We start from the raw sequence: 46,676 nt of genomic DNA, 5'->3' as shown, positions 1-46,676 counted from the left end.
CCTCTCAAGCTCAACGCCCCCGTGCAGGCGCTGGCGTGCACGGTCCTCCACGGCCAGCCCATCGCCGTCATCGGCACCGGCTACGGCTCCGGCGCCGACGCCCAGGGCGGGGTGTATGTGTGGGTCCTGGCCAGCGGGCATCTCCTGGGCGACCCTCTCAAGCTCAACGCCCCCGTGCAGGCGCTGGCGTGCACGGTCCTCCACGGCCAGCCCATCGCCGTCATCGGCACCGGCTACGGCTCCGGCGCCCAGGGCGGGGCGTATGTGTGGGACCTGGCCAGCCGACTGCTGCTTGGCGGACCTCTCAAGCTCAACGCCCCCGGGCAGGCGCTGGCGTGCACGGCCGTGGATGGCCGCCCCATCGCCGTCATCGGCACGAAGGGCAGGGTGCATGTGTGGGACCTGGCCAGCCGACAACTCCTGGGCGACCCTCTCAAGCTCAACGCCCCCGTGCAGGCGCTGGCGTGCACGGAACTCCACGGCCAGCCCATCGCCGTCATCGGCACCGGCTACCGCTACGGCGCCGACGCCCAGGGCGGGGTGTATGTGTGGGACCTGGCCAGCCGTGAGGTGCTGGGCGAACCCCTCAACTCCAATCACTCCGTGCAGGCGCTGGCGTGCACGGTCCTCGACGGCCGCCCCATCGCCGTCATTGGCACCGGCTACGGCTACGGCTACGGCTACGGCGCCGACGCCCAGGGCGGAGTGTATGTGTGGGACCTGGCCAGTCGAGAGCTGCTGAGGGAACCCCTCAGCCTTAACTCCCGCGTGCAAGCGCTGGCGTGCACCGTCCTCGACGGCCGCATAGTCACTGTGACCCTTGAATCAGGCGGCCATGTGCGTGCCTGGAACGTGATGGACAACTTCGCGACTACCGGGCTGAATACAAGCTTTAGAGACAGCCTGTTCACGGAGCTGGCGTGCACGGTCCTCGACGGGCGCACCGTCGCCGTCATCGCCACCGACACCGACACCGGCGCCCAGGACTGGGTGTATGTGTTGGACTTGACCAGCGGGCATCCCCTGGGCGAGCCTCTCAAGCTCAACGCCGACGTGCAGGCGCTGGCGTGCACGGAACTCCACGGCCGCCCCATCGCCGTCATCAGCACCGGCACCGGCACCCGCACTAAGGGCAGGGTGCATGTGTGGGACCTGGCCAGCCGACAACTCCTGGACAATCCCCTCAGCCTCAACGCCCCCGTGCAGGCGCTGGCGTGCACGGAACTCCACGGCCGTCCCATCGCCGTCATCAGCACCGGTATCAACACCGACACCACCGTGTACATGTGGGACCTGGCCAGCCGACAATTCCTGGACAATCCCCTCAGCCTCAACGCCCCCGTGCAGGCGCTGGCGTGCACGGAACTCCACGGCCGTCCCATCGCCGTCATCGGCGCCGGCACCGGCACCCGCACCCGCCCTAAGGGCAGGGTGCATGTGTGGGACCTGGCCAGCCGACAACTCCTGGACAAACCGCTCAAGCTCAATGGCTACGTGCAGGCGCTGGCGTGCACGGTCCTCCACGGCCGCCCCATCGCTGTCATCGGCATCGGCACCGGCTACGGCTCCGGCTCCGGCTCCGGCGGCCAGGGCGGGGCGTATGTGTGGGATTTGGCCAGCCGAGAGCTGCTTGGCGAACCCTTCAGCCTCAACGCCCCCGTGCAGGCGCTGGCGTGCACGGTTGTCGACGGCCGCCTCATCGCTGCCATCGGCACCAGCTTCTTCATCGGCAGCGGCACCGTGATGTACGTGGGAGATATTCGAGCATGTGAATCCATGCAGCAGTTCGCCCTTCCAGACTTGGAAGACCTGGTGTTCTCCGGCGCTGAGGGCCTTGTCGTGGCAGTGAGACGCGATATTGCACTGCTTAAGCGCCGTTCAACTCAGGGTGGGGCAGGCGACAGTGTGACATTGGATCCCACCGATATTGGCCGGCCTAGAGCCGCGCGAACTCTGCCGCAGGTCTCGTCTACTGCCGCAGACATCACCGAACTGCCGCCTGGACAGGCTGTTACCTGAGTTCGACGGCGTAGGAGGCTCCGGGGTTCTGCCAGCCGTCAGTGCCTTCGCCGATGCCCTCGACGATGACGTCGTCGATGAAGTGGTCCTCGAACTCGTCGTCAGCGAGTTCGCCGGCGAGCCAGAGGACCTCGATCTCGTCCCAGCACGGTCTGGAGCAGCTGGGCGCACACGATCGCTTCGGCGGCGAGGCCGGCCCGGGCTCCCCAGGACGCGTTCGAGACCGTAGATCCAGCCCGTGCCGTCGGCGAAGCAGGACGCCGTCGGGTGCGCCGTGCCAGGTGTACGTGGTGCCGATGACAGCTCCGCGCACACATGACTTCGTCGAGCGCCGCCCGTCGATGGGCCACCGTGCAGAGGGGGCCCGCCGGACCGGTCCCCGAAGGCGCGCCGGAAGGACTTCTTCCGACCTATGCGTGAGCAGCTCTCCCGGACAACCGCACACACAGTTCATCGGGTGAACGGGAGGAAAGGGCTGCCGGACATCCAGGGCTGACCACGGGCGGTGGTAGTTCGTTCCCGTCTTCGCCGCCCTGCCGAGGAGGTCCGACGGCGATGTCGAGAGGCCGCTGGGCCGCCTCCGGGGGCGCCCCCGGGCGGCTTGCCCGGCCAGGGCTCCCCGAAGGTGGCGCCGAGGTGGTGAGGGCGTGTACGGCGTGTAATGGATCGAACCCACCAAGTTATAGGCCGAGTTGACGCCGGTTAGCTTGACGTACCGACAGGCGGCGTCTGGCCGCCCGCACGCGCACCGGAGGACACGCATGACCACCCTGCCGCAGCCTCGGGCCGAAGCGGCTGAGCAGCCTCAGCAGTCCCTCAGCACCGCCGCCGCGCGGAATCTCGCGACGACCACCAAGTCCGCCCCTCAGATGCAGGGCATCACCTCGCGCTGGCTCCTCAAGGTCCTCCCGTGGGTGCAGACCGAGGGCGGCGTCTACCGCGTCAACCGCCGCCTGACCTACTCGGTCGGCGACGGCCGCATCGAATTCGACCAGACCGGCGCGAACGTCCGCGTGCTGCCCCCGGAGCTCGGCGAGCTCGGCATCTTCCGCGGCTTCGAGGACACGGCGGCCCTGACCGCGCTGGCCGACTCCTTCACCCAGCACGACTTCGAGGCCGGCGAGGTCCTGGCCCGCGAGGGCGAAGACGTCCAGCACGTGCGCCTCATAGCCCACGGCCGCGTCCGCCGCACCCGCGCCGGCAAGTACGACGAGGACACCATCGTCGAGACCGTCGCCGACGGCGACCGCTTCGGCGAGCAGGCCCTCCTCGGCGAGCCCGCCACATGGGACGCCACCGCCACCGCGCTGACCTCCGGCACCCTGCTGCAACTGCACCGCGACGACTTCGAGCGGCTCCTGGAACGCACTCCCTCGCTCCGCGACCACGTCACCGCCTTCCGCGCCCTGTCCACCCAGGAGCAGAACAAGCAGGGCGAGGCGGACATCGCCCTGGCCTCCGGTCACGTCGGCGAGCCTGCCCTGCCCGGCACCTTCGTCGACTACGACCTCAAGCCGCGCGAGTACGAGCTGTCGGTCGCGCAGACCGTGCTGCGGGTGCACACCCGCGTCGCCGACCTGTACAACAAGCCGATGAACCAGACCGAGGAGCAGCTGCGGCTCACGGTCGAGGCGCTGCGCGAGCGCCAGGAGTACGAGCTCGTCAACAACCGCGAGTTCGGTTTGCTGCACAACGCCGACTACAAGCAGCGCATCCGCACCCACTCCGGCCCGCCCGGCCCCGACGACCTGGACGAGTTGCTGTCGCGCCGCCGCAGCACCCGCGTGATGCTCGCCCACCCGAAGGCGATCGCCGCCATCGGCCGTGAGCTGAACCACCGCGGACTGTACCCGGGCAACGCCGACTTCAACGGCCAGTCCGTGCCGGCCTGGCGCGGTGTGCCGATCCTGCCGTGCAACAAGATCCCGGTCTCCAAGCAGGGCACCTCTTCGGTCATCGCGATGCGTCTGGGCGAGGACGACCAGGGCGTCATCGGACTGCACCAGACCGGCATCCCGGACGAGATCGAGCCCGGCCTGTCCGCCCGCTTTATGGGCATCGACGAGAAGGCCGTCATCTCCTACCTGGTGTCCACCTACTACTCGGCCGCGGTGCTGGTCCCGGACGCGCTCGGCATCCTCGAGGACGTCGACGTCCACCACCGCCGCGGCTGACCGGAGGACGACGCAGGATGGCCAAGCCCTTCGAGCTGCCCACGTTCTACGAGCCGTAGCCGGCCCGCCTGAGCCCCCACCTGGAAGAGGTCCGCACCCACGCGCGGGCCTGGGCCAGGGATATGAGCATGCTCGAGGGCTCGGGCATCTGGGACACCGCCGAGTACGACGCGCACGACTACGCCCTGCTGTGCGCCTACACCCACCCCGACGCCTCCGCTGAGCGGCTGGCGACCGTCACCGACTGGTACGTGTGGGTCTTCTTCTTCGACGACCACTTCCTGGAGAAGTACAAGTACACCCGGGACACCGCCGCCGCCCGTGATCACCTGCAGCGGCTGCGGGCGTTCATGCCGGCCGACCCCACAGCCCCGATGCCTCAGCCGCGCAACCCGGTGGAGACCGGACTCGCAGACCTGTGGCGTCGCACCGTGCCGGTCATGACCGACGGCTGGCGGGAGCGTTTCACCGAAGCCACGGCCGCGCTGTTGGACGAGTCGATGTGGGAGCTGTCCAACATCGAGATCGGCCGCGTCTCCAACCCGCTTGAGTACATCGAGATGCGCCGCAAGGTCGGCGGCGCCCCCTGGTCGGCCGGTCTCGTGGAGTACGCCGCGCACGCCGAGGTTCCCGCGCGGGTGGCGGGCTCCCGGCCGCTGCTGGTGCTGCGCGACACCTTCTCCGACGCCGTCCACCTGCGCAACGACCTCTTCTCCTACCAGCGGGAGGTCGAGGAGGAGGGCGAGCTGTCCAACGGCGTACTCGTCTTCGAGACGTTCCTGGAGTGCACCACCCAGCAGGCCGCCGAGAAGGTCAACGACCTGCTCACCGCCCGCCTCCACCAGTTCGAGCACACCGCGCTCACCGAGGTGCCGCCGCTGTGCGCCGAGCACGGCCTCACCCCCGGCGAGCAGCTGCGCATCGCCGCGTACGCCAAGGGGTTGCAGAACTGGCAGGCGGGCGGCCACGAATGGCACCGTCGTTCCAGCCGCTACATGCGCGAGTCAGGCCCAGGTCCGGACGCCGGATGCCGCCTGCCCACCGGGCCCACCGGCCTCGGCACCAGCGCGGCCCGCCTGGCGAAGTCGTATGCGCACACCATGCCGCAGCGGCTGCGCAGCTTCGCGCACGTGCAGCAGCCCGCCGGGGGCCTGCCGGAGCCGGAGCCGTTCATGCCGTACGTGGCCAAGCGCTCCCCGCACCTGGACGCCTCCCGGGAGAACCTCGTCGCCTGGTGCCACGAGTTCGGCATCACCTCGGAGGGCGTGTGGGACGAGGCGAAGCTGCGGGCGGCCGACCTGCCGCTGTGCGCGGCCGGCATCCACCCGGACGCCACCCCCGAGGGCCTCGACCTGACCTCGGGCTGGCTGGCCTGGGGCACGTACGGCGACGACTACTACCCGCTCATCTTCGGGCGCACCGGCAACCTGGCCGCGGCCAAGCGCTACACCGACGGCCTGGCGGACTTCATGCCGCTGGACGGGGGGCGCCGCCCAGGTTGCCGGGCACGGCGCTGGAGCGTTCTCTGTACGACCTGTGGGTGCGCACGGCCACGCCGATGACGCAGGAGGCGCGGCTCACCTTCCGGCAGACCATCACCGACATGACCGGCTCGTGGGTGTGGGAGCTGGTCAACGCGATGGAGCGCCGGGTGCCCGAACCCGTGGACTACATCGAGATGCGCCGCAAGACCTTCGGCGCCGACCTCACGATGAGCCTGTCGCGCATCGGGCACGGCGGCGTCATCCCCGAGGAGGTGTACCGCTCCCGTCCGGTGCAGGCGCTGGAGCACTCGGCGGCGGACTGGGCAGGCCTGATCAACGACGTGTTCTCCTTCCGTAAGGAGATCGAGTTCGAGGGCGAGATCCACAACGCGGTGCTGGTGGTACAGCGGTTCCTGGACTGCACGCAAAACCAGGCCCGTCGGATCGTCGACGACCTGATCGACGGCCGGATGCGGGAGTTCCAGCACGTCCTCGCCGTGCAGATCCCAGCCCTGTGCGACGACCTGGACCTGCCGCGCGAGACCCGCGCGGCCCTGGAGCGGTACGCCCTGGAACTGCAGAACTGGATGTCCGGCATCCTCGTGTGGCACCGCGGCTGCCGCCGCTACGACGAAGACGAACTACGTCGCGACATGGGCGGCTTGGGCGCCGCGATGACCCGGGCACAGGTGGGCGCACTGGGCGTCTGACCACACGCAGGCAAAAGGCCCGCCCCGGGGAAGAAGGGCACTTTCCAGGGAGCGTCGCAACGCGTGGTCGTGTTGATCAGGTCGCGAGCAATTCAAGCAGGCGCTCGGCTGGGGGTTTTCCCAGCCGAGCGCTTTGTGTGCACAACCGTTGAACCCGTCAGCGACGGCGTCCAGGCGCACGGACCCGCACCCGACATCGGCAGGCTCGGTGCGCGAGCCGCAGCTTGGTGCATCCGCTGGCCGAGCAGGAACGCGGCCGACGCAGCCGCCCCGTCAGGCCGGAGTGAATCGGCCGGCTCGGTATCGGCTCCAGACGTCCCCCGTTCAGAGCCACGACGGCGGCCGCTCCGCGCAGGCGACCGCCTCGCTATCGACCGGGACGAAGCCCGCCGGCTACTGGCCTGCGGACTGCCAGCCTGCCCCCACCGCGCCGGGCTGGTGCGGGTCTACTGCGGTAGGGGTGCCTCACCGTTGAACTGGCGAACACTTTCGTCTGCCTCGCAGCCCGGCCAGGGCCGGCCCCTGACCACCGGCGTTGCCTCTGCCCGCCCACGACCCGAGGAAGCCGGAGCACCCGACTCGAGCGCCGGGTCCCAGCCATGCTCACCCGCCGACAGCCACACCCACCTAACCAATCTTGCTGGTGGCAAGGGGTTAGTGGATGCCTTGGCTGGTGTAGGTGGCGGGTCCGGTTTTGCGGAGGTGTCCGTGTCCGTGGCTGGGCGAGATCTGCGGGGTCACGGATCTCATCGCGCCAGCGCAGAGTCTGCAACAACAGCAATCCGCAGTACGGCCTGACCACCGCCTTGCGTTCGCGGCTGCGGATCGCGACCCATGGCATCAAGCCCAGTCTTGGAGAGGACCTCCGCCAGCTTCCCCGTCAAGTTCTTCTGTTCAGTCCCCTAGGGCCTGTTGTGAAAGTGCTGGTCACAGCCACTCGTTGATGGCTGCGACCAGCACGGTCGCTTCGTAGCGGACGGAGAGTTTGTCGTACCGAGTGGCGACGGCCCGGTGGCGCTTGAGCCGGTTGGTCCCGCACTCGACCGCGTGCCGCTGCTTGTAGTCGTCCTTGTCGAACTTTGGCGGCCGCCCGCCACGCGATCCGCGCTTGAGGCGGTTGCGGACCTGGTCCGCCGGAACCGGGATGGTGGCCTTGATCCCGCGTCTGCGCAGGTAGGAGCGATTGCTGCGCGAGTCGTACGCCTTGTCGGCCCGGACCCGGTCCGGGCGCTTGCGCGGCCTGCCGAACCCCAGCCGGGGAACCCGGATGGCTTCCAGGACCGGCTCGAACTGCGGGGAGTCGCCCCGTGCCCGGCCGTGATCACGACGGACAAGTGTTCTGCCCCTGCTCGACCGCGAGGTGGATTTTGCTGGTCAGTCCGCCGCGGGAGCGTCCGAGGCCGTGGTCGGCCGGCTCGACGAAGATCCCGCCGGGTGGTTCCTTCTGGAGGTCCCCTTTTTCGCCGCTCCGGCGGCGTGCTGGTGGGCCCGGCAGACAGTGGAGTCGACGTTGACATCCCAGGTAATCAGGCCCTTCGCGTCCGCCTCGGCCTGGAGCTGGGTGAAAATCCTCGCCCAGGTGCCGTCCCGCTGCCAGCGCCGGAACAGGTCATAGACCCGGTCCCACGGCCCGTAACGTTCGGGCACGTCCCGCCAGGAAGCACCGGTCCGGGTCCGCCACCGTATGCCGTCTATCAGTTGCCGCCGCGTCCACACCTGCGGCCGACCCGGCTTGATGCCCGTCGGCAGCAGGGGCTCAAGCCGGGCCCACTGACCATTCGTCAGATCTCCACGTCCCACAGGACGTGATCATCAACTAACAAGATCCACTTTCGCAACAGGCCCTAGACGAGTAGTTCCGATTGCGGGGTTCACGAACGGAGGGAGGGTGTCCAACATCGGGTTGTGACGACCGATTTAGACACCCTCTTGACGGCACTGTACGTGCATGTCGATGACCGTTTGAAGACCCCGCGGTGGCGTGGACGTCCGCCGCGGCTGACTGATGCCGAGCTCGTGACCCTGGCGGTGGCCCAGGCCGTGCTGGGCTTCCACTGCGAGGCCCGATGGCTGCGCTTCGCCCACGCGCACCTGCACCGCATGTTCCCCTACCTGCCCCAGCGCCCGGCCTACAACAAGCGGCTGCGAGCCGCTCTGCCCCTGGTCAAACGGGCCATCCGGTCGCTGGCCGCGGACACCGACCTGTGGCTGGACGATGTGTGGATCGTGGACTCCACTCCCGTCGAGTGCGCCCGTTCCCGCGAGACCGTCAAACGCTCCGACCTGGCCGGCTGGGCCAATTACGGCTACTGCCGGTCCCATTCCCGCTTCTACTGGGGCCTGAAGCTGCATCTGGTGTGCACCCCGGCAGGCCTGCCCGTCACCTGGGCCCTGGCCGACCCCAAGGTCGACGAACGGCAGGTCCTGGCCTCGCTGATCGACGACGAACCGCATCTGGCAGCTGCCCGGCCGGGGCTGATGATCCTTGCGGACAAGGGCTACATCGCCGCCGAACTCGACCGTTTCCTCGCCGCTCGCGGCATCAGCCTGCTACGGCCGTCCTACCGCAACCGCGGCACCCCACAGCCCGCAGAAGCCCTGCTCAAGACGGTCCGGCAGCTGATCGAGTCGGTCAACGACACCCTCAAGGGCCAGCTCGACCTCGAACAGCACGGCGGCCGCACCATCGAGGGCGTCGCAGTCCGGGTGGCCCAGCGGATCCTGGCGATGACCTGCGCGATCTGGCACAACCGAGCCATCGGCGCACCCATCACCAGGTCACTGATCGCCTACGACCACTGAGCCACTTCGGAACTACTCGTCTAGCTGTCCGAGCTCGATGAGCTGGTCGTGGATGTCGGCGATGTCGCGGCAGTAGGTGACGCCGTTGATGCCGTGGGCCCATGGGTGGGAGATGCGCTTGGTGTCGAGGACGTACACGAGCGAGCCGTGGTGGAGCATCTGGCAGGCGATGCAGCGCAGGGTGGCCGACTTGCCGCCGCCGGTGGAGGCGTTGACCAGGATGTGCGGGGAGTCGGCGTCCAGGTCGACGGAGACGATCCGCCCGCCGGCGCCGAGGCCGATGATGGGCGCGGACTCCGGGGCCTTGGCCACCAGCTCGCGGACCTTGGGGTCCTTGAAGAGGGCCTTCGCCGGGGGCTTGCGGGTCTTCTTCACCCGCACGTACGGCTTGCGGCCCTCGGGGTGCCAGTCGAACGTGACGCCTTCCAGGGCGAGTTTCTGCGTGGTGCGGTCGGCGACGACGTCGCGGGAGAAGTCCAGGTGCTTGGGCAGGTCGATCCGTATCTCCGCGTCGTCGTCGGAGAAGTTCTTCGGGATGTGGAGGTAGCGGCGCGGGTCGGTCTGCTCCGCCAGGCCGAGCGGCCGGTGGATGGCTTCGTGCAGCGGGACGACCCACTCGCGCATCAGCTCCCGGTGCTCTCGGGTCAGCGCCATGTACGCCGCGGTGCCGACGGTCAGGACGCAGGCCCCGCCGATCCCGCCGCTCTCCAGCGCGGCGAGGGCCTGCTCCCGGTTGTCCCACAGCTCCTGGGCGCCTCGCACGGTGGCGTCCAGGTCCTGGGTGGCCAGGTAGCCGGTCTCCCAGACGCCGGCCCCCAGCGCGACACGGAAGGACAGGCGCCGCCACCCGGGCTTGTAGGAGCGGCGCCGGACCTTGCCCTCCACCTTCGGCAGGACGCGAGTGCCCGAGCGCCAGAAGGTGGCGTCGGTGCGCTTGACGCCGTCCAGGTCCGGGCCGGCCAGGATGCGGCCGATGCCGAACACGAGGGATTCGGGCGGACTCCTCCACCTGCTTGTCGAACTACGGCTCTTTATGTAGTGGCTCGCGAGAGCACCGGCCAAGAGGGCTCGGAGTGATCAGACAGCTTCTGCAGATGACCTCCAACTGGCAGGGTGTCAGCCTCTGGGAGCTCGTCCGTTTTTCAGGTGAACTTACCGCTTCTCATGGGGATGGGCGCTGGACGTCCTTCTACGCTCTTATCCGGCACGAGCAGTACAAACACGGTGTGCCTGCCCTCTTGGGGCTCGATGACCGTCGGGGGTTCGCATGAGGCCGGGACAGGCCTGTTGGTGGGGCTCGTTGCACGCCGTTCGTATCGGCTGGTCATGGGCAGCATGTGGGTGGGGCAAGACTCTGGGGCTGGCATCCGTGCTTGCCGCCGCGATGAGCGCGAGCGCGACGGCGGTGCTGTTCCTTCCAGTCGGCGTCGGAGTGCCGGCTGCGCATGGTCTGGCCGCCCTGTCTCTGCTTGGGCGTGCCAGGACGGCCGCCGGAAGGGTGCGTCTTCGCCTCGCACTCTTTGCGGGTTCTGTGGCAGCGGGTGGCTTTCACCACCTCACGGTCAGTCAGCTCCCTTCCTTTCAAGGGGAGCTCAGTGGTGGCCGCCACTTCGGCCTCCAGCTGCTGGCGGCAACCGCGATCGCCCTGTGTCTGGTGGTGGCGATCGCCGGGTTCGTGGTCGCGGTGGCGGACGGCGGCACGACGCTGATCTGGCTGCGGCGAGTCCTGGACGGATGGGTGATCGCCGGCTCCCTGCTCACACTGGGCTGGGTGCTGCTGCTGCATCGTGCCGACCAAAGCGGCGATGCCTTCGGGTCCTTGCAGGATCTGGCACGCGTGGTGACGGACGTCCTGGTCTTCGGACTTCTGGTGGCACTGCGCTACTCCCTGAAGCGTCCTGAGCGCACAGCGACGACGGTGGGTGTCCTGGCCCTCGTCGCGTTGTCCGCAAGCGACATGCTGCGCATCCTCATGCCGGCCCCCGGCGCCTGGCACGGCATTCCCTGCGCGGCGGTCTGCTCGATCACTGGCCTGCTCCTCATCACCGTGGCCCCATGGCTGGCCGGAGGCACCAGCGTCGTGGACGTCGACCAGCGCATCATGCCTGTTGTCGGGGTCGTGGCCGCTTTCGTGCCCGTGGCCATCTGCGTCCTGGCCTTGACAGCTCACGCCATGGTCGGAGGCCGCACCGACATGGTTCTGCTGGTCCTGGCGGGTTTGCTGCCTATCGCGCTCGGTATCCGGCAGGGCGTCATCCACGCCGACCATCTTCACATCACTCGCGAAGCCACCACCCGGGAAGCCCTCTACCGCGCCCTGGTCGACGGCACTCGGGACGTGATCACCATCGTCAGCCTGGAGGGCCGCGTGCTCTACGTCAGTCCTGCCGCCCACCACGTCTTCGGCTACCGGCCTGAGGACCTGCTGGGTGCCCGTATGCCCCTGTACTGCCACCCCGATGACCTGACGCCGCTGATGCAAGCGGTCGAGACACTTCGGCAGGAAGCCGCATCAGGCATCCGCGGTCCGGGCCGCCGCGTGTCCTGCCGGGTCCGCCACGCCGACGGACGTTGGTGCCACGTCGAGTCGACGGTCAGCCACCACACCGAGGGAATGATTTTCAGCAGTCGCGATGTGACCGACCGGGTCGCCCAGCAGGAACAACTCGAGCACTTGGCCTTCCACGACGCGCTCACCGGACTGCCCAACCGGGCCCTGTTCGCCGACCGAGTCGCGCATGCCCTGCGCAAGCGAACCACTCGCACAGCCCCGCCCACAGTGCTCTTCATGGACCTGGACGGCTTCAAGGCTGTCAACGACTCGGCCGGACACGCGGTGGGCGACGCTCTCCTTATTCACGCCGCACGTCGGCTCCAGGCATCCGTACGGGCTGAAGACACCGTGGCCCGCCTCAGTGGTGACGAGTTCGCAGCCCTCCTGGAGGGAGAGGCCGGGACGCACCCCTCACGTACCCAAGACGTCGCCGAACGCATCCTGTCTGCCCTGACGCAGCCATACCAGATCGCAGGCAAAGAGGCACTCGTCTCGGCCTCCATCGGCATGACACTGGCCCTCCCGGGCGTCACACCGGACGAACTGCTCCGCCAAGCCGATGAAGCCATGTACGAGGCCAAGAGAGCAGGCAAAGGCCGCATCCGCATGCACCTCCCCCAGCCCCGCCAACCCCGCAACAGTCCGTCACCCGAGGCCCATCAGACGGCCACTGCCCTCCAGGCGTCAGACGAACCGGCTGCGCACGGCCTGGGGCAGTGACCCCGTGCTGCCGGGCCGGTACCCGAAATCCCTGATCCGAGCCTGATTGGCCAGCAGGGACCGGACATTGCCACGGGCCGTGAGGCAGAGCTCCGAGGTGCACCGGGAGCCGGTCGGCAAGCGGAGCATGCCGCGATCACGCTCGCGGACCACTCATACGCTCGCTGTGCGGCGTGGGCCCAGCCGTGTGCCTGCATGGTCCCGGTCTCTACGTCTGGTGTGCCACGTCGAAGCCCCACATCCAGGGGGGCCTTCATCACCCTCACGACCCGCCGCCCAGCCCGCCCCCGCCGCGAAGCCGAGGCAGCCCCGACCGCCCCTCGCGATAGGCGTCTGAAAGCCCCACCTGCTGCCGTTCGGCTGCCCACCCATCGACGCCCAACCGAACGTACGGCCACCGCCTGGCCCGGCGGCACGGTGACCGTGCCGCCCTCGACCGGTTTGCCCGTCAGCACTTCGACGGCTCCGGCCCTCGCGACGGGAACGTCTCCTCCCCGGCCGATGTGGTCGATGGGAGCAGGTAGTCGGCGTCCTCGGCCGCGGCGTACCGCCGCCTCCCCACCCGGCGGCGTCTTGCCTACCGGCTCCACCCCCGCCTCCGTGCGGATGCGGTCGAGGAGGGCGGCCAGGGTCGTCGGGTCCGGGTGGGTGGCCAGGTATCAGGTGGCGCCCGTGCAGTACGCCTTCCTCATAGCAGCCGCAGGTCCGGGCGGCGATGGGCTTCAACGAGGTCCGGCCACGGCCCCGAGCGGGAGCGCCGCCCGCGACCGGTCCCGCGTCAGTTTTGAGTGGTGCGGCGTCGACGCATCAGGTACACGGCCGCGGCGCCACCCAGGATGAGCGCCCCGCCCACGCCAGCGATGACGGGTGTGGCGGAGTTGCCGCCGGTCTCAGCGAGGTTCAAGCCGTCGTCGCCGGTCTGGGTGTTGGGCTGATTGCCCGGGACGACAGAGCTCTCGGCGCCCTCGGCACTCTTCGAGCCGGCGGACTCGGTAGAGGACTGGCCGTCTGACGAGCCGCCCTCCGCCCTCCCACTGCCGGATCCGTCACCGCTCGCACCGCTACCGTCCGCACCGTTACCGTCCGAACCGTCATGGTCGGCGCCGGAGGCGCCCGGCATCGCGCAGGTGGCCTCGGCGAGCACGATCTCTCCGGATGCCTTCACCACGCCCAGCTTGGCCGGAGTCACTGTGTACTTCAGCCGAAGCGCGGTGGCGGCCCCCGTGCCGTCCGTCGTGGTCGCATTCTCCAGGACGAGGTCGACGGTGCCGACGCCCGGCACCTCGACGTGCTGGTCGCCGGGCCCCTTCACGGGGACGGGCTTGCCGAGGACGGTCACGTTGTCCGCCAGCGCGGCCTTCGCGGTCGGCTTCTTGCCCGTCTCGCAGGAGGCCGTGGCCTTCAGAAGGTCGGCGGCCAGCAGCGGCATGTCGGGCAGGCCGGGTGCGTAGGCCTGTACGCCGACGAGTTTGGCGTGGCCCACCGACCGGTGCCCGTCCGCCTTGACGCTGGAATGCGCGACCTTGGCCTTGACCAGCGTGGTGGGCTGCCCCTTGTTCACACCGTTCACCGCGGCGGTGAGCAGCGTCTGCTGCGCGTCCCCGGGCGCGCTCAGATCATTGAGCGACTTCTTCACCGGAACGTCGCCGGCACCCTCCACGGAGACCCTGAGGTCGGCGCGCGCCGCGACGGCGGCCGCCTTGCCGGTGGAGCCGGAGTGTTCGCCGGCGGGTACCGCATAGACCGGGCCGGCGACCAGTGCGCCGCCGATCGCCAGAGCCGAAACGCTCAAGAGAGCGGCTGGGCGTGCGGGCATGCTGAAGACATTCCTGTACAACTGAGAAACTCCCACAAAGACATGGAACCGTCGGCGCTACGGTGCTCGCAGCAGCATGTCGGCCGACGGCCTCGACCCGCAGATCATGGCCCCCCGGATGCCGATCGTGCGACAATCCGATCAGGGATCACCCCAACGTGCGGTTTCCTCACCCACTCCTTGCCTACCGCGCAACTTCTGGGCCTGGTAACTCGTTACCGTCAACCGGCCCTGGCCCCTAACGTCGTTTTCTGCATGGGCAGTTGGTCGACCGCGTCGTCAGGGAACCGTCGTCACCTCGGAACCTTCGGCCGCCGCGGCCGCGACCGCACCGGCGATCGCCGCGGTGATACGTCGGCGAGTGGTGAGCATGTTCAGCATGAGGGGAGGCCTTCTCGAACGGAGCGTTGGCGCTACGGTTCTGAGAATGGCCAAACGGGGCATCGTCACTGCGACATACCAGGGCCTGTCGGCGCAGTGAACCCTTACGGGCGGTCCCGTGGCCGCCAATTGCTGCTGTGCCGACGCACGACACCGGTCCTCTTCCGAGGGACCAGCGCACCGGATGCCGGCAGCGCGATCAAATCTCTGCCGCCCCGCAAGCAGGTTGACGACCTCGGCAATCGCCTCCGGCAGGGCCGAAGTAACGCCCGCGGTTCCTCACGCTTCAACCGCCGAACAGCGCACCCTCGGAATACTGCCTCTCCACCAGTTAAACGCGACCGGGCCAAAGGCCCCGGAGGGACAGCCGCGTGCCTGGTGTTTCTTACATGGGGTCAGGCTCTGCGTTGTCATCGAACGGGGAGCTCCCGTACCCAGCAATCATCAGCTCGCTTGAGGAGAGGTCGCCGCCCCTGGTGACGGTGAAGCGGCCCTCCCGTCCCTCCTCCGTGCGGATGACCAGATCGTTGGCCTGACTAACGCTCCATGCGTCGGCTGCGTTCCTGGCGTCGATGGTGCCGATCCATCTCGGCTCGGTGCCGTACATGGGTTGGCCGTCAAAGGGGTCGGTAACCAGTAGCTTGTACTCCGTGAAGGACACCAGCTGAGCGATCACCTCGTAAGGTCTTCCATCGGCGATCACCCGCGCCGGCCCGTCGTATCTCCCCATGACCATCACGGTTACAGCAGGGCGGCGCGCAAGGCCACGGACACACCCCATGGCCAAGACGGTCGCCTCTGATAACCACCCGCCTGGCCGCCCCTTTCCCTGGTCACCATCAGCTCCCACTGGCCTCGTGCCAACAGTTGCCCTATATGCGAGCGCTGCCGTTTTGCTCAGCGCGCCTGTCTGTGCCGCCCCGCGCAGCGCTTCTTGCGCCTGGCGCCACGTCTGGCCTGGGTCCCGATGGACGCTTCAGGGCGCCGGGCATGGCGGCATTGGCTGGAGCCGCTGCCCCGCCGCCCGGCCGGATCCCGGCGCGATCTGAGCACTTGCAGCAGTGCCGGCATTCCGGCGGCAGCGATGACAGCACACAGCATCATGAGGAGGAAGTTCGTGTTCATGCCTCTCTTGGCACTGAAGTGGGTGACAGGCTGGGCAGAGTCCTGTCAGCCCGGGTGACGGCCATCAGGTGAGGTCTGTGCGCGCTTCTGCTAGGGCGCATCGGAACTGCCACGTCCGGACCGTAACCGTGGGACGTCCGCGGCCAGCCGCCGCCACTCCGTATGCCCCAGTTGTCGCTTGAGCAGCTGATCAGCTCGTTTCACCGCACCCTGCTCTGACGTCGGTCGTGGGCGCAGCCCACTGGACGGCAAGCCGCCTTGCCCGAGGCAGCGCGCACCGCCACCGCCGGCAGCGCCCCCGGCTGCGTATCTGCCCGTGAGGGCACTGCGGCGACCAGGGTCAGAGGCCCCGGGGTGCTGCCTGCCGCGCGGTGGCGAGGCACTCTTCGGCGAACGCCAGGGCTTTGAGGTGGTAGGCGCGGGCGGCCCAGCCGAGGCTGATGTTGTGGCCGGCCTCCGGCAGGCGGTCGATGACGATCCGTGGTGCGGCGGACAGCCGCGCGCGCAGGTCGGTGATGTCCTCATCGCCGTGGTGCCACCAGGCCTCGTGTTCGGCGAAGGTGAGCCGGACGGGGACGCGGATGCGCGGCAGGATGGCCGCCGACAGGCGTATCCAGCCGGCGACGGTGTTCACCTCGCGTGCAGGCATGGGCGCGATGACCTGCTGGCTCGCCCAGAACGTGTGCGGCGGATAGAGGTGTAGTGGTCCCCAGTTCAGCCGCCGCAGGCTGCCCCCACGGTCGCACCCGTTGAAACCGGTGTTGACGGCCAGTCGGCGCCCGCACCCGGAGACGTCCATGCCCAGCAAGTCCGGCGTGTCCCAGTCGGCGGCGGCCGCGAAGGCCACCTTGGCCCCGAAGGAGTGCGCCAAGAGGAACGTGCCGGCACCGGGTGCATGGCGTGCCGTGAATGCCTTCACGGCGCAGCGCACGGTGGCCGCTTGGGCGGTCAGCCGTTGTCCTGCGGGCAGGCGGGCGGCCGAGGCCCCGTAGCCGGGGCGGTCCAGCGCCAGCACCGTGTATCCCAGGCGCGCGCCAAGAGTCAGCAACGACCCGTCCGGGTGCGCTTGACCGTCGAAATAGCCCGCGTTCATACCGCCACCGTGCAGGGCAATGATTACCGCGCGTGGAGCCGTCTGTGGGGGCTCGCTCAGCAGGCCGGACAGGATGATGCCGCCCGCATCGACGGTGACCGGTCGGACGCCGGGTGAGCTCCGCCGGTCACAGGCCTCCAGCGCATTGGCCGGGCTGGCGGGAGCGGGCTGCGCGGCGGGGACATCAACCATGGCAGGCAGTCCTCAAAACTCGGGGTGACGGCGCGCAAGCTGCACTGCTGCACCGGCACACGCAGCACGCTGGCCGGTCAGGTCTGTCCAGGCGCGGGCCAGGCTACGTCCGCAGGCCTCGCTGTTCATCCTGCGTGTCGCGATGACCGCCGGCCACCCCAGCCACCCACCAGGGTTACCCTCACCTCCGAGAACAAGGAAGTGGGCGCAACGAGGACTGCTTCGGCACCGAAGCGGCCGCTGAGCCGCTGCTGGCCCAGGACCGGTGGCACGCCCTGGCCTCCGCCTCGACGGACAGCCCGTGAAGGAGCCGTCGGCAGTCGCCCAGACGGTACTGCGGCTGGGAGCCTGCGGTTACGATTCTTCGCGACGGCCTGACCAAGGCCCGCGCCGCCCAGAGCTGGCCCTTCCCGCTGCTGGACGAGCCGGCAACCGCCGCGCGTGGCCCGCACGCCGGGCCGCCGCTCGCTCCGGCCCGGCCCTAGCGTGGTGCCGGCCCGCCGGGACCGCTTCGGATGCCCTCGACACCGCGGGGGCACGTCGGCGACCTCCAATTCGCGAGCAGGGGCAGACCCGTCACGGGGGGAACCAGCCTGCCCCTGCACGTCGGAGCTCGCAGCCCCCTCCGAAGAGGGCGGACTCCTCGACCCTCATGATCGGGTCACCTTCTCCAGCGCATCGCGGTGCCGATGTGTCACACGGGACCGCTCGGCATGGCGTGAGAGGTACTGCCTCGCGGAAAAACGGCGCAGGGCAGGCTGGCGTGTGGCCCGCGTTGCCTGGGTTGGTCAGGCCCCCTCGGCCCAGTGTGAAGGGGCGTGCGCGGGCGATCAGTAGCGCGGCGTCGTCGTGGTTGTCGGGGTGCCAGAGGTCGTGAAGGAGCCGGTCGCAGGTTTCTTCCAGCGTCGGCCGCACCCCAGCGGCCGGACAGGGCAACGCCAGCGGTTCGAACGCGCCCTCAACGCGAACGCTGTGATCGCCCTCAACGAGGAGAAGGCCGATGCGGTGCGCCGCGCCCAGGCCGCTTGCCAGGTCGACGACAGGTGGGGAGCCACATGAACTGCTCCGGCTCGTGCGGGTCACGGCCCGCTACTGGGCCGGCGCCAACGCCTCGGACTTGGCTGCCCTGTCGCCCTGCCCGACCGGGCGCGAGGTGTGCCGTGGCCGGTCCCGGCCCGGCTGCCACCCACAACGGATGCAGGGGCATCATCCCGGTCCGTGAGGCAGCGGGCCGTCGGCGTGGTGTCGAGCCTCCCACGAGAGCGCAAAGGGTAGGTGTGCGGTGGTGAAAGTGCGTCGAGTGTCCGCAAGAGCGGTGAAGAAACCAGGGAAATCGGCCGTGTGTTCTTCGATTGGCCGGGCATCCGGAGCGTCGGAGGTTGATAACTATGGTTCCCCTGCTTCTGGTTCTACTGCTGGCCCTGATCCTTTTCGGTGCGGGTTTCGCGCTGAAGGCACTGTGGTGGATCGCCGTGATCGTGCTGGTGGTCTGGCTGCTGGGCTTCGTCGTGCGGACGGCGAATACCAGCGGCCGCAAGGGCCGCTGGTATCGCTGGTAGCCATCAAGCGGCAACGCGCCACACTGCGGGCCCCGGGTACACCCGGGGCCCGCAGACATATCCGACACCAGGGCATCAAACCCGTGAAAAAAGTACGCGCCTGGGCCGCTCGTGCTGGATCTGCAGATCGTCGGCGGTGCGTACGTGTGTCGGTGTGGGACAGCGACCCGGTTCTGCCGGACGTTGCTGCCACCGACCCGCAGTGCGTGGGCCGGCACGGCCTGGAGATCACCCTCGCCGTCAGCCAGGGCTATGAAGTCCACCGCGAACCGGTCGGCAAACGCGTCACGGCGCTGATCGCGCTGGCCGATGACCCCGGCGGGAACATCGCCGGCCGCACTGCGCCATAGGGGCTATAGGGAGGCCGACAGGAGAGGGCTGGGGCCGATGGATGGAGGCGCAGGTTCCGCTGCTTCACCGGGCCCCAGCTATGAGGCCTAGTTGTATTGATCACGAGCGTTGTTGACACTCGCCGGGCTTGATCATGGCGAAGACCTCCGGTGTGGTGGAGCTGTCTAGGACTGCACCGCACGGAGGTCTTCGTGTCCCACCGTAATGCCCGGCTGACCGTTCACGGCAGGCGACTGCTGGTCGAGCGTGTCCGCACCGGCCGCCCGATCGCGCATGTCGCAGCGGAAATGGGCATCTCGCGTGTCACCGCCCACAAGTGGATCCGCCGCTGGCGGGACGAGGGCGAACAGGGACTGCATGACCGGCCCAGCCGTCCATGCACCACACCCCACCGCACCGCAGCAGCGGTGGAGGCCCGTGTCTGCCGCCTGCGCCAGGAACGCAAACTCGGGCCCGCACGTCTCGGGCCGATCCTGGGCCTGCCCGTCTCCACCGTGCACCGGATACTGGCCCGCCACGGCCTCAACCGCCTGGCGTTCCTGGACCGGCCCACCGGCCAGGTCATCCGCCGCTACGAACGCCACCGGCCCGGCGAACTCATCCACGTCGACGTCAAGAAGCTCGGCCGGATCCCCGACGGCGGCGGCCACAAGGTGCTGGGCCGCCAGGCCGGCCGCGCCAGCCGCAGCAACATGGGCTTCGACTACATCCACTCCGCCGTCGACGACCACTCTCGCCTCGCCTACAGCGAGATCCACAGCGACGAGAAGGCCGCGACCTGCGCCGGCTTCTTGCGCAGGGCGGCGGCCTTCTTCACCACGCACGGTATCGACCGCATCGAGCGGGTCCTGACCGACAACGCCTGGCCCTACCGCAAGAGCTTCGCCTGGCGCGATGCCCTGGCCGACATCGGCGCGGCCGGCAAGCTCACCCGTGCCTACCGGCCGCAGACCAACGGCAAGGTCGAACGCTTCAACCGCACCCTGCTCGACGAATGGGCCTACCTGCGGCCCTACACCAGCAACACCGAACGCACCGACGCCCTGGCAGACTTCCTGCACACCTACAACCACCACCGCAGCCACACCGCACTCGGCGGCCAGCCACCGATCACCCGCGTGAACAACCCCTGCGGGTCAATACACCTAGTGCCCATGAAAGTGGCGAGAGGTCAGACCACCGGTGCAGGGGGCGCCGGGTTCGGGTGTCTGCGGGCCTTGTACGTAGACGGTGATGAACTGCCGGACACGGGGGTCGGATGCCGTGTCGACGCTGAGCTGGTGGCCCCAGGCGGACAGCGTGATCGTCGCGGTCTGACCGGTGATGGGGCTCATCATCGTGTAGGGGGTCCTGGTGACGGTGTCCGCGAGCTCCTTGATGTCGGTGGCGGTGGCCGTGTCGTTGTAGGTGACCCACACCGCCCCGTGTTCGAGGGAGTGGACGGCGTTCTCGTTGCGGATTGGCCTGGTGTGGACGGTGCCGTCACAGGTCATCCATGTCGCGTCGTGGTCACCGCCGACGGGCGGAGTCATGGGATAGTCGACAGCGCCTTTGACGTGGCGGTACGTCAGCCTGTCGGCGTCCCAGAGTCTTTCGCCGCGAACGTGTTTCCTGGCCGCGGCGGCTTTCCGTTCGCTGTCCTCGTGGGCGTTGAGAGCCCAGTAGCCAGCGAACCATGTGAGGACGACGGCGCCGATCGTCATGAGGAAGATGCGGTGGCGGCGCTCGCGGGCCCGGAGTACCGCCTGCATGGCTGTATCGTGCTCCGGCGCGGCTCTCGTGACAGTCGGGGTTTTTGTGGTTGCCGTGACCCTTGTCCTGCTGGTCTTGCCCATGGAAAGGTCAGGCGTTCCAGACACCCTGCCGGGCAGCGGCCTCGGCGTAGTCGGAGAAGTCCCGGGGAGCGCGGCCCAGCGAACGCTGCACACCGTCACTGAGTGTGGCAAGGCCACCGGAGCGTACGCATTCGTACAGACCGACGGACAGCTGCACCCACTCCTCGGGCACGCCCTGGGCGCGCTGCTCGTCCGCGTACGCCTCCGGGGTCAGCGGCACGTAGCGGAGGTCGCGGCCGGTGGCCCGGGCGATCTCCTCGACCGCGTCCCGGAAGGTCATCAGCCTCGGGCCGCTGAGCTCGTAGTGCCACCCGGCGTGCCCGTCCTCGGTGAGCGCGGCGACCGCCACCTCGGCGATGTCCTCGGCGTCGACGAACGCCTCCTTTCCGTCCCCGGCCGGCAGCCGTACCTCGCCGCGCAGCACGGGGGTGAGCAAGAAGTCCTCGCTGAAGTTCTGGAAGAACCAGCGAGGCCGCAGCACGGTCCAGTCGAGGCCCGCGTGCTCCAGCGCCCGCTCCGCGCTCAGGACCTGCTCATAGTCCACGCCCCCGCCCTCGGGCACGGACAGCAGCACCGCACGCCGTGCCCCGGCCGCCGCGGCCTGCCGGGCCAACGCACCGATGGCATCCGCGGCCTGCCGACTGCCGAGGTCGGGAACCACCAGATACATCCCCGTCACCCCTCGCAGCGCCGGCTCCCAAGTGCCCCGGTCGGTCCAGTCGAAGGACGGCGTTCCGGAACGGGAGGCCGCGCGGAGCGCCACCCCCTGCTCCTGCAGCAGCCGCGCCACCCGGCGGCCCGTCTTTCCCGTAGCACCGGTCACCAGGATCATCTCGTCGCTCATGGGCTCAACTGAACCAGCCGCCGACCGCCTCACCCATGCCACACAGGCTCACGTCCATACGCGTTCGTCTACGCTGACCGACATGGACCCCGCGGGACTGACCGGCATCGATCCGCTGACCGATCTCCTGAACGGGGTGCGCACCCGTGGCGCGCTCTTCAACCAGTCCTCCCTGACCGGTCCCTGGGCGACGCGTTTCGAGGACGGCTCACCGCTGGCCCTCGCGGTCGTTGTGCACGGCTCCGTCTGTATCACCCCCGAGGGCGGCGCCCCGGTCCGGCTCGGCCCCGGTGACGTCGCGGTGCTGTGCGGGGGCGCGCCCTATGTGATCGCGGACGACCCGAGCACAGAACCGGACGTGGTGATCCGGGCCGGAGGCCGCTGCACGACCCCACAGGGCGAGGAACTGCTTCCCGCACGGACCCCGGACGCGGGCGCCTGGAACGCCGCAGAGCCAGACCGCACCCTTCTGATCAACGGCCTGTACACCGTCGACGTCGGCACGCCGGGCCGGCTGCTCTCGGCCCTGCCACCGCTTGCCGTCATCGAATCGTCCGTGGGGACCTGTCCGGTCAGTCACTCGACCTTCGAAGAGATCACTCGCGAGGAACCCGGGCAGCAGATCCTGCTGGACCGGACGATGGACCTGATACTGATCACCGCCCTGCGCGCCTGGTTCACCCGTCCCAGCGCAGAGATCCCCACCTGGTACCGGGCCCACAGCGACCCCGTGGTCGCCCCGGCACTGCGCCTGCTGCACGACGACCCCGCCCACCCGTGGACCCTGCCCGCACTCGCGGCGAAAACCGGCGTGTCACGAGCGCACCTCGCCCGGCGCTTCAACACCCTGGTCGGGCAACCACCCATGACCTACCTGCGGCAACGCCGCATGGCGCTCGCCGCTGAGCTACTCCGCGAGCCCGACACAACCCTCGCCGTAGTGGCCGACCGCGTCGGCTTCGCCAACGCCTTCGCCCTCAGCAACGCGTTCAAGAAAGAACACGGCGTCAGTCCGAGCGAATACCGCACGCGCGAAACACGGACGGAAATCTGACACTACCGGGACTATCTCTGGTTCTTCGCGAAGGTATTCGATCCAGCCATGGCGCTGGCACCAGCCGATCGCCTTGCGCGCGATGGACAGTTCCCGGTCGCCGGTGTCGGCCGCCCTGTGAAGGTGAGGTTGTGGAGGCGGGCGAAGCCGAGCATGAAGTGTCCCTGGGGCTCGACCATCATGCAGAAACTTCCTCCGCAGTCCAAGGACGAGGCGGAAGGGCGGGCCCCCCGCTCAGGGCGCTCAACTCACGCAACCACCCGGCCACACGCTCAGGCGACGCCGGGACGTTCGGCAGTTCGAGCCAGAACGCAGGAAGAACATGACCGTGAACAGAACGGCTTCGACGCTCGACTGGTCGTTCTCTAGAACAGCCTGCTCCACCCACCCCTCCTCGCTGCCACGGAACATGTTCACAATCAGGGCGCCGGGAGCCGCATGGGCCTGCTCCGACCAGACTCGAAACAGAATGTTGTACTGGTGGGCACGCGTGGGATCCGACGACAGCTTGGCCAGTTCGGCCGTGTCCTTCCGGCACCAACTCGACACCCACCTGACTGAGCCGTCCGCCTTCGGCTTCCGCCGTCGTCGATCTCCTCCGGCCTCCAGCCGGTGATGTCGAGCAGCAATCCGTCCAGCGGCCCGCCTACCAGTTCGGCGTAGCTGCGTCCCGGCTTCGGGCCCGGGTGGTCGTGGTCGGTGCCGTAGATCCGGCCGCGCAGCAGCTGCTCATCGTCGCTGTCCATGCCGTCCAGCCTCGCAGCCGCCACCGACAACGAGGGCTTGCCCAAGGAGTGGACAAGCCCTCGCGCTGCCGGGAGGTCTGGCCCGGGTCAGCTGCGCCAGCGTCCGAGCCAGCCGCCGGCCTTCGAGGCCTGCGCCGCCTCTTCCTCCTGGCGCTCCTGCTCCTGGCGCTCGCGTTCGGCCCTGTTCCGTCTGCCGCTCCGCCTCGAGCGCCCGGATCTTGCAGTCGTCGCACAGGTGCGGGTGACTGTTCCCGCGGCCCCAGTCGACCGCGATGCTGGCCTTCCACCGGTCGTCGGTGAACTTCTGCCCGCAGTCGGCACACACGGGGCGCTGAGCCTCGCGTTCGGCTGCTTCCTGCGCGAGACGGCGTCGCGCCTCTTCGGCACGGCGGGCAAGGGCGGCATCGCGGCGGGGGTTGCCGATCGCGTCCCAGAGGTTCTGTCGGCCCTCGCGGCCGAAGCGCCAGAACGCGGGCCCGGCCGGGCCGTGCTCAGGCAGCAGCTCCAGCGTGGTCGCCACGATCGGCATCTTCCCCTGGTAGAGGTGGAAGCCGTCGGCCGCCTGGCCCTGCCAGTGCTCGCGGGTGAGGGCGGCGACCTTTTCCATCTGCTTCAGCGCGGGCCGCTTGCCGACCTGGTTGAAGACGAGCAGGACCGGCGGGTGCGTCGCGTCGCCCCACTGGGGATCGGGGGCGGACCAGCGGGTGCGCCACATGGGCTTGTCCTGGCCGTCGGTGTCCTTCGTCTTGCGGTGGAAGTGGCGCATGTACTTGTCGAACTTCAAGGCGATGACGCTCGCGTCCTCGGTGCAGTTGTCGGCCTCGATGAACAACAGCGGCAGCCCCGCCTCCGGGGCAGGTGAGGACGAGGTCGGCCCACGCGCATCCCACGCCGGGGTTCCTCCAGGTACCCGTCGCCGGGAGGGCGACCTCGGTGGCGTAGGAGGTGATGCTGCCAATCCTGTTGGGGGCGTCGACCCAGGCCTGGGCGGCCGCGATGGCTTCGGTCGGCTCACCGGCCACCAGGTGAAGGTCGGGCTTCGGACGGATCATCGCGATGACCGTCTCGTTGACCGTCATCGCGTGCGAAGCCCCCGAGCGGCCCGCGCTCTTGGGCATGCCGCCCATCTCCTCCGGCCCCCGGTCCAACTCGAGTCCGGCAGCGGCCAGGCCGTCCTTGGTGAGCAGGCGCACCTCCTCTCCCCCTCGGGTGCGGCCGCCGTCGACGGACAGGCCATGCCGTCGCAGATCTTGAGCGCGCCGCGATGGGAGGCGGTGCTCGCCTCCTTCCGCGCGGCTGGCGTCTTCTTCGTGGTGTGCCGGAAGGTCAGGTGCGGTGCAGACAGCCGCTGGATCTGATCCGCCGTCGCGGCCTTGAGCGCCCCGAGCACGCACAGCACATCGGAGCGCAGGTTGTTCGTCGATCCCTCCTCGTTCGTCTTGCGCTTGCCCGCCATCAGCCCCGCCCTCCCGTGCGTCGCGACCGGCCACCGGCCGGGCGCCGGCCCCCGGCCGCAGAGGGCACCAGGCGCGCCCTGAACCCGATGATCGCCTCCACCACTGACACCCCACCCCCACCTGTTTCCCAGGGCTTGGTCAGTGAGAGGAGGAGAGAAGAGGGCTGTGACGGCACGTTGAAGCGCCCAAAAGCCGTGGTGTGCTGAGCAAATGCGGTCGGCTCAGGTGTCGGGCACGGAAGTGGGTACGGCAGTGGGATCGCAAGCGCCGACGGCAGGAGACTGCGGCGGCTTGCCCAACCGACCAGCCCTCCCGGCGCGGGTCGCGCGGCGACCTGGTCGGCGGCGCGGTCCTTGTACGGCGGGCGCCTGTGTTCGGTCATCATCGGCGGTCTCTCCCTTGCGTCGTGGCGTCTTCCACCGGCCCTGTAACGGCCCGGTGGGCGCCCGCGCGAGGCAGAGCCGCCCCGATGACCAGTCGGCGCGCCCCGCTACTCCGACCGCCCCATGCCCGTCGGAGCACTCCGCCGGCCAAAGCCGCCCGCGTGACCGCCTGCCTGAACCTCGCCCAAGACCTCCCTCCTGCCGTCCTGGCCTCGATCACCGGCATGCACGTCACGACCGCCGAGCAATGGAGCAGACGCGCTGCACCTGACTGGAGCGCCTACGTCGCGGCACGCCGCTCTGCGACAAATACGGCGAAGCGCTGATCACAGGCAGGACGGGCGTTGCCAGGCCAGAGCCGGCCCGACATGGCCTCGCCGGTGTTCGCGAGGCGAGGAAGGCGAGGAAGGAAGGGGGGAAACACAGCAGCGGGTGGAAGCCGAAGCTGCCCTCGTTGGGCCGGGGTGGCCGCCCCGACCCAACGATGCCCAACCGGTCACCGACCGACAAAGCCCATGTGCAGCTCGTTGTAGCGGTCTCCGTGTACGCCGATGCGCGCCGCTGTCGCGTCGAGGTCGGCGACCTCGTCGGCGGACAGGGCGACCTGGGTCGCACTGGCGTTCCCCTCCAGACGCTCGACCCGGCGTGTGCCGGGAATCGGGACGATCCACGGGTGCTGTGCGAGAAGCCAGGCCAGAGCGACCTGTCCGGGGCTGGCATTCTTGGCCTGGGCGAGGTTGGCGACGTGGTCAACCAGTGCCTGGTTGGCGACACGGTTCTCTTCGGCGAACCGGGGGATCGAGGCACGGATGTCGCCTTCGGCGAACGAGGTCGTGGTGTCGACGGTGCCGGTGAGGAAGCCCTTGCCGAGCGGGCTGAACGGCACGAACCCGATTCCGAGCTCGGCGAGCGTCGGCAGGACCTCGGGCTCGGGATCGCGGGTCCACAGAGAGTACTCACTCTGGACCGCGGTCACCGGGTGAACTGCGTGGGCCTTGCGGATGGTCGACGCCGCTGCCTCGGACAGGCCGAAGTGGCGCACCTTGCCCGCCTGCACGAGTTCGGCCACCGCACCGGCGACGTCCTCGACGGGGACATCGGGGTCGACCCGGTGCTGGTAGAAGAGGTCGATCGTCTCGCTGCGCAGTCGGCGCAGGGAAGCGTCGGCGACCCGCTTGATCTGCTCCGGCCGGCTGTCGAGCCCGGCGAACTTCCCTCCTTCGATGCGCCAGCCGAACTTCGTCGCGAGGACGACCTGGTCCCGTACGGGGGCGAGCGCCTCGCCCACGAGCTCTTCGTTGACGTAAGGGCCATAGACCTCGGCCGTGTCGAAGAAGGTGATGCCGCGGTCGACGGCAGCGCGGATCACGCCGATCATGTCCTGCCGGTCGCCGGGATTCGGCCCGTAGCCCTGGGACATGCCCATGCATCCCAGGCCGATGGCCGAGACCTGCAGGCCCTGACCGAGCGTGCGCGTGTGCATTTTGTGTCCTCTCGGAAGTAATGGTGTGGTGACCGGCGTCTTCGCACGTGCCACGCGGGGCGCTTTTGCGGCGATCTGCAGCAACCAGGACAGAGCCCGGGCGTCCCCGCCTGCTGTCGCAACCGATGCAACCGCAGCTCACGAGGATGTGGGAGGGTCGCTTGTTCCGTGTACTGGCAGTGCACCTCTCAGCGGTGCCCCGTCCCACCGGGACCCATAGCCTCGACGGCGTGGACCAGCGCAGCGAAATCCGTGAGTTCCTCAGCACCCGACGAGCGAAGATCACTCCCGAGCAGGCAGAACTGCCGATCATGGGCGGCCATCGGCGGGTGCCGAGCCTGCGCCGGGAGGAGGTCGCCCTCCTTGCCGGGATTAGCGTCGAGTACTACGCCCGTCTGGAACGCGGCAATCTCCGGAGCGCTTCCGACGCCGTCCTCGACGCTGTCGCCCGCGCGCTGCGGCTCGACGAGGCCGAACACGCGCACCTGCGCGATCTGGCCCGCACCGCTCACCCCGGTGCCGGCCGCCGCGTACCGCGCCGCAGCCGACCTCAACCCCTGCGGCCCACCCTGCAGCACCTGCTCGACGCCATGACAGAAGCCCCCTCCTTCATCCGCAACGGCCGCCTGGACGTCCTCGCCATCAACCGCCTCGGGCGCGCCCTGTACGCCCCAGCCCTCACCGGCAGTGCCCGCCCGGCCAACCTTGCCCGGTTCCGCTTCCTCGACCCGGCCGCCGCCGACTTCTACGCCGACCTGGACAACACCGCCCACAGCACCGTCGCCCTTCTCCGCACTGAGGTCGGCCGCGACCCCTACAACCATGACCTGACCGACCTGATCGGCGAACTGTCCACCCACAGTGACGAATTCCGCACCCTGTGGGCCACCCACGACGTACGCCTGCACCGCACCGGCACCAAGACCTTCCACCACCCCACCGTCGGCACCCTCAGCCTCACCTACGAAGCCATGCCGCTGCCCACAGACCCGGGCCTGACCCTCACCGCCTACACCGCCGCACCCGGCACCGCCTCTCGCGAGCGCCTGGAACTCCTCGCCAGTTGGGCCGCCGCGCTCGACCATCCCGATCTGCCCGAGCCCGGGGCGTCGCCCGTGACGCAGACGCGCACCGCATAGCCTTGCCCGGCGGTGCATCGGTTCGGCCGATCCGTCCTTCACCTTTCGCGGCGAACGCGTCGGCATGTGCCGAGACACCTCAGTCCTGCCCTCGGTGCACGGAGCGGAGATGACCAGGGCCAAAACCGCAACGCCGAACGGCAGGCGGCCCCGCCCGGCAGGACCCGGGCATGCGATTGTTGACTCGGCTACCGGGTGTGGAGTGACTGGGCGGCGTCAAAATAGCGGCCCGTGTCGCGGAAGTAGCTGCGGAAAAGGCGCTTGCTGAGCGGAGCTCCGGCGCGGCCCATGGCAGTCGGGGTGATGCCGATGCGCCAGGTGAATCGGCAGTGGTCCGGTCCGTCAGGTTCGACCAGGTAGTCCTCGCCGGCGCTGACGAACAGAGGAAATCTGGCGCGGCTGAAGTAGAAGGAATGGCGGCGGCCTTCTTCCAGGCGAAGAAGTACGCGTCGTTGGCCATGGCCCCCATAGCCACCGCCCGGCGGGTAGTGCCGACACCGAAAGGCCGGCGTGATGTCCATCGAATTTTCAGGCCGCGGCACCAGTGAAGGGGGTCGTCGCTGACCAGTTCCGCCCAGACCGATTCGGCCGGCCGGCTGATGGACCACGTGTGGACGAATCGCAGTGGTGCATGGTCGAAGTAGGTCTCGTCGACCGGTTTGAGGGAGAACATCGGCAGCGCCATGGCCAGCTCCGTTGAAGAGTTGCAGCATTTAGGGACGTGATCGACCGCGGACGGGGTCAATCCGGACAGAAGGTCACCGTTCTCACCGGCTCGCCGCGTGCCCCGGCTTGTCAGCGGCGGACAGCATTCGGGCGGTCAGGCGGATCAGCAGCCCAGGCGGGGTGATCCGGCCGAGGATGGTCATGGCCCGGTTGCGCAGGCCCGGGACGATGACGGGGCGGCCGCGGTCGAGCGCGCGCAGGCCGGCGTCGACGACCGGGCCGGGCTCGGCGAGCTTGCGGTAGATCGCCGTGTGGGAGACGTCGGCTTTCAGCGCGTCGGTGAAGCCGGTGCGCGTGGGGCCCGGACACAGCGCGGTCACGGTGACTCCGCTGCCGCGCGTCTCCTCCGCGAGGGCCTGGCTGAACGACAGGACGAACGCCTTCGCGCCGCCGTAGACGGCCTGGAGAGGGGCGGGCTGGAAAGCGATCGTCGAGGCGACGTTGAGGATCCGTCCGCGGCCGCGGGCACGCATGGCAGGAAGCAGCTCGTGCGTCAGTCGCACCACGGCCGTGACGTCGACCGCGATCAAGGTGGACTCGCGCCACGCGGGCACCTCGGCGAACCGGCCGTACGTGCCGAAGCCGGCGTTGTTCACCAGCACGTCCACGTCCTTGCTCTTCAGTTCGGTCAGCAACAGCTCCAGGCCGCTTTCGGTGGCGAGGTCGGCCCCGACCGTCTCGACCACCGCGCCGGGAGTGTGCCGCCGCACCTCCTCACGCACGGCGTCGAGGCGTGCGGCGTCGCGGCCGGTCAGGACCAGGGGGTGGCCACGCTCGGCCAGCCGTCGGGCGAACAGCGCCCCAAACCCGGACGAGGCCCCGGTGACCACGGCCCAGTCGGTCGATGAGATCGACATGTCACTCCTTCGCTCACAATGTTAATGCCTTTAACATAGGAGTCAATGTTAAAGTCGTCAACATGTCAGCTCGCTCTGCCTCCGCCGACCGCCCCGGAACCGGGAAATCAGCCGCCTATCACCACGGCGACCTCCGACGGGCGCTGACCGACGCCGCATTGGACCTGATCGGCGAGCGGGGGCCGAAGGGCTTCACCCTGACCGAGGTCGCTCGGCGCGCGGGCGTGAGCACAGCCGCGCCCTACCGCCACTTCACCGACAAGTCCGACCTGCTGGCGACCGTGGCCGAACTCGGCTTCCAGCGTCTGCACGACGCCCTCCGGGCCGCTCCAAAGGGCCGTAACGGCCGCGACCACGTCATCGAGCTGGGCCGCGCCTACCTGCGCTGGGCACTCGACCACCCCGACTTCTACCTCGTGATGTTCGGCGCCGAGGTCAAGGGCACCGACTACCCTGGCCTCGGCCGCGCCGCCGAGGCCGCGTTCGGCGTCCTGCACAAGGCAGTCGAAGCCGCCAGGGACTCCGGGACGCTGCCGACCAAGGACGCCCGCGCACTCGCCGGCTCACTGTGGGCGGTGGTGCACGGAGCCGCATCCCTCGACATCGGAGGCGCCTTGCACGCCCACGTCGAAGCCCCTTCCGAGGACCTCGTCGTGGAGACGATCACCGCACTCACCGCCCCCTGACGAAACACTTCACGAGCGACACGGTCCCCACATTCCTGACCGGCGTCAGCCAAGCAAGCGGCCCGCCGGTCAGGCAGCCCTAGGCATGCCTCATCGCCCCTGATCAGAAGGCACTTTCGTGTTTCCGCTCAAGATCCGGAAAGCCACAAGTGCAATACGCGGGCTAACTCGAACTCACGTCGAAACGACATCCGCGGAAAACGACACAGCCAACGCACCCCGCGGCCACTGACAGCCCGCCCGCCCACCCCATGGTCCCGCGGGCCGGAATACCGCACGGTTCAAATGACGCTCCCCACCAACTCCCCGGGCGCCGTTACCCAACCGTGATCACCAGACGGCGCTGTGACTTCGATCGATAGGTGGCCCGTGCCCTCGGGCGGTCGATTAGGTCGGCGGGCTACGAGGATCTGTAATTGGCCCTCGTGAGGATCAATAGGTGGCCCGAGCGAGTCCTGCTCTGGGCGTATCAGGTCAGGACGTGGGAGGAACGGCGCGGTGCAGAGGTTCCAGGTCTCCGTGCAGGGAGGCGTGGAGTGCAGCCGCGAGTTCACGGGCTCGCTCCTCGCTCGAGACGCCGTGCATCATGAAGTAGACCGGTCCTGTGTAGGCGTCCGCCCCGACTTCGCGGTTGTCGACCAAGCGGACGATCGCGGCCCGGATTGCGTCGTTCACGGTGTCGTCGACAACGTGTCCGGAGCCAGCGGTGAGTGTGTCCGCCTTCACGGTCCACCATGGACCGTCGGCTTCGATGGCGACGAACACGGCTCCGTGCGCCATGGCCTGCCGGTATGCCCTGTGGAACGCCCCGGTGCCACTGGCGACGGGGATGAGGTGGGCGGGGCAGGGAACAGGCAGCGGCTCCATGAGGGGATTGTGCAAGAGGCCAGGAACCTTTACGTCCGCTGACACTCGAAGATCGTCCGGGTGGCTGCGATGGCCATCCCGAAAGGACGTCCACGGGGTGAAGGGCTGCGTAGGACATCCTGGGCGGGGCAGTGGGGCGGTAGGTTCCCGTCGAGATACCGGCGCGTTGTCTCCTGGTGAGACGGTTGGGAGAGTGTCGTGGCTGACCCTCGGTCGAGGCGATCGTCTCCGGCCGCTGCCTGGTAGCGAGGGTCAGTGGCGAGATGGACTACGCGACCGAGCCGGTGCTCCGCCCGCAGTTCAAGGAACTGCTCTCGCGGGGTTCCCGCTCTATCGTGCTGGACCTGTCCGGTGTCTCGTTCTGCGATTCAGCTGGGCTGAACGTGCTGATCGGAGCGTGGAGGCAGGCGGATGCGGGCAGGGCTGTACTGGTCCTGGCGTGTGTGCCTGAGTCGTTGCGGCGGATCCTGCAGATGACCGGGGTAGATCAGCTCCTGCGGGTTTATGACACCGTCACCGATGCGGAAGCCGCCTTCGGTGGCTGAGCCGCGCCGGCAGCGAGTGCAACGAGGTCGCGGACGATGAGGCCGGCTTCCGCCGGGTGCCCCAGCGGTTTCTCGAGGTTGAGGGTGTACTGGTTGCGCCGTCCGGTTCGTTGCCGATGCAGATAGCCGTCCTGCTCAAGGTCGGCGACGATGGCCTGGACCGCTCGTTCGGTGATCTGGCAGGCGACGGCCAGGGTTCGCAGCCGTGCGGTCGGGTCCCCGGCGATGGCCAGCAACACCCGGGCATGCCTGGTCAGGAAGGTCCACTGCCGGTCCGGGTGAGTCATCGCGATCAGCAGCCCTCTCCGGCCCGGTGGGGCGCTACCGATCGCCGTCACAGGCGCGTGTGACATTGAGCGGAAGTTGGCCAGTACGCCGTTGAGGGCCGCAGGTTGCGGTCTGTCGTTGCGTCGTAGTTGGCCATTGTGTTGCGGGATAGTTGGCCAGTTCGGAGACCGTGTTCGTAACGCAGTGTCACTTCTTTGCATGCGGAGAGGCCCCGGTATCAACACCGGGGCCTCTGCGCGCTTGACCGGGTGCACGGCTGCTTGTCAGCGGCCAACGCCAGTGCGCCGGAGTGGATCGACCCGCTGGGCTGAGGTGTGCAGACCGATGACGTTGCCGTGTGACAGGGCCGAGCACGCTCGGCCCCGGTCGAGGTGGCGGTCAGGCAGTGGGGTAGAAGGCGTTGATCTCGGTCAGGACGTGGTCGGGCGCTTCGTGGACGAGGAAGTGACCGGCGTCGGGGACCGTGCTGCCTATGGCGTCCGGGGCGGCATCGTGGAGGGCTGGCAGTGTGATCGGGGCGAAGCCGGTCGTGGTGAGCAGGCGGACCGGGATGGTCATCGGGGTTTCTTGAAAGACGGTGTTGTCGGCCTCGTCCTGGGTCCAGTCCCGGTAGAGCTCGAAGCCGGCGTGCAGGACCTGGGGGCGGGAGTACACCCGGACGTACTCGGCCAGCTCCTCGTCGGAGGCGGGCCTGACGCCGGACTCGGACGGCTGGAAGAGGTGGCCGAGGAAGGTCTCTACCCGGCCGGTGACCAGTTCCTCCGCGAGCGGATGCTGCTGGTTGAAGGAGAAGTGGAACGAGAACGGCGCGAAGTCGGCGAATCTCAGGTTCTTGCCGACCAGCGGGAAGTCCATGAGGAACAGTCCTGCCGCCTGCCGGCGGTACTGGGCGGCCAGGGCGTAGGCGACGCCGGCGCCGAAGTCGTGGGCGACGATCTGCACGTTTTCGCGGTAGCCGAGGTGGTCGAGCAGCCGGTGGACGTAGGTGGCCAGGACCTTGCGGGCCATGGAGGGCGGGGTCCCGGTGGAGTCGCCCATCCCCGGGAGGTCGATGGCGATGACGGTGCGCCCGGGTAGCAGCTTGGCCATGATGTCGCGGTACACGTACCAGCTGTGCGGCCAGCCGTGCAGCAGCACCATGACCTGCGGGCCGTCGCCGCCGATCACATAGTGCATCTGCACGTCTTCGATGGTGGTGAAGCAGTGCCGGAAATCCTTGTTGAACTCGGCGTCGTCCTTGGTCGCTGTGTCGAAGCCGGGACTGCGCGGCTCCTCGGAATCGATCGTCGTGTGTGTTCCGGTGGAAGCATTCATGGTCGTGATACGTCCTTCTCTGGTGGGACGGCAATCGCGAACTGTGGTGGCGCGGATGGCCGATGCCGCGCATCAAGGCCCGTACAGCAAGTGGTCTTCGCTTAAGACGTCTTGCGGCGTGGCCGTGCCCGTGTCGGGGGGTCAGCCCAGGTGGATGGTCGGTGGGTTTTGGGAGTGCTGTTGTTTCCTGGCGTTGACGGCGGTCGTGGTGACGGCCAGGGCGGCCAGGAACATGGCGCCGGCTGCGGTGAAGGCCATGGAGTAGCCGTGGGTCAGGGCGTCGCTCGCCTTGGTGATCAGGCTGGAGTCCTTGGCGGCGAGGCCCTGGTAGAGCGCGGATGCCGCCTTGGGCAGTTGGTCGTTTGCGGCGAAGGTGGAGATGGTCGACAGGATGGCCAGGCCGAAGGCTCCGCCGATCTGCTGGGCGGTGTTGAGCAGTGCGGAGGCGATGCCGGTTTCGTGGTGCTGGACGGCAGTGACGGCGCCGAGCGTCATGGGCACGAAGACATCAAACTGGCGCTCGGGCAGGCGGGCCCTTGCCGCATACTTCCCGCGGCCTGCCCGGTTCAGCTCCGGCGGTCTCGGGCTCAGAAAGATTGACCCATGTTTCTGACATGGAAATGCACCATACTTTGGGTCACTGTCTTCTTACCTTTGAGGCATGACAACGTTTCAGGTTCCTCAGCGCATGAACTTCTCCGCCGTCGCCCCCAGGGTCTTCAAGGCCGTCCTGGCGCTCGACGCCGCCGCCCGTGAGGGGCTCGATGCGGTCCTGCTGGAGCTGGTGCAGATCCGCGCCTCTCAGATCAACCACTGCGCGTACTGCATCGACTACCACACCTCCGACGCCCGCAAGGCCGGCGAGAGGGAAGAGCGGATCTACCAGCTGTCCGCCTGGGAGGAGTCGAGCCTGTACACCGAGAAGGAGCGGGCCGCTCTGGCGCTGACCGAGGCCGTCACCCTCCTGCCCCAGGGTGTGCCGGACGAGGTCTACGGCGAGGCCGCGAAGCACTTCGACGACAAGGAGCTCGCCCAGCTCATCGCGCTCATCTTCACCGTCAACGCGTGGAACCGGATGAACGTCACCACGCGCAAGACCCCCGGCACCGAGTAAACCGGCAGTTCCCCGTCACGGGCGGTGGCCGACCCACCGGGGCCACCGCCCCTGGCATGCCATGACCCATTCCTGACGAAGGGCTGATGAAGCCGTGACCACCATCGACACACCTGTGTCAGCCACCACCGGCCGTTCGCCCGTCAAGGGCTGGCTCGCCGTCCTGGCGGTGACCCTGGGCATCTTCTCCCTGATGACCTCCGAACTGCTGCCCGTGGGCCTGCTCACCCCGGTCGGCTCCGCCCTGGACGTCTCCGAGGGCACTGCGGGACTGATGGTGACCGTGCCCGGTCTGGTCGCCGCCGTCTCCGCGCCCGTGGTCACCGTGGCCATCGGTCGCATCGACCGCCGCATCGTGCTGGCGGTCCTGATCGGCCTGGTGGGCGCGGCCAACCTGGCCTGCGCCTTCGCGATCAGCTTCGCGGTCGTCCTGGCCGCCCGATTCCTGATCGGCATCAGCGTGGGCGGCTTCTGGTCCATCGCCGGCGGCATAGCGCTCCGGCTGGTGCCGGAGAAGCACGCCCCCCGGGCCACCGCGGTCATCTTCGGCGGCGTCGAGACCGCGTCCGTCCTGGGTGTCCCCACGGGGACGGTCATCGGTGACCTCAGCGGCTGGCGTACCGCCTTCGCCGTCGTGGGCATCCTGGGACTGACCTCCCTGGCCTGCATGGTCTTCCTGATGCCGAAGGTGCCGGCCGAGCAGACCATCACGTTCAAGGACTTGCCGAAGGTCTTCAAGGGCAACGCGGGTGTACGAACCGGGATCACCATCACCTTCCTCGTGATCACCAGTCACTTCCTGGCATACACGTTCGTCCGGCCGGTCCTCCAGGACGACGGGATCGACGACAACATGATCGGCGCGCTGCTGCTCGCCTTCGGCGTCGCCGGCATCTGCGGCAACTTCATCGCCGGCGCGCTCATCGCCAAGCGGTTGCGGCAGACCGTCCTGGCCATCTCCCTGGTCCTCACCCTCGCCATGGTGCTTCTCGCCCTCGTCGACACGGCCACCGTCACCACGGGCGCCCTCCTGATCCTGTGGGGCCTGGGCTACGGCGCGGTGCCCGTCACCTTCCAGACCTGGATTCTCGACGCCGCGCCGGACGCGACCGAAGCCGCTTCTTCCCTGTACGTCTCCACGTTCAACCTGTCCATCGCGCTCGGGGCGCTCTTCGGCGGCTTCGCCGTCGACAGCATCAGCACCACGAGCGTGCTGTGGATCGGTGCCGTCCTCGCCCTCTTGACCGTGCTCGTGATGGGCGGGGCCCGCCGCACCGCGTCCGCCGCCGCGTAACGCGCCGGGCCCGGCCGTCGAACCGCCCGTCCTCCCTGATGAATCCCCGCGCCCGGGAGCGGTCCGCCTCTTTCGAACCTCCTTGTAGCAGACCCCACTTCACGGCCTGCGGAGGCCTGCCAATGGCGCATCAGCTGTCTCTCCCCCTCTGCGGGCCATCAGTCCACCAGATCCGGCAAGATGCGCTTGCCGGTCGCGCCGAGGTCGGCCAGTGCCTGCCGCCAGGCGAGGCTCTTGCGGTAGGGCCAGGCATCGTCGGTCAGGACGCGTTCGATACGCAGGATGCCGCAGGTGATGAAGAAGGCTGCCGCCCGCCGCAGGAAGCCGGCGCAGGTGGTGGCCTTGTGGCCTAACCTGCGCCGAACGGCCGCGATCACGCCGAGAGGAACGGCTCCGTCAAATGCGGCGTCGCCAGGTGCAGCGTGGTGGCGGTTCCGCGGCCGAGCATGCGCTGTCTCGAGTGCCTGGCCGCCTCAGGGTCGGCCTCGTGCGCGAAGGCGAGCTCGGGGTGGAGCAGCTGGAGCGCGTGCACCAGGAGGTCGCCGGTGACAAACGCCAGCTCGCGCCCGTCGGCGACCAGCACGCTCTGGTGTCCGGGCGTGGCGACCACGCGCCCGGCGCGCAGCGGCGTGTCCCCGTCGAGGAGCCGGAGCCGGAGCCGGCCGGCGGCCGCGAGCGGGTCGGTGAGGGCCTCGGAAGCCCTGAGCAGCACGTTCAGCCCGGCCGAATCGCAAAACGACACATCCGACAGATCCAGCACGACGAACCCGCCGCCGGCGGCAAGGACGTCGCTGATCTGCTCTCACAGGCCGGGGCCGGTCACATGGTCCATATCGCCGCTGACCCTGGCGACCACACCACGGCCCACAACCGTCGCCTCGACCGAGGAGCTCCCTCCCTGCCGGTGACGGCTACAACGTCTTCATTTGTGGTCGCGCAGGAAGGTAGGAATCTCGTCGCGGGTCGGATAGTTCGGTAGGGGGACTGGCTTGTCCTGCAGGAACGCAGTGATGACGGCTGCGGCTCGGTCGTTGTTGTCGTCCAGGCCGTTCCACATGTGGTGTCCGACTCCGGGCATGTACTGCGTGCGCTGGACAGCGGGGTCATGGGCAAGGATGGCGGTCGCCCATTGACGGACCTGGGAGGAGCATTCGGCGATCATCAGCATCGCGGGGGTCCGGGACTGCCTCAGTAGCGGTGCGATGGAGGGCGAGTCCTTGACTGTCTGCTGGACGCGGAGGCTGGCAGCGGGGCTGAAGGAGAAGTTCTGTGCGGTGTCCTCGGCGGGGATGCGGTGCGCGTCGCGCGCGCAGTAGGCGGATGCGGTGTCGCTGCCGAGGTCAGCGGCGGTGAAGGCGTTGTCGCCTTCGGCCTGTCCGATCAGTCCGGTGTCGGGGGTGAGGAGTCCGAGTCGCATGAGGCCGAATGCCACGGCGTACCGGGGGACGTGCGTCGATCGCGGTCCGGTCGGGGCCGGGGCGAGGCCCCGTGCGGATGCTCGGCCCTTGTGCCCGGTGATGTGTGCGGTGGGGCCGTCCATGGGCCCGGGCTCGGCGATGATCGCCCGGTGCAGGCGTGCGGCGACGCCAGGGTCGGCCAGGGCTCGGGTGAGTACGACTCCGCCTCCGGAGAATCCGAGGATGTCGACCTTGCCGTTGTCCAGGCGATCGACGAAGGCGGCGAGGTCACGGACCGACCTGGAGATCGTGTACTGGTCCATTGTGAGCAGGTCGCTTCGTCCGCCGCCGGCGTGTTCGTAGGCATAGACGTCGTGGCCCTGGCGTGCCAGGAGTTGCAGGAACCGGTGGTCTTGCACGGAGATGCCTCGGACGGGTCCTCCGTGGAGGTACACGAACGGGACGGGGTGCCGGGGGCCGGGGTTCGCGGGCGGGTAGTGATTCACCGCGACCCGGCTGCCTGTGGCCAGGTTCCAGTGCTGAGTGGACACGAACGGCAGCGCGGGCGAGTGCCGCCGGGCCGTGGGCACGGTCGGGATGCAGACCGTCGCTGTCAACGCCGCCGCGATGACCACCGGTAGGAACGGCACGAGCCGCGTCGGCCAGGTGCGGTGCCGGCCCCGCCACAGCGCGAGGACAGCCCCGATCCCGAGGGTCGTCAACCAGGCGGCGAGCCCCGAACCTGCCCCGTCCGTGAGGGCGACCAGTGCGAGAAAGACGACGACCAGCGTCGCGACGGCGGCCAGGGCCAGCAGTAAGCGCCCGGTGAAGCGGACGAGACGTAAAACGGGCGTGGGCACGGCGAACCTCCGACAGTTCCAGAACGCTGTTTCAAAACGACGTTATCAGAGGGGGTAGGCTGCTGGCCGTGGGTAGGCCGAGAACAAACGACGAGGCCGTCAAAGAGCGGCTTGTGGAGTGCGCGACCGAGATGCTCGCCACCCGTCCGCAGGAGTCGGTGACGGTCCGCGCCGTGGCTGCTGCTGCCGAGGCGTCGACGGCGGCGGTGTACTCCTTGTTCGGTGGTAAGGACGGGCTGATCGGTGCGGTGCGCGACAGAGCCGTCGCCGGCCTGTTCCAGCACGTGTCGGCGGTGCAAACCTCCGCGGACCCTCTCGCCGACCTCTACGCGCTGGCCGTCGCCTACCGTCGTTGGGGGTGCGGATACAGCCACCTGTACACGGTGCTGTTCGGTGGTGTGCAGTCCTTCGACCCGTCGGGGGAGGTCGGTGCCAGTGACCCGATCCGTCCGCTCCTCGCGGCGATCGATCGCGCCTTGACGGCGTCCGTTCTCGCTGGCGACGCAACGGCGATCGCCCTGTCGATCTGGGGAACCCTGCATGGGCTCGTGACTCTCGAACTGGCCGGGGCCCTCGACGCCACCACGGCCGAGGCCGCATTCCGCTCGTCGATTCAGGCCACGCTGCGCGGATGGGCGACCGCGGAGGTGTTCCGCAGTCTTCGCCAAGCCGAACTCGCTCGGTAACAGGATCAGGGCCGGTATCCGGGCTTTGCCGATCCTGGCTGAAGCAGCGGTGCGTGGTCGGTGAAGGCCGGCACTGCTGAGTGGGCTCGCGGTACTCGTCCGGGAGCGGGGCACCACGCCTCGTTTGTTCACCAGCGGTGGGCTCTACGCCAAGCTGTACGGCACGCAGTTCGCCCAGCAGCGGGGCCTCGGCGTCGAACCGGTCAAAAGTACGGTCGGCGACAAGGGAACTGTGCTTTGGGCTGATGATGGGAAGAAGGTGGCATTCCAGGATGGGGGCATGCCACATGCAGACTCACCTCCGGCATTTCATGCCCATAGCTTGACGAAGAAGTACGGTCGTAGCGGCGAGCTGGCCCTGACCGACGTGAACCTCACCATCCCCTCCGGCCGTGTCATCGGCCTGGTCGGCCCGAACGGTGCCGGCAAATCGACCCTGCTGCACCTGGCCTGCGGGCTGATCGAGCCGACGTCCGGCTCTCTGACCGTGCTGGGGTCACGTCCGGCGGCGAACGCGTCGCATCTGGCCCGGGTGGGGTTCGTTGCGCAGAGCACGCCGGTGTACGGCTCGTTCACCGTCGGTGCGAACGAGCCCACCCGCCCGATCCGAGGGCGGACGCCGCGTCCATGTCGACGGCGCGATTCTCGGCCGTGCCTTCGGCTCCGGATCACCTGGTGTATCGGCACAGGGCAGCCTGAACCCCGATTACATCGACCTGGGCGAGGGCCTACTGAACGAATGGCGCAGCGGAGGGCCGACCCTCTGGACTCCTGACAGCGGCGGGACACGAGCGCAGCAGTACGGGCCGCCACCCACGGAGAGGTGGCCCGTACCAGCGCGCCGGGGACCACTGGCGACCGCGCCCGGGGACGGGTCAGCTGACTGACCGCGTCTTCTTCGCGCACCGGGCGGGTCGGGTGTCCTGCCCGGTGCGTGGGGTGGTGTCAGGCGTTGGTGTCGTCGTGTGCGAGGTTGCCGCCCAGTTCGCGGGAGGCTTCGGCCTGGGCGAGGAGTTCCTGGGCCTTGGCGATGACGCCCTCGATGGCGTCGGCGCCGGCGACGAAGCGCAGCGGCGGCTGGTCCTGGCCGGCAAGGGTCAGCAGGGCGTGGGCGAGCTTGGCGGGGTCGCCGGGCTGCCGGCCGTTGATGCTCTTCCAGGCTTCGACCGTGGCGGTGGTGCGCTCGGCGTAGTCGTCGATGGTCGGCTCGGGCCAGGTGGTGGAGGCGTCCACGAGCAGCTCGGTGCGGAAGTAGCCGGGCTCGACGATGGTGGTGCGGATGTTGTACGGGGCGATGTCGTGGTGCAGGGCTTCCATCCAGCCCTCGACGGCGAACTTGGACGCGGCGTAGGCGGAGGTGAACTCCGTGCCGACCTGACCGGCGAGCGAGGAGATCGTGATGACGTGGCCGTCGCGCTGGCTGCGCATGACGGGCAGGACGGCGCGGGTAACGTTCATCGGGCCGAAGAGGTTGGTCTCGATCTGCTGCCGCATGTGCTCCGGGGAGACCTCTTCGAAGTAGCCGGCGTAGAAGTTCCCGGCGTTGTTGATCAGGACGTCGATGCGGCCGAAGCGGTCAACTGCAGCCTGAGCGGCCGCATGCGCGTCGTCCAGGCTGGTGACGTCCAGCTTGGTGACCAGCAGGTTGTCCTGCGGGCCGCCCAGGGTCTTCTCTACCTCCTCGGGGCGGCGGCCGGTGGCGACGACCTGGTGGCCAGCCGCGAGGGCCTGGCGGACGATGTCCGTGCCGAGACCGCGTCCTGCACCGGTGACGAAAATGGCCTTGCTCATGAGGGATTCCTTCTCGGGTGCCGCGTGCGGCACCCGGCGGGTTGGGGAAGTTGGCGGGTTGCGTTGGCCAGGCTGTGGCGGGTCGGTGGTGGAGGTGCTCACGCCTGTTCGGTGGGCATGATCCACAGCTCGCCCACGGCGGCGTGGCGGGGACGGGTGACCATGTAGGCGACGCCGTCGGCGATGTCCTCGGCGGCCAGGACCTCGGTCCCCTCGAAGTAGGGGTCGATCAGTTCGCTGCGGACCTCGGGCTTGTTGTGTGTGCCCAGTTCGCTCTCCACCGCGCCCGGCTCCAGGACACCGACGCGCACGTGGCGCTGGGCGACTTCCTGGCGCAGGGACTCGGTGAAGGCGTGCACCCCGAACTTGGTGACGTTGTAGACGCCGAAGCCCCGGCTCGCCACCCGGCCCGCGTACGAGCCGATGTTGACGATGTCGGCGACCTGGCGCGGGTCCTGTTCGGCGGCCTTCAGCATGTGCGGCAGGGCGGCGCGGGTGGTGTAGAGCAGGCCCTGGACGTTGACGGCGATCATGCGGTCCCACTCCTTGGCATCCGCGAGGACGACGGGCCCCAGGAGCATCAGGCCGGCATTGTTGACCAGGGTGTCCAGCCGTCCGAACCGGTCGACGACCTGCTGTACGGCGTCCTCGGCCTGGATGCGGTCGGTGATGTCCGCGGCCACCACCGCGGCGGTGCCACCGGCCTGCTCGATCTCGGCAGCAAGGGCTTCCAGGCGGTCCTTGCGGCGGGCCACGAGCGCCACCGAGGCCCCGTGCTCGGCGAGCCGACGGGCGGTGGCGGCGCCGATACCGCTGCTCGCACCGGTGACGAGTGCGACGGTGCCGGTCAGTTTCGAAGCCATGGGGGTGTCCTCTTCTTCAGACGTACGGCGTGAGGGCAGACGGCGGACAGCGGCAGCAACGATCTCCTACGTGCCAATACGGCGCGTAAGACTCGGATGATCAGTGCCGCGCACCGGGCCCGCTCTCCAGGCAACCACCCGCGAACGTCCCGTGGGCCGCCGTAAAGGGCACCGCGCTTCCGGGGGTCTGCCAGTACCCCCTTCAGCACCCTGACCTGCCAGGTACCGCCGTACCGTGGACCCATGGACCGCAGCAGCGAGATCCGTGAGTTCCTGCGCACCCGCCGGGCCCGGATCACCCCCGAACAGGCCGGGCTCACCCCGCACGGCGGCGCCCGCCGGGTGCCCGGCCTGCGCCGCGAGGAAGTCGCCCAGCTCGCCGGGGTCAGCGTCGACTACTACATCCGTCTGGAGCGGGGCCGCACCCAGGGCGTCTCCAAAACCGTCCTGGAAGCCGTCGCCCGCGCCCTGCACCTGGACGAGGCCGAACGCGCCCACCTCTTCGACCTCGCCCAGCCCATCGCCACCACCCGGGTCCGCCGCAAGCGCCCCCTCGCACCCCAACGGGTCCACCCGGTCCTCTACCGAACCTTGGACTCGCTCAGCGTCCCCGCGGTGGTCCAGGGGCGGCGCACAGACGTCCTGGCCGCAAACCGGCTCGCCCACGCCCTCTACACCGACTTCGAAGCCCGGCCCCGCCGCGAACGCAACTTCGCCCGCTACGTCTTCCTCGACGAAGCCGCCCGCACGCTGTACGCCGACTGGGAGAAGGTCGCCGGCGACTGCCTGGCCATGCTGCGCCTGTACGCCGGACGCCACCCCGACGATCCGCAGCTCACCGAACTGATCGGGGAACTGTCCCTCCACAGCGACGCCTTCCGCCGCATGTGGGCCGACCACGACGTCCAAGCCCACACCACCGGCACCAAACGCCTCCACCACCCGCTCGTCGGCGACCTCACCCTCGACTACCTGGTCCTGGCCGTCGAAGGCGACCCCGAACAGACCCTCACCATCTACACCCCCGAACCCGCGTCCCCCTCCGCCGAAGCCCTGGCCCTCCTCGCCAGCTGGACCGGCACCTCCGCTTCCCGGCCGCAGGCTCCCGAAGAGACACACCACCGGGCCGGCTGACCCGAGAGCTCCCGCCACGCAACGGCACCGAACCCCAGCGGGACGTCGGCCCGGCCAGATTCCGCATGATCGTTCTCACTGATAACCGCCGCTGGACCGATGTTCCCCGAGGCCGTAGTCAGCGAACTCACCTCGACGCTCTCGCACCAGCAGGAGGATTCGAACAGTCACCAGGTTCCTGCCTCCCGAAGTAGTGAACATCTGCTGCTCGTTCTCGTGAACAAAGCCACCAGCGCTGCCTGTTTGCTCAGCGCGTCTGTCTGTGCCGCCCCGCGCAGCGCTTCTTGCGCCTGGCGCCACGTCTGGCTTGGGTCCCGCTGGATGCTTCGGGCCGCCGGGCACGACGGCATTGGCTGGAGCCGCCACGCCGCCGCCCGGCCGGATCCCGGCGCGATCTGAGCACTTGCAGCAGTGCCGGCATGCCACCTGCGGCAGCGATGACAGCACACAGCATCATGAGGAAGAAGTTCGTGTTCATGCCTCTCTTGGCGCTGAAGTTGGTGACAGGCTGGGCAAAGTCCTGTCAGCCCGGGTGACGGCCATCAGGTGAGGTCTGTGCGCGCTTCTGCTGGGGCGCATCGGAGACTGCCACGTCCGGACCGTAATCGTGGGCCGTCCGCGGCCAGCCGCCGCCACTCCGTATGCCCCAGTTGCCGCTTGAGCAGCTGATCAGCTCGTTTCACCGCACCCTGCTCCGGCACCGGTCGCGGGCGCAGCCCTCGAGGTGCACCGGGAACCGGTCGACAAGCGCACAACCGCCGCGATCATGCCGGCCGATGACCCGGGCGGGGACGCCTCCGGCCACCAGCCCTGAGGAGGTTCAGCCGCGGCTCTGGGCAGCCGAAACCGCGGGCGCGAGCAGGAGCAGACCCGCCACGGGGAACTGAACGAGCCTGCCCCTGCTCGTCGGTGCCCGCTTGCCCCCTCCACGGAGCGCAGACACCCAGACCCCACAGGGGGATCACTCTCCCCAGCGCGCCAGACGATCAGAACGTCACATTGTGGCTCGCTCAGGTCAGCCGCGGGGTGTCCGTGCCCGGCATACCTGCCCTGCGCCCCGGCAGCAGCCACGCGGCGTCCCGGGCTGCGGTCGGGACCGGGAACTCGCAGGATGAGGTTATGGTGCGTGCGCTGATCATCGTTGAAGAACCGCTGCCTGGGGGAGGCCGCCCGGTGATCGCGCGTTGCCCAGAGACCGAGCGGTGCATCGGCGTGGCCCGCTCGGACGACGACCTGGTGGCCTTTCTGCGCGAGGCCGGGCTGCCCCATGACGAACTGGATGATCCCTTGTGGGTGGAGTGGCGCGGAGCCGGCCCTCACCAGTGGGATGGCCCCCAGGGATGAGCGACCAAGCCTCGCGACAGGTGTGGTCAGTCCAGGTCGGTGGTGTCGACGGCGGCGCGGGGCCGGTGCGGTGAGCGAGTCGGCCGGGTCGGTCAGGGCTGTGCTGGCCAGTGGCGACGTCGGGCTGCGGTCCGGAAACCTTTAGCGGCTTGAGAGGCGCGCTTGGCAGACTTCGGCGTGTGGCAACGGCACAGCAGACATCGCGGCAGCACCTCATCTCCCAGGTCCTGCTCAAGCAGTTCACGATGCCCGGCCCCAGGGGCAGCGGCTGGCAGCTGCTCCCCTTCGACCTGCGCAACCCCGGACGCCTGCACAAGCTGAAGAGTCCCCGCGCATGCGGCTGGGCCGAGAACTTCGTCGCATTCGATTCCACATCCGCCGAAGAACTGTGGTGCGCCGTGGAGAGACGCGCTCCTGCCGCGTTCTCCGCCGTGCACGCCGGCATTCCGTTCGCCGACCCGCTTCACGTGGCAGCGCTGCGCGACCTGGTCGTGCTCCACTACGTCCGATCCCACCACTACCGCGATGTGCACACCGGCGCGTTCGAGCGGAGCCGCGCAGGTCTGGTGGGCAAGCTGATCAGCAAATTCCCGGAGCAGCTGAGCCGCGAAGCACTGCGCGAGACGGGTCTGCATCTGTCCGACCCGGGATCCCTGGGCGCCTTCGCTGAACGTCTCATCGAACGGTCCTCGGTCGTCCGTGATCACAAGAGCGGCAAGCTGTTCCGCACCAGCATCGAGGACACCTTCTACAAGGTGCGGGCCATGGCATCGAGGTGGGGGATCGAGGTGCTCACACCCGAAAGAGGCCAGTTCCTGATCGGCGACAACCCGGCAGTGACCATACGCACAGAAGGGGACACCACCACGTACGGCATGGCCTTCGGGGACGCTCACGCCCTCGTACTTCCCATCGGCCCTCGGCACCTGCTGGCTCTCGGCCCGCAGAACGTCATGGAGACCGTCCCCCAAGCCCTGGTCGAACGCCTCAATACGGTGCAGGTGCACGCAGCCGAACGGTACGTGTACATGCATCCCAAGAGCGGCCTGCAGGAGTTCGCGAGTCTCGTCGCACGTCAGCGAGCTGATCAGTAACGGACCGCGTATGAACGATGAACCGCCGCGGCTTTACTTGCTCCGCTTCGCCCCGCGCGGGGTGGTCCAGCAGGTGAACGGCGGCCCTCGCGCAGGTCGACGGCTGGATCGCGGTGGAGGAGCGACGGGAGGCAGAACGGCGCCGGGGCGAGGAGATGCGGCCGCCTCCGCCATGAGTGGCTGCTCCAGTACGGGCTCAACCGCTCGAACGTCGGAGCTGTGCACACCGGTGAGTGCTGGGCTGCGGCCAGGAGCGGCCGGTGCCGGTGCCGTCCGGTCACCCGGCAGCAGGCGGTCGAGGCCCTGCGCCAGTAGGTCCCTGCGTGCGTTCATTACCGGCCGGAGACGGCTCTCGGCGGACTGAGCCTGCGGCCTCGCTCCGCATCCGACCCCCGCCGATGCCCCGGGCGACGCTACAGGGGGCTGCGTCCTGCGATGGCCCCGCCGGGGTCGTCCAGCAAGGCGATGCGGGCGGTGATGCGCTTGCCGACCGGCTCCCGCTGGACCTCGAAGCCCTGAGCGACGGCCATCACGATCTCCAGCCCATGCTGACCGGGCGCGTACTTGCGGGCGTTGGTGACCAGCTCGCTGACCACCAGCTGGGTCAGGTCCACGGCACGCTGCGAGACGGGCGGGCCCTGTTCGGTCTGTGCCCGGGTGAGGAACTGCGTTGCCAGGTGGCGGGCCTGGGCGATGACCGTGCCGTCACCTTCCAGGGCCACCGTGGTCTGCATGGTCTGCTCGCCTGGTGCGGTGCCGTCCTCATTCACCGGGACTGGTTCCATCACGGCCCGCTTTCGCTTCCCCGTTCACACCCCCGCGCCTACCGCGCCCGGGCGGTACACGCTCCACTCTCCTGCGCCGGCTCCCCACTGGCAGAGCAGCATCGCCCGGACATGCAGGGCAGCACTTCGGGCCGAAGGTCTTGGTGTGCACGTATCACCGAATGGCTGAGGGACGAGTGACGGACACCGGACAAGCCGAGCAGGTCGGCGGGCTGTCGGTCGTGGCCACCTCCACGGACGGCATACGCGTGTTGTCCCTGGCCGGGGAGATCGACCACCACACCGGCGACCAGCTGCGCCGCGCCCTGGACGTCACCGGCGCCGTCCGGCCCCGGATCGTGATCGACATGTGCCAGGTCACCTTCATGGACTCCACCGGCATCAATATCCTCATCGCCGCCTACCGGGCCGTGACCGAGGCCGGCGGCCGGCTCCGCCTGGCCGGCCCCACCGACTCCATCCTGCGGGTCCTGCAAATTGTCGGCGTCGACGACATCATCGAATGTCACCCCAATATCGAGCAGCCCCGAGGCACCTGACCGCCCCTATCGGGGCTCCTCCGAGGCGTGCCCCTGACCACGCTGCACGGCTGCGCCCAGCTCCTGCCCCACTGGCCCGGGAAGCGGCTTGCCCAGCGCCCAGCCGATCACCGTTTCAGCGACCGTGTGCACTTTGATGTTGGTGTGCTGGAAGACCTCGCGCAGCACCTCGAACCCGGCCGCCGGCGGTATCCGGTGGGTCGCGATGAGGATACCGATGGCCTGGTCGACCGTCGCGTGGGAGCCGACCGCGTGCCGCAGCTGGGCGTTCTCCTGCTCCAGGCGGACAGCACGGCATCACGACTGTCCGGCCCGGTTGCTCCAGGACGAGTAGGCCTTGTCCCCGGCGACTGTGTCAGGCCGGGTGCGGGGGCGGCCGACGGGCCCGCGGAGCCGTACTTTCTTCAGGACGGGGATGAACTGCGGGCTCTCCGCTGCCTGGCCCACGGTCAGGATGAACGCCAGCGGGAAGCATTCGGCGGCGAGGTGGACTTTGCTGGTCTGCCCACCTCTGGAGCGTCCGAGGAGAGCGGCCTTCAGCCGGAGTTTTCGCCGCATCCGGATGCGTCTT

41 protein-coding genes and 6 pseudogenes are annotated in these 46,676 nt (G+C 68.8%); 23 read left to right on the top strand and 24 right to left on the bottom strand.

Annotation, left to right across the window (positions count from 1 at the left end):
* Positions 1 to 2,019 (top strand): WD40 repeat domain-containing protein (locus tag ABZ192_RS23955; protein ID WP_356926492.1); only part of this gene is annotated, 2,019 nt, incomplete at its 5' end.
* Here ABZ192_RS23955 and ABZ192_RS23950 read toward each other — a convergent pair.
* Positions 2,012 to 2,332: a hypothetical protein gene (locus ABZ192_RS23950; RefSeq protein ID WP_356926491.1), complete on the bottom strand. Its 321-nt coding sequence runs from the start codon at positions 2,330 to 2,332 to the stop codon at positions 2,012 to 2,014. The genes ABZ192_RS23955 and ABZ192_RS23950 overlap by 8 nt on opposite strands.
* Positions 2,333 to 2,780: 448 nt before the next feature.
* Here ABZ192_RS23950 and ABZ192_RS23945 point away from each other — a divergent pair, with 448 nt between their 5' ends.
* Both ABZ192_RS23945 and ABZ192_RS23940 read left to right on the top strand, forming a co-directional pair.
* Complete coding sequence (locus ABZ192_RS23945) at positions 2,781 to 4,193, top strand: family 2B encapsulin nanocompartment shell protein (RefSeq protein WP_356926490.1); 1,413 nt, start codon at positions 2,781 to 2,783, stop codon at positions 4,191 to 4,193.
* A gap of 68 nt (positions 4,194 to 4,261) precedes the next feature.
* Positions 4,262 to 6,387 (top strand): annotated as a pseudogene (locus ABZ192_RS23940) (germacradienol/geosmin synthase).
* 927 nt (positions 6,388 to 7,314) lie between these two features.
* Here the strand turns inward: ABZ192_RS23940 and ABZ192_RS23935 are convergent.
* Positions 7,315 to 8,187: pseudogene (locus ABZ192_RS23935) on the bottom strand (IS5 family transposase).
* Between the two features lie 105 nt (positions 8,188 to 8,292).
* On the opposite strand from ABZ192_RS23935, the gene ABZ192_RS23930 reads away from it, so the two are divergent.
* Complete coding sequence (locus tag ABZ192_RS23930; RefSeq protein ID WP_356926489.1) at positions 8,293 to 9,189, top strand: IS982 family transposase; 897 nt, start codon at positions 8,293 to 8,295, stop codon at positions 9,187 to 9,189.
* Positions 9,190 to 9,201: 12 nt separating this feature from the next.
* Here the strand turns inward: ABZ192_RS23930 and ABZ192_RS23925 are convergent, their stop codons facing one another.
* Positions 9,202 to 10,173, bottom strand: a complete 972-nt coding sequence (locus ABZ192_RS23925) for a hypothetical protein (protein ID WP_356926488.1) — start codon at positions 10,171 to 10,173, stop codon at positions 9,202 to 9,204.
* A gap of 385 nt (positions 10,174 to 10,558) precedes the next feature.
* Between ABZ192_RS23925 and ABZ192_RS23920 the strand changes: the two genes are divergently transcribed.
* Positions 10,559 to 12,463 carry a sensor domain-containing diguanylate cyclase gene (locus ABZ192_RS23920; RefSeq protein WP_356926487.1) on the top strand — a complete coding sequence of 635 codons (1,905 nt, stop codon included), beginning with the start codon at positions 10,559 to 10,561 and terminating at the stop codon, positions 12,461 to 12,463.
* Positions 12,464 to 13,241: 778 nt separating this feature from the next.
* Here the strand turns inward: ABZ192_RS23920 and ABZ192_RS23915 are convergent.
* The 3 genes from ABZ192_RS23915 to ABZ192_RS23905 form a co-directional block, all read right to left on the bottom strand.
* Entirely contained in the window at positions 13,242 to 14,279 is a 1,038-nt protein-coding gene (locus tag ABZ192_RS23915) for an SCO1860 family LAETG-anchored protein (protein WP_356926486.1), read from the bottom strand.
* Positions 14,280 to 15,045: 766 nt separating this feature from the next.
* Positions 15,046 to 15,390: a hypothetical protein gene (locus tag ABZ192_RS23910; protein WP_356926485.1), complete on the bottom strand. Its 345-nt coding sequence runs from the start codon at positions 15,388 to 15,390 to the stop codon at positions 15,046 to 15,048.
* A gap of 735 nt (positions 15,391 to 16,125) precedes the next feature.
* Positions 16,126 to 17,070 (bottom strand): alpha/beta fold hydrolase, encoded by a 945-nt coding sequence (locus tag ABZ192_RS23905; RefSeq protein ID WP_356926484.1) that lies wholly within the window; start codon positions 17,068 to 17,070, stop codon positions 16,126 to 16,128.
* An 873-nt stretch (positions 17,071 to 17,943) separates the two neighbouring features.
* Here ABZ192_RS23905 and ABZ192_RS23900 point away from each other — a divergent pair.
* The 4 genes and pseudogenes from ABZ192_RS23900 to ABZ192_RS23885 form a co-directional block, all read left to right on the top strand.
* A complete protein-coding gene (locus ABZ192_RS23900) occupies positions 17,944 to 18,129 on the top strand; it encodes a hypothetical protein (RefSeq protein WP_356926483.1) in 186 nt (61 codons plus the stop codon).
* 329 nt (positions 18,130 to 18,458) lie between these two features.
* Positions 18,459 to 18,629, top strand: a complete 171-nt coding sequence (locus ABZ192_RS23895) for a hydrophobic protein (RefSeq protein WP_356926482.1) — start codon at positions 18,459 to 18,461, stop codon at positions 18,627 to 18,629.
* 146 nt (positions 18,630 to 18,775) lie between these two features.
* A complete protein-coding gene (locus ABZ192_RS23890) occupies positions 18,776 to 18,979 on the top strand; it encodes a hypothetical protein (RefSeq protein ID WP_356926481.1) in 204 nt (67 codons plus the stop codon).
* A 192-nt stretch (positions 18,980 to 19,171) separates the two neighbouring features.
* Positions 19,172 to 20,107, top strand: a pseudogene (locus ABZ192_RS23885) (IS481 family transposase); the annotation flags it as partial.
* A gap of 18 nt (positions 20,108 to 20,125) precedes the next feature.
* Here ABZ192_RS23885 and ABZ192_RS23880 read toward each other — a convergent pair.
* Together ABZ192_RS23880 and ABZ192_RS23875 are read right to left on the bottom strand one after the other, a co-directional pair.
* The gene (locus tag ABZ192_RS23880; RefSeq protein ID WP_356926480.1) at positions 20,126 to 20,731 is read right to left on the bottom strand and encodes a DUF3105 domain-containing protein; all 606 of its coding nucleotides are present in this window, start codon (positions 20,729 to 20,731) and stop codon (positions 20,126 to 20,128) included.
* Positions 20,732 to 20,822: 91 nt separating this feature from the next.
* Complete coding sequence (locus tag ABZ192_RS23875) at positions 20,823 to 21,659, bottom strand: NAD(P)H-binding protein (RefSeq protein WP_356926479.1); 837 nt, start codon at positions 21,657 to 21,659, stop codon at positions 20,823 to 20,825.
* 82 nt (positions 21,660 to 21,741) lie between these two features.
* On the opposite strand from ABZ192_RS23875, the gene ABZ192_RS23870 reads away from it, so the two are divergent.
* Positions 21,742 to 22,713, top strand: a complete 972-nt coding sequence (locus ABZ192_RS23870) for an AraC family transcriptional regulator (protein ID WP_356926478.1) — start codon at positions 21,742 to 21,744, stop codon at positions 22,711 to 22,713.
* A gap of 729 nt (positions 22,714 to 23,442) precedes the next feature.
* Here ABZ192_RS23870 and ABZ192_RS23865 read toward each other — a convergent pair.
* Positions 23,443 to 24,291, bottom strand: coding sequence for a hypothetical protein (locus ABZ192_RS23865; RefSeq protein WP_356926477.1), 849 nt, complete (start codon positions 24,289 to 24,291; stop codon positions 23,443 to 23,445).
* A gap of 250 nt (positions 24,292 to 24,541) precedes the next feature.
* Here ABZ192_RS23865 and ABZ192_RS23860 point away from each other — a divergent pair, with 250 nt between their 5' ends.
* Entirely contained in the window at positions 24,542 to 24,817 is a 276-nt protein-coding gene (locus ABZ192_RS23860) for a hypothetical protein (protein ID WP_356926476.1), read from the top strand.
* A 978-nt stretch (positions 24,818 to 25,795) separates the two neighbouring features.
* On the opposite strand, the gene ABZ192_RS23855 is transcribed toward ABZ192_RS23860, so the two are convergent.
* Positions 25,796 to 26,782 (bottom strand): aldo/keto reductase, encoded by a 987-nt coding sequence (locus ABZ192_RS23855; RefSeq protein ID WP_356926475.1) that lies wholly within the window; start codon positions 26,780 to 26,782, stop codon positions 25,796 to 25,798.
* Positions 26,783 to 27,012: 230 nt separating this feature from the next.
* Here ABZ192_RS23855 and ABZ192_RS23850 point away from each other — a divergent pair, with 230 nt between their 5' ends.
* Positions 27,013 to 27,921: a helix-turn-helix transcriptional regulator gene (locus tag ABZ192_RS23850; RefSeq protein WP_356926474.1), complete on the top strand. Its 909-nt coding sequence runs from the start codon at positions 27,013 to 27,015 to the stop codon at positions 27,919 to 27,921.
* A 188-nt stretch (positions 27,922 to 28,109) separates the two neighbouring features.
* On the opposite strand, the gene ABZ192_RS23845 is transcribed toward ABZ192_RS23850, so the two are convergent.
* Together ABZ192_RS23845 and ABZ192_RS23840 are read right to left on the bottom strand one after the other, a co-directional pair.
* Complete coding sequence (locus ABZ192_RS23845) at positions 28,110 to 28,442, bottom strand: hypothetical protein (RefSeq protein WP_356926473.1); 333 nt, start codon at positions 28,440 to 28,442, stop codon at positions 28,110 to 28,112.
* Positions 28,443 to 28,688: 246 nt separating this feature from the next.
* Positions 28,689 to 29,504, bottom strand: a complete 816-nt coding sequence (locus tag ABZ192_RS23840) for an SDR family oxidoreductase (RefSeq protein WP_356926472.1) — start codon at positions 29,502 to 29,504, stop codon at positions 28,689 to 28,691.
* 62 nt (positions 29,505 to 29,566) lie between these two features.
* Here ABZ192_RS23840 and ABZ192_RS23835 point away from each other — a divergent pair, with 62 nt between their 5' ends.
* A complete protein-coding gene (locus tag ABZ192_RS23835; protein ID WP_356926471.1) occupies positions 29,567 to 30,190 on the top strand; it encodes a TetR/AcrR family transcriptional regulator in 624 nt (207 codons plus the stop codon).
* A gap of 474 nt (positions 30,191 to 30,664) precedes the next feature.
* Here ABZ192_RS23835 and ABZ192_RS23830 read toward each other — a convergent pair whose 3' ends face one another.
* Positions 30,665 to 31,057 (bottom strand): hypothetical protein, encoded by a 393-nt coding sequence (locus tag ABZ192_RS23830; RefSeq protein ID WP_356926470.1) that lies wholly within the window; start codon positions 31,055 to 31,057, stop codon positions 30,665 to 30,667.
* A 221-nt stretch (positions 31,058 to 31,278) separates the two neighbouring features.
* Here ABZ192_RS23830 and ABZ192_RS23825 point away from each other — a divergent pair, with 221 nt between their 5' ends.
* Complete coding sequence (locus ABZ192_RS23825) at positions 31,279 to 31,602, top strand: STAS domain-containing protein (RefSeq protein ID WP_356926556.1); 324 nt, start codon at positions 31,279 to 31,281, stop codon at positions 31,600 to 31,602.
* Here the strand turns inward: ABZ192_RS23825 and ABZ192_RS23820 are convergent.
* The 3 genes from ABZ192_RS23820 to ABZ192_RS23810 all read right to left on the bottom strand — a co-directional run bounded on the left by ABZ192_RS23820 (position 31,560) and on the right by ABZ192_RS23810 (position 33,705).
* The gene (locus tag ABZ192_RS23820; RefSeq protein WP_356926469.1) at positions 31,560 to 31,889 is read right to left on the bottom strand and encodes a helix-turn-helix domain-containing protein; all 330 of its coding nucleotides are present in this window, start codon (positions 31,887 to 31,889) and stop codon (positions 31,560 to 31,562) included. The genes ABZ192_RS23825 and ABZ192_RS23820 overlap by 43 nt on opposite strands.
* Before the next feature lie 379 nt (positions 31,890 to 32,268).
* Positions 32,269 to 33,204 carry an alpha/beta hydrolase gene (locus tag ABZ192_RS23815; protein WP_356926468.1) on the bottom strand — a complete coding sequence of 312 codons (936 nt, stop codon included), beginning with the start codon at positions 33,202 to 33,204 and terminating at the stop codon, positions 32,269 to 32,271.
* Between the two features lie 141 nt (positions 33,205 to 33,345).
* On the bottom strand, positions 33,346 to 33,705 hold the full coding sequence (locus ABZ192_RS23810) for a hypothetical protein (RefSeq protein ID WP_356926467.1): 360 nt from the start codon (positions 33,703 to 33,705) through the stop codon (positions 33,346 to 33,348).
* Positions 33,706 to 33,865: 160 nt separating this feature from the next.
* Here ABZ192_RS23810 and ABZ192_RS23805 point away from each other — a divergent pair, with 160 nt between their 5' ends.
* Together ABZ192_RS23805 and ABZ192_RS23800 are read left to right on the top strand one after the other, a co-directional pair.
* Positions 33,866 to 34,318 carry a carboxymuconolactone decarboxylase family protein gene (locus ABZ192_RS23805; RefSeq protein WP_356926466.1) on the top strand — a complete coding sequence of 151 codons (453 nt, stop codon included), beginning with the start codon at positions 33,866 to 33,868 and terminating at the stop codon, positions 34,316 to 34,318.
* Positions 34,319 to 34,412: 94 nt separating this feature from the next.
* The gene (locus ABZ192_RS23800; protein ID WP_356926465.1) at positions 34,413 to 35,612 is read left to right on the top strand and encodes an MFS transporter; all 1,200 of its coding nucleotides are present in this window, start codon (positions 34,413 to 34,415) and stop codon (positions 35,610 to 35,612) included.
* 227 nt (positions 35,613 to 35,839) lie between these two features.
* On the opposite strand, the pseudogene ABZ192_RS23795 reads toward ABZ192_RS23800, so the two are convergent.
* The 3 genes and pseudogenes from ABZ192_RS23795 to ABZ192_RS23785 all read right to left on the bottom strand — a co-directional run.
* Positions 35,840 to 35,947 (bottom strand): annotated as a pseudogene (locus ABZ192_RS23795) (IS481 family transposase); the annotation flags it as partial.
* Between the two features lie 38 nt (positions 35,948 to 35,985).
* A complete protein-coding gene (locus ABZ192_RS23790) occupies positions 35,986 to 36,408 on the bottom strand; it encodes a hypothetical protein (protein WP_356926555.1) in 423 nt (140 codons plus the stop codon).
* A 126-nt stretch (positions 36,409 to 36,534) separates the two neighbouring features.
* Positions 36,535 to 37,869: an alpha/beta hydrolase gene (locus ABZ192_RS23785; protein WP_356926464.1), complete on the bottom strand. Its 1,335-nt coding sequence runs from the start codon at positions 37,867 to 37,869 to the stop codon at positions 36,535 to 36,537.
* A 68-nt stretch (positions 37,870 to 37,937) separates the two neighbouring features.
* Here ABZ192_RS23785 and ABZ192_RS23780 point away from each other — a divergent pair, with 68 nt between their 5' ends.
* On the top strand, positions 37,938 to 38,555 hold the full coding sequence (locus tag ABZ192_RS23780; RefSeq protein ID WP_356926463.1) for a TetR-like C-terminal domain-containing protein: 618 nt from the start codon (positions 37,938 to 37,940) through the stop codon (positions 38,553 to 38,555).
* A gap of 280 nt (positions 38,556 to 38,835) precedes the next feature.
* A pseudogene (locus tag ABZ192_RS23775) lies at positions 38,836 to 39,135 on the top strand (ATP-binding cassette domain-containing protein); the annotation flags it as partial.
* Between the two features lie 365 nt (positions 39,136 to 39,500).
* Here ABZ192_RS23775 and ABZ192_RS23770 read toward each other — a convergent pair.
* Both ABZ192_RS23770 and ABZ192_RS23765 read right to left on the bottom strand, forming a co-directional pair.
* Positions 39,501 to 40,346, bottom strand: a complete 846-nt coding sequence (locus ABZ192_RS23770; RefSeq protein ID WP_356926462.1) for an SDR family oxidoreductase — start codon at positions 40,344 to 40,346, stop codon at positions 39,501 to 39,503.
* 98 nt (positions 40,347 to 40,444) lie between these two features.
* Positions 40,445 to 41,209 carry an SDR family NAD(P)-dependent oxidoreductase gene (locus ABZ192_RS23765; protein ID WP_356926461.1) on the bottom strand — a complete coding sequence of 255 codons (765 nt, stop codon included), beginning with the start codon at positions 41,207 to 41,209 and terminating at the stop codon, positions 40,445 to 40,447.
* Between the two features lie 243 nt (positions 41,210 to 41,452).
* Here ABZ192_RS23765 and ABZ192_RS23760 point away from each other — a divergent pair, with 243 nt between their 5' ends.
* From ABZ192_RS23760 to ABZ192_RS23745, 4 genes are all read left to right on the top strand, one after another.
* A complete protein-coding gene (locus tag ABZ192_RS23760) occupies positions 41,453 to 42,343 on the top strand; it encodes a helix-turn-helix transcriptional regulator (protein WP_356926460.1) in 891 nt (296 codons plus the stop codon).
* 1,119 nt (positions 42,344 to 43,462) lie between these two features.
* Positions 43,463 to 43,687, top strand: a complete 225-nt coding sequence (locus ABZ192_RS23755) for a hypothetical protein (protein WP_356926459.1) — start codon at positions 43,463 to 43,465, stop codon at positions 43,685 to 43,687.
* A gap of 179 nt (positions 43,688 to 43,866) precedes the next feature.
* Positions 43,867 to 44,781, top strand: a complete 915-nt coding sequence (locus ABZ192_RS23750) for a DUF4238 domain-containing protein (RefSeq protein ID WP_356926458.1) — start codon at positions 43,867 to 43,869, stop codon at positions 44,779 to 44,781.
* A gap of 219 nt (positions 44,782 to 45,000) precedes the next feature.
* Positions 45,001 to 45,096, top strand: coding sequence for a hypothetical protein (locus tag ABZ192_RS23745; protein ID WP_356926457.1), 96 nt, complete (start codon positions 45,001 to 45,003; stop codon positions 45,094 to 45,096).
* 98 nt (positions 45,097 to 45,194) lie between these two features.
* Here the strand turns inward: ABZ192_RS23745 and ABZ192_RS23740 are convergent, their stop codons facing one another.
* Entirely contained in the window at positions 45,195 to 45,566 is a 372-nt protein-coding gene (locus ABZ192_RS23740; RefSeq protein WP_356926456.1) for an ATP-binding protein, read from the bottom strand.
* A gap of 161 nt (positions 45,567 to 45,727) precedes the next feature.
* On the opposite strand from ABZ192_RS23740, the gene ABZ192_RS23735 reads away from it, so the two are divergent.
* Positions 45,728 to 46,105, top strand: coding sequence for an STAS domain-containing protein (locus tag ABZ192_RS23735; protein WP_356926455.1), 378 nt, complete (start codon positions 45,728 to 45,730; stop codon positions 46,103 to 46,105).
* A gap of 6 nt (positions 46,106 to 46,111) precedes the next feature.
* Here the strand turns inward: ABZ192_RS23735 and ABZ192_RS23730 are convergent, their stop codons facing one another.
* On the bottom strand, positions 46,112 to 46,366 hold the full coding sequence (locus ABZ192_RS23730; RefSeq protein WP_356926554.1) for an ANTAR domain-containing protein: 255 nt from the start codon (positions 46,364 to 46,366) through the stop codon (positions 46,112 to 46,114).
* Positions 46,367 to 46,414: 48 nt separating this feature from the next.
* Positions 46,415 to 46,676: pseudogene (locus ABZ192_RS23725) on the bottom strand (IS5/IS1182 family transposase); the annotation flags it as partial.

Origin of the sequence: Streptomyces sp. NPDC006235 (assembly GCF_040613735.1) — a bacterium.
In the GTDB taxonomy this organism is placed as follows: Bacteria; Actinomycetota; Actinomycetes; order Streptomycetales; family Streptomycetaceae; genus Streptomyces.
Note: the sequence above shows the minus strand (reverse complement) of the source record. Positions and strands in the feature narration are given on the sequence as shown.

What these genes read in the sequence shown, in the direction of transcription:
- ABZ192_RS23855 (WP_356926475.1), bottom strand. Translation starts at nt 26,782, where the DNA reads ATGCACACGCGCACGCTCGGTCAGGGCCTGCAGGTCTCGGCCATCGGC.
- ABZ192_RS23770 (WP_356926462.1), bottom strand. Translation starts at nt 40,346, where the DNA reads ATGAGCAAGGCCATTTTCGTCACCGGTGCAGGACGCGGTCTCGGCACG.
- ABZ192_RS23910 (WP_356926485.1), bottom strand. Translation starts at nt 15,390, where the DNA reads ATGGGGAGATACGACGGGCCGGCGCGGGTGATCGCCGATGGAAGACCT.
- ABZ192_RS23830 (WP_356926470.1), bottom strand. Translation starts at nt 31,057, where the DNA reads ATGGAGCCGCTGCCTGTTCCCTGCCCCGCCCACCTCATCCCCGTCGCC.
- ABZ192_RS23840 (WP_356926472.1), bottom strand. Translation starts at nt 29,504, where the DNA reads ATGTCGATCTCATCGACCGACTGGGCCGTGGTCACCGGGGCCTCGTCC.
- ABZ192_RS23875 (WP_356926479.1), bottom strand. Translation starts at nt 21,659, where the DNA reads ATGAGCGACGAGATGATCCTGGTGACCGGTGCTACGGGAAAGACGGGC.
- ABZ192_RS23905 (WP_356926484.1), bottom strand. Translation starts at nt 17,070, where the DNA reads ATGGTTGATGTCCCCGCCGCGCAGCCCGCTCCCGCCAGCCCGGCCAAT.
- ABZ192_RS23815 (WP_356926468.1), bottom strand. Translation starts at nt 33,204, where the DNA reads ATGAATGCTTCCACCGGAACACACACGACGATCGATTCCGAGGAGCCG.
- ABZ192_RS23820 (WP_356926469.1), bottom strand. Translation starts at nt 31,889, where the DNA reads ATGACTCACCCGGACCGGCAGTGGACCTTCCTGACCAGGCATGCCCGG.
- ABZ192_RS23915 (WP_356926486.1), bottom strand. Translation starts at nt 14,279, where the DNA reads ATGCCCGCACGCCCAGCCGCTCTCTTGAGCGTTTCGGCTCTGGCGATC.
- ABZ192_RS23765 (WP_356926461.1), bottom strand. Translation starts at nt 41,209, where the DNA reads ATGGCTTCGAAACTGACCGGCACCGTCGCACTCGTCACCGGTGCGAGC.
- ABZ192_RS23895 (WP_356926482.1), top strand. Translation starts at nt 18,459, where the DNA reads ATGGTTCCCCTGCTTCTGGTTCTACTGCTGGCCCTGATCCTTTTCGGT.
- ABZ192_RS23805 (WP_356926466.1), top strand. Translation starts at nt 33,866, where the DNA reads ATGACAACGTTTCAGGTTCCTCAGCGCATGAACTTCTCCGCCGTCGCC.
- ABZ192_RS23870 (WP_356926478.1), top strand. Translation starts at nt 21,742, where the DNA reads ATGGACCCCGCGGGACTGACCGGCATCGATCCGCTGACCGATCTCCTG.
- ABZ192_RS23735 (WP_356926455.1), top strand. Translation starts at nt 45,728, where the DNA reads ATGGCTGAGGGACGAGTGACGGACACCGGACAAGCCGAGCAGGTCGGC.
- ABZ192_RS23740 (WP_356926456.1), bottom strand. Translation starts at nt 45,566, where the DNA reads ATGGAACCAGTCCCGGTGAATGAGGACGGCACCGCACCAGGCGAGCAG.
- ABZ192_RS23835 (WP_356926471.1), top strand. Translation starts at nt 29,567, where the DNA reads ATGTCAGCTCGCTCTGCCTCCGCCGACCGCCCCGGAACCGGGAAATCA.
- ABZ192_RS23755 (WP_356926459.1), top strand. Translation starts at nt 43,463, where the DNA reads ATGGTGCGTGCGCTGATCATCGTTGAAGAACCGCTGCCTGGGGGAGGC.
- ABZ192_RS23760 (WP_356926460.1), top strand. Translation starts at nt 41,453, where the DNA reads ATGGACCGCAGCAGCGAGATCCGTGAGTTCCTGCGCACCCGCCGGGCC.
- ABZ192_RS23945 (WP_356926490.1), top strand. Translation starts at nt 2,781, where the DNA reads ATGACCACCCTGCCGCAGCCTCGGGCCGAAGCGGCTGAGCAGCCTCAG.
- ABZ192_RS23880 (WP_356926480.1), bottom strand. Translation starts at nt 20,731, where the DNA reads ATGCAGGCGGTACTCCGGGCCCGCGAGCGCCGCCACCGCATCTTCCTC.
- ABZ192_RS23845 (WP_356926473.1), bottom strand. Translation starts at nt 28,442, where the DNA reads ATGGACATCACGCCGGCCTTTCGGTGTCGGCACTACCCGCCGGGCGGT.